At 42.2% G+C, this 57,671-nt stretch carries 48 protein-coding genes (1 of these 48 running past the window's edge); 17 read left to right on the top strand and 31 right to left on the bottom strand.

Going from position 1 to position 57,671, the window contains the following annotated elements:
- On the top strand, positions 1 to 594 hold the 3' portion of the coding sequence (locus Q0E19_RS08250) for a redox-sensing transcriptional repressor Rex (protein WP_294408859.1). Its footprint begins 60 nt before the window's first position; 594 of the gene's 654 nt are visible here — the last part of the coding sequence; its start codon lies beyond the left edge, outside the window; the stop codon is at positions 592 to 594.
- 61 nt (positions 595 to 655) lie between these two features.
- Here Q0E19_RS08250 and Q0E19_RS08245 read toward each other — a convergent pair whose 3' ends face one another.
- Positions 656 to 1,285, bottom strand: coding sequence for a hypothetical protein (locus Q0E19_RS08245; RefSeq protein WP_294408773.1), 630 nt, complete (start codon positions 1,283 to 1,285; stop codon positions 656 to 658).
- 231 nt (positions 1,286 to 1,516) lie between these two features.
- A complete protein-coding gene (locus Q0E19_RS08240) occupies positions 1,517 to 2,275 on the bottom strand; it encodes a phosphotransferase (RefSeq protein ID WP_294408770.1) in 759 nt (252 codons plus the stop codon).
- Between the two features lie 482 nt (positions 2,276 to 2,757).
- Here Q0E19_RS08240 and adhE point away from each other — a divergent pair, with 482 nt between their 5' ends.
- The 5 genes from adhE to Q0E19_RS08215 all read left to right on the top strand — a co-directional run bounded on the left by adhE (position 2,758) and on the right by Q0E19_RS08215 (position 9,423).
- The gene (gene adhE, locus Q0E19_RS08235) at positions 2,758 to 5,370 is read left to right on the top strand and encodes a bifunctional acetaldehyde-CoA/alcohol dehydrogenase (RefSeq protein WP_294408767.1); all 2,613 of its coding nucleotides are present in this window, start codon (positions 2,758 to 2,760) and stop codon (positions 5,368 to 5,370) included.
- 259 nt (positions 5,371 to 5,629) lie between these two features.
- Entirely contained in the window at positions 5,630 to 7,129 is a 1,500-nt protein-coding gene (locus tag Q0E19_RS08230) for an FAD-binding protein (RefSeq protein ID WP_294408765.1), read from the top strand.
- A 1-nt stretch (position 7,130) separates the two neighbouring features.
- A complete protein-coding gene (gene nadC, locus Q0E19_RS08225) occupies positions 7,131 to 7,970 on the top strand; it encodes a carboxylating nicotinate-nucleotide diphosphorylase (protein WP_294408763.1) in 840 nt (279 codons plus the stop codon).
- Positions 7,971 to 8,073: 103 nt separating this feature from the next.
- Positions 8,074 to 8,619 (top strand): DUF3592 domain-containing protein, encoded by a 546-nt coding sequence (locus Q0E19_RS08220; protein ID WP_294408761.1) that lies wholly within the window; start codon positions 8,074 to 8,076, stop codon positions 8,617 to 8,619.
- Positions 8,620 to 8,631: 12 nt separating this feature from the next.
- Positions 8,632 to 9,423 carry a nucleoside phosphorylase gene (locus Q0E19_RS08215; protein ID WP_294408758.1) on the top strand — a complete coding sequence of 264 codons (792 nt, stop codon included), beginning with the start codon at positions 8,632 to 8,634 and terminating at the stop codon, positions 9,421 to 9,423.
- 83 nt (positions 9,424 to 9,506) lie between these two features.
- Here Q0E19_RS08215 and Q0E19_RS08210 read toward each other — a convergent pair whose 3' ends face one another.
- From Q0E19_RS08210 to Q0E19_RS08195, 4 genes are all read right to left on the bottom strand, one after another.
- On the bottom strand, positions 9,507 to 10,952 hold the full coding sequence (locus Q0E19_RS08210) for a TrkH family potassium uptake protein (RefSeq protein WP_294408755.1): 1,446 nt from the start codon (positions 10,950 to 10,952) through the stop codon (positions 9,507 to 9,509).
- A gap of 15 nt (positions 10,953 to 10,967) precedes the next feature.
- On the bottom strand, positions 10,968 to 12,347 hold the full coding sequence (gene trkA / locus Q0E19_RS08205) for a Trk system potassium transporter TrkA (RefSeq protein ID WP_294408858.1): 1,380 nt from the start codon (positions 12,345 to 12,347) through the stop codon (positions 10,968 to 10,970).
- A 143-nt stretch (positions 12,348 to 12,490) separates the two neighbouring features.
- On the bottom strand, positions 12,491 to 13,150 hold the full coding sequence (locus Q0E19_RS08200) for a pentapeptide repeat-containing protein (RefSeq protein WP_294408753.1): 660 nt from the start codon (positions 13,148 to 13,150) through the stop codon (positions 12,491 to 12,493).
- Positions 13,151 to 13,153: 3 nt separating this feature from the next.
- A complete protein-coding gene (locus tag Q0E19_RS08195; protein WP_294408751.1) occupies positions 13,154 to 13,927 on the bottom strand; it encodes a glycerophosphodiester phosphodiesterase family protein in 774 nt (257 codons plus the stop codon).
- Positions 13,928 to 14,135: 208 nt separating this feature from the next.
- On the opposite strand from Q0E19_RS08195, the gene Q0E19_RS08190 reads away from it, so the two are divergent.
- From Q0E19_RS08190 to Q0E19_RS08180, 3 genes are all read left to right on the top strand, one after another.
- Positions 14,136 to 15,371, top strand: a complete 1,236-nt coding sequence (locus Q0E19_RS08190; protein ID WP_294408749.1) for a peptidylprolyl isomerase — start codon at positions 14,136 to 14,138, stop codon at positions 15,369 to 15,371.
- A gap of 71 nt (positions 15,372 to 15,442) precedes the next feature.
- A complete protein-coding gene (locus tag Q0E19_RS08185; RefSeq protein ID WP_294408747.1) occupies positions 15,443 to 16,192 on the top strand; it encodes a hypothetical protein in 750 nt (249 codons plus the stop codon).
- Between the two features lie 106 nt (positions 16,193 to 16,298).
- Positions 16,299 to 17,711: a serine hydrolase gene (locus Q0E19_RS08180; RefSeq protein WP_294408745.1), complete on the top strand. Its 1,413-nt coding sequence runs from the start codon at positions 16,299 to 16,301 to the stop codon at positions 17,709 to 17,711.
- A gap of 42 nt (positions 17,712 to 17,753) precedes the next feature.
- On the opposite strand, the gene Q0E19_RS08175 is transcribed toward Q0E19_RS08180, so the two are convergent.
- Together Q0E19_RS08175 and hcp are read right to left on the bottom strand one after the other, a co-directional pair.
- Positions 17,754 to 18,929, bottom strand: coding sequence for an ATP-binding protein (locus tag Q0E19_RS08175; protein WP_365904859.1), 1,176 nt, complete (start codon positions 18,927 to 18,929; stop codon positions 17,754 to 17,756).
- A 137-nt stretch (positions 18,930 to 19,066) separates the two neighbouring features.
- Positions 19,067 to 20,629 (bottom strand): hydroxylamine reductase, encoded by a 1,563-nt coding sequence (gene hcp / locus Q0E19_RS08170; protein WP_294408743.1) that lies wholly within the window; start codon positions 20,627 to 20,629, stop codon positions 19,067 to 19,069.
- A gap of 141 nt (positions 20,630 to 20,770) precedes the next feature.
- On the opposite strand from hcp, the gene Q0E19_RS08165 reads away from it, so the two are divergent.
- Positions 20,771 to 21,631 (top strand): YitT family protein, encoded by an 861-nt coding sequence (locus tag Q0E19_RS08165; protein ID WP_294408741.1) that lies wholly within the window; start codon positions 20,771 to 20,773, stop codon positions 21,629 to 21,631.
- Positions 21,632 to 21,723: 92 nt separating this feature from the next.
- On the opposite strand, the gene ptsP is transcribed toward Q0E19_RS08165, so the two are convergent.
- From ptsP to Q0E19_RS08135, 6 genes are all read right to left on the bottom strand, one after another.
- Positions 21,724 to 23,358, bottom strand: coding sequence for a phosphoenolpyruvate--protein phosphotransferase (gene ptsP, locus Q0E19_RS08160; RefSeq protein WP_294408739.1), 1,635 nt, complete (start codon positions 23,356 to 23,358; stop codon positions 21,724 to 21,726).
- Between the two features lie 121 nt (positions 23,359 to 23,479).
- A complete protein-coding gene (locus Q0E19_RS08155; protein ID WP_294408736.1) occupies positions 23,480 to 23,737 on the bottom strand; it encodes an HPr family phosphocarrier protein in 258 nt (85 codons plus the stop codon).
- Positions 23,738 to 23,764: 27 nt separating this feature from the next.
- Positions 23,765 to 25,906: a PTS transporter subunit IIABC gene (locus tag Q0E19_RS08150; RefSeq protein WP_294408733.1), complete on the bottom strand. Its 2,142-nt coding sequence runs from the start codon at positions 25,904 to 25,906 to the stop codon at positions 23,765 to 23,767.
- An 88-nt stretch (positions 25,907 to 25,994) separates the two neighbouring features.
- A complete protein-coding gene (locus Q0E19_RS08145) occupies positions 25,995 to 26,831 on the bottom strand; it encodes a PRD domain-containing protein (protein ID WP_294408729.1) in 837 nt (278 codons plus the stop codon).
- A 336-nt stretch (positions 26,832 to 27,167) separates the two neighbouring features.
- Complete coding sequence (mgtE, locus tag Q0E19_RS08140; protein WP_294408727.1) at positions 27,168 to 28,592, bottom strand: magnesium transporter; 1,425 nt, start codon at positions 28,590 to 28,592, stop codon at positions 27,168 to 27,170.
- 313 nt (positions 28,593 to 28,905) lie between these two features.
- Entirely contained in the window at positions 28,906 to 31,008 is a 2,103-nt protein-coding gene (locus Q0E19_RS08135) for a leucine-rich repeat domain-containing protein (protein ID WP_294408726.1), read from the bottom strand.
- 242 nt (positions 31,009 to 31,250) lie between these two features.
- Here Q0E19_RS08135 and Q0E19_RS08130 point away from each other — a divergent pair, with 242 nt between their 5' ends.
- Entirely contained in the window at positions 31,251 to 31,973 is a 723-nt protein-coding gene (locus Q0E19_RS08130; protein ID WP_294408724.1) for an AzlC family ABC transporter permease, read from the top strand.
- Positions 31,970 to 32,272, top strand: coding sequence for an AzlD domain-containing protein (locus Q0E19_RS08125; protein ID WP_294408722.1), 303 nt, complete (start codon positions 31,970 to 31,972; stop codon positions 32,270 to 32,272). The genes Q0E19_RS08130 and Q0E19_RS08125 overlap by 4 nt, the downstream gene beginning before the upstream one ends.
- Positions 32,273 to 32,341: 69 nt before the next feature.
- On the opposite strand, the gene Q0E19_RS08120 is transcribed toward Q0E19_RS08125, so the two are convergent.
- The 8 genes from Q0E19_RS08120 to Q0E19_RS08085 all read right to left on the bottom strand — a co-directional run bounded on the left by Q0E19_RS08120 (position 32,342) and on the right by Q0E19_RS08085 (position 43,094).
- Entirely contained in the window at positions 32,342 to 32,965 is a 624-nt protein-coding gene (locus Q0E19_RS08120) for a GDSL-type esterase/lipase family protein (RefSeq protein ID WP_294408721.1), read from the bottom strand.
- A 170-nt stretch (positions 32,966 to 33,135) separates the two neighbouring features.
- Positions 33,136 to 34,431, bottom strand: a complete 1,296-nt coding sequence (gene eno / locus Q0E19_RS08115; protein ID WP_294408720.1) for a phosphopyruvate hydratase — start codon at positions 34,429 to 34,431, stop codon at positions 33,136 to 33,138.
- 351 nt (positions 34,432 to 34,782) lie between these two features.
- Complete coding sequence (locus Q0E19_RS08110; protein WP_294408719.1) at positions 34,783 to 36,096, bottom strand: sugar phosphate nucleotidyltransferase; 1,314 nt, start codon at positions 36,094 to 36,096, stop codon at positions 34,783 to 34,785.
- Between the two features lie 4 nt (positions 36,097 to 36,100).
- Positions 36,101 to 37,045: a GDP-L-fucose synthase gene (locus tag Q0E19_RS08105; RefSeq protein WP_294408716.1), complete on the bottom strand. Its 945-nt coding sequence runs from the start codon at positions 37,043 to 37,045 to the stop codon at positions 36,101 to 36,103.
- A 23-nt stretch (positions 37,046 to 37,068) separates the two neighbouring features.
- Entirely contained in the window at positions 37,069 to 38,115 is a 1,047-nt protein-coding gene (gene gmd, locus Q0E19_RS08100) for a GDP-mannose 4,6-dehydratase (RefSeq protein ID WP_294408715.1), read from the bottom strand.
- A gap of 127 nt (positions 38,116 to 38,242) precedes the next feature.
- Positions 38,243 to 41,290, bottom strand: a complete 3,048-nt coding sequence (locus tag Q0E19_RS08095) for an L-fucokinase (RefSeq protein WP_294408714.1) — start codon at positions 41,288 to 41,290, stop codon at positions 38,243 to 38,245.
- 65 nt (positions 41,291 to 41,355) lie between these two features.
- Positions 41,356 to 42,216 (bottom strand): AraC family transcriptional regulator, encoded by an 861-nt coding sequence (locus tag Q0E19_RS08090; protein ID WP_294408713.1) that lies wholly within the window; start codon positions 42,214 to 42,216, stop codon positions 41,356 to 41,358.
- A gap of 98 nt (positions 42,217 to 42,314) precedes the next feature.
- A complete protein-coding gene (locus Q0E19_RS08085) occupies positions 42,315 to 43,094 on the bottom strand; it encodes an AraC family transcriptional regulator (protein WP_294408712.1) in 780 nt (259 codons plus the stop codon).
- A gap of 130 nt (positions 43,095 to 43,224) precedes the next feature.
- Here Q0E19_RS08085 and Q0E19_RS08080 point away from each other — a divergent pair, with 130 nt between their 5' ends.
- Positions 43,225 to 44,688 (top strand): alpha-L-arabinofuranosidase C-terminal domain-containing protein, encoded by a 1,464-nt coding sequence (locus Q0E19_RS08080; protein WP_294408711.1) that lies wholly within the window; start codon positions 43,225 to 43,227, stop codon positions 44,686 to 44,688.
- Position 44,689: 1 nt separating this feature from the next.
- Positions 44,690 to 44,944, top strand: a complete 255-nt coding sequence (locus Q0E19_RS08075) for a DUF6171 family protein (RefSeq protein WP_294408710.1) — start codon at positions 44,690 to 44,692, stop codon at positions 44,942 to 44,944.
- Between the two features lie 415 nt (positions 44,945 to 45,359).
- Here Q0E19_RS08075 and Q0E19_RS08070 read toward each other — a convergent pair whose 3' ends face one another.
- From Q0E19_RS08070 to Q0E19_RS08030, 9 genes are all read right to left on the bottom strand, one after another.
- The gene (locus Q0E19_RS08070; protein WP_294408709.1) at positions 45,360 to 46,043 is read right to left on the bottom strand and encodes a DUF6198 family protein; all 684 of its coding nucleotides are present in this window, start codon (positions 46,041 to 46,043) and stop codon (positions 45,360 to 45,362) included.
- Between the two features lie 41 nt (positions 46,044 to 46,084).
- A complete protein-coding gene (locus tag Q0E19_RS08065; protein ID WP_294408708.1) occupies positions 46,085 to 46,375 on the bottom strand; it encodes an antibiotic biosynthesis monooxygenase family protein in 291 nt (96 codons plus the stop codon).
- A 15-nt stretch (positions 46,376 to 46,390) separates the two neighbouring features.
- A complete protein-coding gene (locus tag Q0E19_RS08060; protein WP_294408707.1) occupies positions 46,391 to 47,278 on the bottom strand; it encodes a LysR family transcriptional regulator in 888 nt (295 codons plus the stop codon).
- Positions 47,279 to 47,477: 199 nt separating this feature from the next.
- Entirely contained in the window at positions 47,478 to 48,701 is a 1,224-nt protein-coding gene (locus Q0E19_RS08055) for an OFA family MFS transporter (protein WP_294408706.1), read from the bottom strand.
- An 18-nt stretch (positions 48,702 to 48,719) separates the two neighbouring features.
- A complete protein-coding gene (locus tag Q0E19_RS08050) occupies positions 48,720 to 49,496 on the bottom strand; it encodes an SDR family NAD(P)-dependent oxidoreductase (RefSeq protein WP_294408704.1) in 777 nt (258 codons plus the stop codon).
- A 226-nt stretch (positions 49,497 to 49,722) separates the two neighbouring features.
- Positions 49,723 to 50,760: an alcohol dehydrogenase catalytic domain-containing protein gene (locus Q0E19_RS08045; protein WP_294408702.1), complete on the bottom strand. Its 1,038-nt coding sequence runs from the start codon at positions 50,758 to 50,760 to the stop codon at positions 49,723 to 49,725.
- A complete protein-coding gene (locus Q0E19_RS08040) occupies positions 50,757 to 51,356 on the bottom strand; it encodes a TetR-like C-terminal domain-containing protein (RefSeq protein WP_294408701.1) in 600 nt (199 codons plus the stop codon). Before Q0E19_RS08040 ends, Q0E19_RS08045 begins: the two co-directional genes overlap by 4 nt.
- Positions 51,353 to 52,237: a hypothetical protein gene (locus Q0E19_RS08035; RefSeq protein ID WP_294408700.1), complete on the bottom strand. Its 885-nt coding sequence runs from the start codon at positions 52,235 to 52,237 to the stop codon at positions 51,353 to 51,355. Before Q0E19_RS08035 ends, Q0E19_RS08040 begins: the two co-directional genes overlap by 4 nt.
- Before the next feature lie 3 nt (positions 52,238 to 52,240).
- A complete protein-coding gene (locus tag Q0E19_RS08030) occupies positions 52,241 to 52,594 on the bottom strand; it encodes a dihydropteridine reductase (RefSeq protein WP_294408699.1) in 354 nt (117 codons plus the stop codon).
- A 249-nt stretch (positions 52,595 to 52,843) separates the two neighbouring features.
- Here Q0E19_RS08030 and Q0E19_RS08025 point away from each other — a divergent pair, with 249 nt between their 5' ends.
- The 3 genes from Q0E19_RS08025 to Q0E19_RS08015 all read left to right on the top strand — a co-directional run bounded on the left by Q0E19_RS08025 (position 52,844) and on the right by Q0E19_RS08015 (position 57,177).
- Entirely contained in the window at positions 52,844 to 54,793 is a 1,950-nt protein-coding gene (locus Q0E19_RS08025) for a leucine-rich repeat domain-containing protein (protein ID WP_294408698.1), read from the top strand.
- Between the two features lie 325 nt (positions 54,794 to 55,118).
- Entirely contained in the window at positions 55,119 to 55,808 is a 690-nt protein-coding gene (locus Q0E19_RS08020) for a hypothetical protein (protein ID WP_294408697.1), read from the top strand.
- On the top strand, positions 55,801 to 57,177 hold the full coding sequence (locus Q0E19_RS08015; protein ID WP_294408696.1) for a YqeG family HAD IIIA-type phosphatase: 1,377 nt from the start codon (positions 55,801 to 55,803) through the stop codon (positions 57,175 to 57,177). The genes Q0E19_RS08020 and Q0E19_RS08015 overlap by 8 nt, the downstream gene beginning before the upstream one ends.
- Positions 57,178 to 57,671 lie beyond the last annotated feature (494 nt).

Below are 57,671 nucleotides of genomic sequence, written 5' to 3'. Positions count from 1 at the left end.
TTTCTTGGGGAGCTTAAAAAGCAGGGTGTAGAGCGCATCTCTTCAAGAGAGCTTTCCGAACGCATGAAGCTCACCGCTTCACAGATAAGGCAGGATCTGAACTGTTTCGGCGGTTTCGGTCAGCAGGGCTACGGATATCACGTTGACTCTCTCCACAATGAGATAGGCAAGATACTCGGTGTAGACAGAAATTTTGAAACTATCCTAATAGGCGCAGGAAACCTCGGCAAGGCTATTGCACTTCACATAAATTTTGAAACAAGAGGCTGTCATCTCACAGGCATATTTGATGTAAACCCTAAACTTACGGGACAGCGTGTGGGAGATATCGCCATAATGCACACAGACGAGATAGAAAAATTCTGTCATGAGCACTCCCCTGTTGTGGCTGTACTTTGTATACCTAAAGCCAACACACAGGAGATAGCAGACAAGCTTGTCAGCCTTGGAGTGAAAGCGTTCTGGAACTTTTCGCATTACGATCTCAGCATAGACTACGAAGGCATTATTGTTGAAAATGTTCACTTGGGCGACAGCCTTCTTACACTTACATACGGCGCTAACATAGTCATTTCGGAAAATGAAGATAACTGACATACAAAAAGCGGCAGGATCGACCTGCCGCTTATATTTTTGATTTTTTAATTTCTTAATTTCAAACCTCTGCTGTTTCGGATAACGAACTGCTCTCAGAAGAAGTATCAGCTGAGGAAAGGTCACTCTCGCTCTGTGATGAGCTGTCGAGAGCGCTGTCGGAATTTACATCATCAGCATATGAGCTGCTGTCCTCCGCCCAATGATACTCTGTCTTTGCAGAAGATGTATCCTCTGGGATATCGAGAACATCATATGTAAGTGTTTCAGCATTATAGACAAATATGCTGCTGCCGTCAACAGATGCTGCAACGGTTGCGACCTCGGTATGTACGTCCTTATTTTTATCGTATACTGCAAATATATAGCACTGGCAGTCGTTTACCTCTTCCTCGCCGAGATAGCCGTAAAGTCTTTTGGTCTTATTTTCAGCAGGGTAAGAAGCTTTCACAGCCTTGATAACGACATCAAAGCTCTGCTCAGCGTCCTCAGGGATCTGAGCGAAAGTTTCCTTTGACGGAAGAGTGAATGTTTCAGTAGTGACGTTTTCATCGTCAGGAGCAGATGTCTGTACAGTAGTTGTCACATCAGTATTTTCCTTTGCAGCAGCGGACGAACCATTCGCAGCTCCACAGGAACAAAAAACAGCAGCACAAAGCATAAGCGCTGCAAAGACTGTTACCTTTTTCATAAAAACCTCCGAAAAAAACGGCAGTACCACACTGCCCATAAATATTCATTATACAATGTATTGAAGTATACCACATCATATTTACATTGTAAAGCAAAGTAATGATTTTGTCACAAAAAATCCCGATTATGCTACATTAACATAATCGGGATCATTAACTTTTTCAGCTAAATGCACAAGTATTTATTACAAAGTTGTAACATTTACACAGTAATCTTGCTGTACTAAAGACTAGTCGTACTCTACAACGTCGATCCACTTCATGAGCAGATCCTTCTCCTCTTCCTTGCCCTTGATGAGCTGTGCAGCAGCTACGATCGGCAGCCAAGCCTGTACATACTTCTTAGATGTACCGCTCTTGAGGCAGTACTTATCAAGATAGCTTTCAGCCAGTTCAGGATTTGACAGGCAGAACAGCAAATATGTTCTTGCTACGTCTGCGGAAGCGTTGCCCTGTCTTGCAGAACCCCAGTTGATAACGTAAGTGCCTTCATCATTAATAATAACGTTCTTAGGCTCAAAGTTACCGTGGCAGAGCTTGATATGCTTTGGCATAGAATCAAGTCTTGTAAGAAGTTCATACTTCTTGATCTCGTCGATAGTGCCGAGAGTCTTGATCTGTCTTGCCATCTTGTCCTTCAGTTTTGAAAGAAGAGGCATATACTGTGCGTGGATCTCGCACTGGATGTCGATAAACTGATTAAGATATGTATCCATCTTATCAGGATTTTCGTCCATAAGTTCCTGAAGGGTCTTGCCCTTGATGAAGTCCATTGAGATAGCCCACTTGCCGTCGATAACGGAAACTTCTCTCAGAACAGGCATTTTAATTGTAGAATTTACAAGTGTTGTTTCTACTCTCGCATGAGTAAGTGCTGCATAGAGGCACTTTTCCTTGTACTCAGGCTTATTGTAAACTCTTACTGACAATCCGTCGGTTTCGTATACGTCATAAATATCTCCGTGTGCAATAAAGTTATCCAGTTTCATAAAACATTCTCCTTTTCAATTTATTATTTCAGTGAATTTTTGATTTTTCAGAAGGAAAAAGCAAGCAGCGGTTGAAAATTATTGTTGAATTTTCACATACTGTTTTGTTCTTTCTTTACTGTCTATATTATACTACCTTTTTTCTCATTTGTCTAGTCTTTTTCGTGATTTTTACTATTGTTTACTTTTTATTAAGCTATTATATAATTTTTGTTCATTATATTTTTGAACTGTATTTGATAAAAGATTAACAAAGAAATTATTCATTGTGCAATTTGACAAATATCGTTTGTTCGCTTTTCATAAAAGAATATTCAAAATTTGTGTATAAAAGACAAAACCATGCGAAAAAATAGTAGAAAAGCTGTTGAAATGTCAGATTGACAAAAAAATAACAAACTGATATAATGTAAGTACAGTAAAACAAAAGCAAATAGGTTTTATTGAATGAACAATAATAATATTTTATTGGAGGTTTATTTATGGCAAAGAATGAAACACCAGTTCTGGTTGACAGCGTTGAAACTCTTGAAGCTAAGATCGCTGAAGTAAGAGCTGCGCAGGAAATTTTCTCAACTTACACACAGGAACAGGTTGACAAGATTTTCAAGGCTGCTGCGATCGCTGCAAACAAGGCAAGAATCCCTCTTGCAAAGATGGCTGTTGAAGAAACAGGCATGGGTATCGTTGAAGACAAGGTCATCAAGAACAACTATGCTGCTGAGCATATCTACAACGCATATAAGAATGTACAGACTTGCGGCGTTTTTGAAGAAAACAAGGCATACGGTACAACAAGAATTTACGAGCCGATCGGTCTTATCGGTGCTGTAATCCCTACTACTAACCCAACATCTACCGCTATCTTCAAGACACTTATCTGTCTTAAGACAAGAAACGGTATCATCATCTCACCACACCCACGTGCAAAGAACTGTACGATCGCTGCCGCTAAGATCGTTTATGATGCAGCTGTTGCAGCAGGCGCACCAAAGGGTATCATCGGCTGGATCGATGTTCCTTCACTCGACCTTACAAACATGATCATGAGAGAGTCTGACACTATCCTCGCAACAGGCGGTCCTGGAATGGTCAAGGCTGCTTACTCATCAGGCACACCTGCTCTCGGTGTTGGTGCAGGTAACGCATCTGCTATCATTGATTCATCAGCAGATATCGTAAATGCTGTAAACTCCATTATTCATTCAAAGACTTTTGATAACGGTATGATCTGCGCTACTGAGCAGACAGTAATCGCTGACAAGAGCATCTACAACGATGTTAAGAAGGAATTCATCAAGAGAGGCTGCTACTTCCTCAACAATGAAGAGGCTGACAAGATCAGAAGCACAATGCTTATCAACGGCGCTCTTAACGCTAAGATCGTTGGTCAGCGTCCTGTAACTATCGCTAAGATGGCTGGCTTTGAAGTTCCTGAGGATACAAAGGTTCTCATCGGCGAGGCTACAAGCACAGATCCTGAGGAAGCTTTCGGTCACGAAAAGCTCACAACTATCCTTGGTATGTACAAGTCAAAGAATTTCGACGATTCACTTGACATCGCTGAAACACTTCTCGTAAACAACGGCGGTCTTGGTCACACATCAGTTCTCTGGATCGACAACGTAAACGAGAGAGAAAAGCTCAACAAGTTCGCTGCAAGAATGAAGACTTGCCGTCTGATCGTAAACACACCTTCTTCACTCGGCGGTATCGGCGACCTCTACAACTTCGACTTTGCTCCTTCTCTTACACTTGGCTGCGGCTCATGGGGCGGCAACTCCGTTTCTGAGAACGTAGGCATCAAGCATCTTTTGAACATTAAGACAGTTGCTGAGAGGAGAGAGAATATGCTGTGGTTCAGAGCACCTGAAAAGGTATACTTCAAGAAGGGCTGCCTCCCTGTTGCACTTGACGAGCTTAAGACCGTAATGGGCAAGAAAAAGGCATTCATCGTAACAGACCAGTTCCTTTACAAGAACGGCTATACAAAGGCTATCACAGATAAGCTCGACAAGATGGGTATCCTCCACGAGACATTCTTCGATGTTGCTCCGGACCCAACACTTGCTTGCGCACTTGAAGGTGTTGCACAGCTCAGAGCTTTCGAGCCTGATACGATCATCGCTATCGGCGGCGGTTCAGCAATGGACGCAGCTAAGATCATGTGGGTTCTCTACGAGCATCCAGATGCAGACTTCTTCGATATGGCAATGAGATTCATTGATATCCGTAAGAGAGTTTACACATTCCCTAAGATGGGCGAAAAGGCTTACTTCATCGCTATCCCAACATCTTCAGGTACAGGTTCTGAGGTTACACCTTTCGCAGTTATCACTGACGAAAAGACAGGTACTAAGTATCCTCTCGCTGACTACCAGCTCATGCCTAACATGGCTATCGTTGATACAGATATGATGATGTCTGCTCCTAAGGGACTTACTTCTGCATCAGGTATCGACGCTCTCACACACGCTCTTGAGGCTTATGCTTCTATCATGGCAACTGACTACACAGATGGTCTTGCTACAAGAGCTATGCAGCTGATCTTCAAGTATCTGCCAGGTGCATATGACAATGGTCAGACAGACGTTAAGGCTCGTGAGGAAATGGCTACTGCTTCTACAATGGCTGGTATGGCATTCGCTAACGCATTCCTCGGTGTTTGCCACTCAATGGCTCACAAGCTCGGCGCTTACCACCACCTCCCACACGGTGTTGCAAACGCTCTTCTCATCACACTCGTTATGAGATTCAATGCTGATCCAACACCTAGAAAGATGGGTACTTTCTCACAGTATCAGTATCCACATACTCTTGAAAGATACTGCGAGTGCGCTAACGCCCTCGGTATCGTAGGCAAGAACAATGAGGATACACTCAACAAGTTCATCGACGCTATCGAAGCTCTGAAGGATAGAGTTGGAATCAAGAAGACTATCGCTGATTACGGCATAGACGAAAAGGCATTCCTCGAAACTCTTGACCAGATGACAGAGGACGCATTCGATGACCAGTGTACAGGTGCTAACCCAAGATATCCGCTCATGAGCGAGATCAAGGAAATGTACCTCAAGGCTTACTACGGCAAATAATCTTTTTAAATAAACCTCCGGCTGTCTGTCCAATTCTGGGCAGGCAGCCTTTTTATATGGTATAAAACCTATTTGTTAATTCACACAGCCGATATTGTAAAAACTCTGTTAGAAATGTAAGATTTCTGTTGAAATTTTATGCTCTGTGTGCTATAATAGAATAAGTATAATATGAAGCGGAGCTTATGTTCACAGCTTCATTTTGCTTATTCTGTTTGGCATTATGATATAAAATGCCACGACAAAGAGGTTAGATGTTATGAAAAACTATGACGTTATTATTGCAGGCTGCGGAGTAGCAGGTCTTTACGGAGCTATAAATCTCCCCCACAATCTTAAAGTTCTTGTGCTTTCCAAGCGTGAACCTACGCTGTGCAATTCTTCCCTCGCTCAGGGCGGTATTGCGGGAGTTTACAAGAACCCTGCCGACTCTCCCGAAAAGCACAAAAACGATACTTTCGTAGCAGGAGGATTTGAAAACGATCCTGTAACTACTGATATACTCGTAAACGAGGCTGCTGCGAATATTGATAAGATAATTCAGCTGGGCGTCGATTTTGATAAGACTGCTGACGGCGAATACCACCGCACTCTTGAAGGCGGTCACGGTATGCACAGAATATTCCACCACAAGGACGCAACAGGTTTCGAGATCGAATCAAAGCTGCTGGCTTACGCACAGACGCTGGATAATGTTGAGATACTGGACAATGCAGTAATGTGCGATGTAAAGAAAACTTCCACAGGTTTCTCATTCCTTGTCCTCAAAGACGGCGAATATCTTACTTTCAACTGCAGAAAAACTATTTTTGCCACAGGCGGCATAGGCAGAGTTTATGAATTTACAACAAACTCAGCTATTGCAACAGGCGACGGTATAACAATGGCTTACAATATGGGTGCAGAGATAAAGCACCTCAGTTACATACAGTTCCACCCTACCGCTTTCAACAACAAGCATACAAGAGAATGTTTCCTTATTTCTGAATCTGTCAGAGGTGAGGGCGCATATCTTAAAAACTGTCATGGCGAAAGATTTATGCATAACTATGACAAGCGTCTTGAACTTGCGCCGAGAGATGTTGTTTCGCACTGCATTATGTTCGAGGCAAAGAAAACAGGATCGGACGAATTTTATCTTGATATCACTCACAAAGATCCTGAGTTCGTAAAGAACAGATTCCCGATGATATACAAAAATCTGCTTAAGGCAGGCTATGATATGACAAAGGATATGATACCGATATATCCATGCCAGCACTACCTTATGGGCGGAATAAATGTTGATCCGTATGCAAGAACAAATGTCGAGGGTCTTTATGCCTGCGGCGAATGCTCGCACACAGGCGTTCACGGAAACAACAGACTTGCCAGCAACTCACTTCTTGAGGCTCTTGTATTTTCAAGAAGAGCTGCGGCAGATATCGCAGAAAAGCTTAAAGACGAAAAGGGCGATCTTGAAGAATACAAGTTTACAGTTGACAAGGACGCTCCACATATCCCTGCGGGCATAAGAACAGAGATCAGGAAGATCATGCAGACCGCATACTTTGTAATGCCGAACGTTGCTGAGCTTGAACCGGGTCTTAAAAGAGTAAAAGAGATAAAGGATTTCCTGTACAACGGAAACTTCAAGCTTGACAGAGATTATATCGAGGCTAAATCCATTGCAACGGCGGCTTCAATAATACTTACCGAGGCGTGTGAGATCGCATCGGGCAATGCAGAGATAACAAATTCAGATACGGAGGATAAGTAATATGAGATTGATGCAGTTTCAGATAGATGACATAATCAAGGCAGCTTTGCTGGAGGATATAAACTATGTTGACGTTACAACAGATTATCTTGTTGACGAGGACGCTGTTTCCACCGCAAAATATGTTGCAAAGGACGAGGGTATTCTCTGCGGAATAGATGTTGCAATGAGAGTTTTCCAGCTCCTTGACGAAAACGTAAAGACTGAAATACTTATCCATGACGGAGAAAAGGTACAAAAGGGCGATATCATCGCAAAGATAACAGGCTCTACAAGAGCGCTGCTCAAAGGCGAAAGAACTGCCCTCAACCTTGTTCAGCATATGTCGGGCATTGCCACAGCAACCAACAAATGCGTTGAACTTGTTAAGGGTACAAAGGCATCTATCGCTGATACAAGAAAAACTCTCCCAGGACTCAGAGTTATACAGAAATATGCTGTTACAGTAGGCGGCGGAAGAAACCACAGATACAATCTTTCAGACTGCGCAATGCTCAAAGATACTCATCTTGACGCTTACGGCAGTATGACAGGCGCTGTAAAGGCTCTTCGTGAAAGAATGGGACACACAGTAAAGATCGAAGTTGAAGTCTCAAACCTTGAACAGCTTAATGAAGCGCTGGAGCTTGGCGTTGAGATAATCATGCTGGACAATATGTCAAACGCTGATATGGCTGAGGCTGTAAAGATAACAAACGGCAGAGCGCTGCTGGAAGCGTCGGGAAATGTTACAGCTGAAACTATCAGAGATATTGCTGAAACAGGTGTGGATATAATCTCACTCGGTGCGCTCACACATTCAGTTAAGGCATTCGACATATCTATGAAGATCGAGAAATAGAGTAATAGAAAAACAAAGAAATAAAAAATAGACGTTATAAAAATATCCATTTCGCATCATAGTGAAATGGATATTTACGAATATACAGATAGTGGGGTAATTTATGAGAGTAGTCAAGCGTATAAACGTTTCAGGTGGAAATGGAACAGCTTTTCTTGTTGTTCTGGTTTTCTTATTTGTCGGTATGGTTTTTCTGGGAATGTCGGTAGCTTTTACGATAAATGAAATGAAAAAGAACGAACGCTGTTCAGAAGAAACCACAGCGGTTGTTGTGGAAATAAAGAGCAAGCTTTCCACAACAAAGGATTCTGACGGTCATTCACATACTACGACAGTATACTCCCCTGTTTTTATGTATACTGTGAATGGTGAGTGGATAACCGCAGGCAACGATACATACTCAAATCCATGCAGTTTCAGAGTAGGTCAGCAGGTAGAGCTTAATTATAATCCCAATGATCCGACAGAATTTTTCTGCAAGTCCGACAATACTATGTTTATATTAAGGCTTGTTTTCGGAATATTGGGAGGGGTATTCGTACTGGTATCAGTTATTATGATCGCAGTAGCAGTAACTTCCATACGAAAGGCAAAGAGCGCTCCTGTTGAACAATATTATGAGGACTATTCAAACAAACCAATGCAGTAACGGAGGGATATTATGGCTACAATAATGAACGGAGAAAGACAGTTTCACATCAGAACTATGCCCGAAGAGGTAGGCAGATATGTCATACTTCCAGGCGACCCAGGCAGAGTACCTAAGATCGCAGAGTATCTTGATGATGCTGTACAGGTGGCGCAGAACAGAGAATACAATGTTTACACAGGATACCTTAACGGCGAAAAGGTAACTGTATGCTCAACGGGAATAGGCGGCCCTTCCGCTGCGATCGCAGTTGAAGAGCTTATCAAATGCGGTGCTGACACTTTTATAAGGATAGGAACAAGCGGAGGGATCGACCTTAAAGTATGGGGCGGCGACCTTATCGTTGCGTCAGCGGCAATAAGAAGTGAGGGAACTTCCCACGAATATCTCCCTGAGAACTACCCTGCTGTGGCTGATTTTGAAGTAGTTACCGCTCTTTCTCAGGCTGCCGCAGAGCTTTCACAGGACGAAAACGGCAAGCGTTATCACGTTGGAGTAATACATTCAAAGGACAGCTTTTACGGTGAGGTCGAGCCTGAGAACTCGGCTGTATCAGAGGACATTATAAAGCGCTGGGACAGCTATCTTAAATGCGGCTGCCTTACCTCAGAAATGGAGTGCTCTGCTGTATTTTCAGTAGGCATAGTCAGACACGCAAGATGCGGCGGTGTGCTTACTGCTCTTTGGAACGCAGAACGTTCAAAGCGTGGACTTGACGATATCATTACAGACGATTCCACAAGAGGCATCAAATGTGCAGTGAGAGCGATACAGCTGCTTATTGAAAAAGACAAAAGCAAATAACAAAGGCGTATCTTGTGCAGTACTGCCTTTATAAAAGTAAAGATCCTGAGAAGATGATATTTCTACTCAGGATCTTATTTTTATCAGAATTTCTTTCTCCATACCGTCGGCGCTAAAAGAATTATCACAGGGAAACATTCAAGTCTGCCGAGGAGCATATCAATGGAAAGAACGATTTTTGAAAAATCAGAGAAAAATGAGAAATTCTCCGCAGGTCCTACCCTGCTCAGACCAGGACCGATATTGTTTATACAGGTGGTCACAGAAGAAAATGTTGTGGCGAAATCTGCATTATTAAGTGAGATGAGCAACAATGACGCAAGGAAAAATCCCAGATAGATTATCAGGTAAGTCTGAACGCCATGCACTGTTGCGGTATCCATTGTCTTATCGTCAGATTTAAGAACGTTCACAGACTTAGGTCTGAGAGTCTGACGAACTGACTTTATTCCGCTCTTGAAAGCGATGATTATTCGCTGGACTTTAAGTCCGCCGCCTGTTGAACCTGCACAAGCTCCCACAAACATCAGAATGATAAGCAGCATTTGAGAAAACTCAGGCCACTTTGTATAGTCCGCTGTGCCGAAACCTGTTGAGGTCATTATTGAGGACACCTGAAATACCGCATATCTGAAACACTTTGAAACAGAACCATAAAGCGGATAGATATTGAGCATTATAAGTCCTGTTGCGGCAGCGATTATTGCCACATAAACTTTAAGCTCGGTATTTTTCCATATATCCTTAAATCTTCTTGCTATCGCAAAATAGAAAAGGCTGAAATTTACTCCGAAAAGAGCCATCATAACTGTTATAACTCCGTCAATATAGGCTGAGTTATAGAATGCAACACCGTTGTTCTTTATGCCGAAACCGCCTGTTCCTGCTGTACCCATAGCGTGGCATATGCTGTCGAACACAGGCATTCCACCTGCGCACAGAAGGATAAATGTAAGAACGGTAAGTCCGGCATAGATTATATAAAGATACATTGCAGACTTTTTGCCCTTAGGCACTATCTTTCCGACCTGAGGTCCTGCACATTCCGCCCTCATAAGATACATTGAATCATTTGACGATGGCATTATGGCAATGGCAAGCACGAGAACTCCCATACCGCCTACCCAGTGGGTGAAACTTCGCCAGAACAACATTCCCTTTGAAAGCGCCTCAACATCTTGGAGGATCGTCGAACCCGTTGTGGTAAATCCCGAAATGCTCTCGAAAACTGCGTCCACAAAATGCGGTATCTCTCCGCTTATGTAAAACGGCAGCGCACCTGCGATAGGATATATCACCCACAGCAGGGCAACTATCACAAGTCCCTCTCTGGCATACATCTGCTTGTTCTTTGGTTTCAGTATCGCCAGCGGTGTTGAGATTATGGCAATGATAAGCGCCACAATGAAAAAGGCACGGGCACTGTCATATTCATGATAGATAACGCTCACCAGACAGGGCAGCAGAAAAAGCACCGAGCCGAACAGCATTGTCTTTGACAGAAAATGAAATACGATAGATTTATTCATAGCTATTATACCTCATTATTCCAATATATCTTCTATATCCGAGAAATGATAATCCTTGGAAATAACTATTACCGAATCCCCCAGCGAGATACAGTCGTCACCGTTAGGGATTATCACATCACGCTTTCTGAGTATGCCGCAGATAAGTATATTCTTCTTCAGCCTTACGTCCTTCAGCGGCACGTCAACAAGACCTTCTATACGGCTGTTGATCTTGAACTCGATAGCCTCAGCCTTATTTCCGACAACGTGATACAGAGCCTCGATATTACAGCCTGCTGTATTTTTCAGTGATCTTACATAGCTAAGTATGCCGCTTGCAGTAAGGTATTTCGGTGAAGCGATACATTCAAGTCCCATCTGTGCGGCAAGGTCGCAGTAGCTGTCACGGTTTATCTTTGTTATTACCTTTGCATTGGAGTTATTCTTCACATACAGCGACATAATGATATTCTCTTCATCAATGCCTGTCATGGAAACGAATGCGTCCATATCCGAGATGCCCTCTTCATTGAGCAGCTCCTGATCCGTTCCGTCGCCATGGATAATAGTTGCTTTCGGGAAAGTTTCCGCAAGCTCACGGCACTTCTCAAAGTTATTTTCTATTATCTTTACTCTCATGCCCACACCAAGCAGCTGGCGCACAAGATAGTGGCAACTTTTTCCGCCGCCGACGATCATGACCGTCTTGATCTTGTCTTTCAGCGAACCTATGGTTCTGAAAAATCCCTCAAGGTTATTATGGGATGCCGCAACGTTTATCTTATCACCCTCATGGAGGATAAAATCACCGCTCGGTATAAATATCCTTGAATCACGCTGAACGGCGCAGATAAGAAATTTTGTCTTATAACGCTTGTATATCTCAGCAAGGCTCATTCCCGCAAGGACGGAATTATCCGACAGTCTATGCTCCACAAGCTCTACACGTCCTTTTGCGAACACTTCAAGCTTTGCGGCAGACGGGAATATCAGCACTCTGAATATCTCGTCAGCTGTAATAAGCTCAGGATTTATTACCATGGATAGCCTAAGCTCGTCCTTTATAAGATCCATCTGCTTGAAATAAACGGGGTTTCTCACTCTGGAGATAGTCTTGCTTGCTCCAAGACGCTTTGCCAGCAGGCAGCAGAGTATGTTAAGCTCATCATACGGAGTGGTAGCTATAAGAAGTCCTGCCTTATTAACATTGGCTTCAAGCTGGACCTCAACATCCGCACCGTCACCCTCTATGCACATTACGTCAAGAGAATCCTGTATTTTTTTCAGAGCATTTGAATTGCGGTCTATGACCGTAACGTCATGTCCTTCGTTTGTCAGGCTTTCAGAAATGCTGTAACCGACTTTTCCGCAGCCTATAATAACTACTTTCATTGTTTTTTTCTTCCATTCTATCTATACTTTTAGGCAGCACCGCACAACCGCTGTCCGATGTTGCCTTGAACGCTTTTCACAGCGCAATGAAACTCAATGTATATTCTATCACAAATCTGAAATATTTGCAAGAGTGTTTTAACGCAAATATTGTAAATTCTCCGTCATTTGATTATTACACCCAACAGGGCGGCAAGTTCCGCCGCCTGCGCAGGTGAAACTGCTGCATTTTTCAGTTCTCTGAAATTCTCCGAAACACGGATACCTGTAAGTATGCTGTCGGAAAAATCTATGCCTGCCAGCGAAGTGGTAAAAAAGTTGGTTTCAACAAAACGGCAGTTTCTGACCTCAAAGGCTCTGAGGGAGCTTTTTACTATCTCCGCACAGGTAAAATCACATTCGTCGAATACAGCCTGAGAAAAGCTGCTGTCGCTTATGACTCCATACATAAGCGAGGAGGCTTTTACTCTGAGATTTTTAAGTGTGGCTCTGTTAAAATTTGTTCCCACAAGCTTTGAAGAGGTTATTTCACAACGATTAAAATATGCGCTGTCCATTCTGCTGTTGGAGAAGTCGCAGCGGATAAATCTCACGTCAGTAAAGGACGTATTTTCAAAATCACAGCCTATAAAGCGGCAGTTCTCAAAAACACAGCCCTCAAAAGAACCGTAGCAGATATCTTCGCTTTCGGCGAAAATATCTTTAAAATGCACAGCCTTTATGGCAGCGTCCTTTTCCTCTGCACGGCGGACGGTTCTGAAAAAGTCCTCATTATTTTTGCAATCAGCAAGATACTGTGAGATATTCGGGGCAGAAAGCTTCATTACTTATTCTTTTACCTCTTTCTCGTCAGAGTCATTATTATGATTATCTGAAAAATCATGGGACGATCCGTCATAGTTCTCGAAAATAACGGTCTTTGAGAACTGCTCTGCAAGCTCCATAAGCTCATCGTTCTTAGCCGTCCATGTAATAAAATCTGCGTTCATATCCAAAGCGGCAAAGAGAGCCTCCATTGAAACCGAACGAAGGTCGCAGGCAATGAAATCAGGCTGAGAGAGCAATTTCCATATAAATGGTCTTGCGCATATCTTACGCATAACATATTCGCAGTCAAATGCCGACCTGTGTTCGGAGATAAGCTGTCCCCTCTTTGTTTCGGGAGAAAAAAGTCTGAACCAAAGCATTGAAAACGGATCAAAGCTCTGAACAGCGTAGTCGCCGACATAGCTTTCAAGTATCCTGCTGACACGCTTTTCAAGACTTCCCCATGGGGCGCATCGTTTAAGCTCGATAAGGACAGGCACTCTGCCGTTTATCTCTTTAAGAACGTCCTTGAAGAGCGGTATCTTTTCACTGCTGCCGAAAAGTGTGAACGCACTGAGCTGTTCATAGGTATAGTCAGATATCTTACCCTCTGCGCCGCAGGCTCTCATAAGATCATCGTCATGAAAGGCCACCATTTTGCAGTCTTTTGTAAGCCTTACATCAAGCTCCACAGTAAAACCGAGTTCAGCCGCTCTTTTAAAAGCAGGCATGGAATTTTCGGGGATATCCGAATTGTGAAGTCCTCTATGGGCTATATATTTGCCAAAATCCATAATCAAAACCTCTCTGTTTTATAGTTGAATAGATACACAATTATTATACTACCCTGCACAGATTTTGTCAACAAGACTAATACCGTTTCGCTATATGCGTTAATCTTTAATTCACATAAAATTTATAATTTGTTACACCTAATCATCACATATATGTTTTATAATATAAATTACGTTTAAACTTGAATAGGAAAGGAAATATAAAACGATGATAAAGAAAATCTCAGCTGTCGTTCTGGCTCTGACTCTGACGGTCTGCTCTTTTGCAGGCTGTTCATCTAAAAAGGACAGCTCATCAAGCGAATCGGACGTTTCCGCAGTAAGCTCGGAGGCTGCAGGTCCTGACAACAGTACCGCAGAGAAAACTGAAGTGCCTGATCCTTCATTTACAGTAGGCGGCGAAAAGATAGACACAGCGGATTATGTTATGTGTACAATAGACGGTATCGACATCACATTTGATGAATTCAGATTCTACTATTACTACACACTTAATTCTTACACAACAAATTACGGAATAACTGCTGACAGCCTCAAGGAAAACGAGGACACTTTCAAGCAGTTCATGGACGATGTTATACTCTGCATAAAGCAGGAGCTTGTTACTCAGAAGCTTGCACAGGACAACGACATCGAACTTGATGATGACGATAAAAAGACAATCGACTCACAGCTTGAAAACGTAAAGTCAAATTATGAGAGCGAAGAAGCTTATCAGAATGACCTTAAGCAGGGTTATCTTACTGAGGACGTATACTACACAATGCTTGAAAGAGCGCAGATCTACTCAAAGGTAGTTGACACACTCTTTAAGAATGACGGTAAGTATGCCACAAAGAAAGATGATTTCCTTAAGATCGTAAAGGACACAGATCAGTACTGCCGTGAGATACACGTTATGATACCTTATTATTCACAGGTAGACCTTGACGACAGCACAGCTGACAGCTTTGACAGCATGACGCTTTCTCAGAAGGCAAGCGCAAAGCAGAGCGCATACTCTGCTCTTGACGAGGACGGTCAGGCTGCTGCAAAGGAAAAGGCTAAGAAGGTAGCTGACGAAGTTCTTGAAAAGGCAAAGAACGGCGATGATTTTGAAAAACTGGTCGAGGAATACGGCTGGGACGTTGGTCTTGAAGATACCACAAACGGATATTACTTTGAAAAGGACAACACAAGCGGATATCCTGAGGAGCTTGTAGACGCTGTATTCAAGCTGAAAGAAAATCAGGTCTGCGACAAGGTCGTAGAGAACACAACATACGGCTATTTCATTATCAAAAGACTTAAAGTCGATATGGACTATGTAAATGAAAATCTTGAAACAATGATATACAGCTACGATCAGCCTGCTATACAGGAAGTATACAACGATGTCATTGACAAGATGAAGGTAACATACTGCGACAGCTGGGATAAGATCACAGCAGACAGCATTACCTGATATACACAAAATACGAATAACGGGCGGTCTTTATTTATTGACCGCCTTTATTTATGAAAGGACAGCCTATTATGGATCAGATAAGGTTTCAGCAGGCTTGCCGAAAGATAATGGATAATCCTAGGGCAAGGAACGGCATAGGCACACTGAGCGAAAAAACGCTCCATGCTGTACTGAAAGAATATTTTGAACCCTTTGAGGACAGCCATGAAGTCAGAATAGGCGGATATGTTGCGGACATAGTCGGTGAAAACGGCATAATCGAGATACAGACCGCTAATCTTGGCAAACTGCGAAAAAAGCTTGAAACCTTTCTGAAAGTCTGCGATGTGACGGTAGTGTACCCGATGATAGGCTTGAAATATCTGCGATGGCTCGACGAGGAAACGGGCGAGCTTACCGACAGGCGGAAGTCGCCGAAAAAGCCAAATGCTTTTAACGGCATAGCGGAGCTTTACAAGATAAAATATCTGCTTAATGAGCCTAAACTGCACATATGCCTATGCATACTGGAGGCGGACGAGATAAGATATCTGAACGGCTGGTCGGAAAACAAAAAGAAAGGTTCATCACGCTGTGATTATGTTCCTGTAAATATTCTTGATGAGATATATCTTCATTCGAGCGAAGATTATGCAGAGCTTATCCCGAAAGACCTGCCTGATGAATTTTCCTCCGCACAGTTTGCAAAAGCCTGCAAAATAAGCAGGACCGCCGCACAGACTGCGCTTAATGTGATGACCTTTACAAGATCTGTTGAGCGATGCGGAAAGGAAGGCAACGCTATTATTTACAGAGTATCCGACATTCTGAAACCGTAAAATTTTTAAATCGGCATTTAAAAATTTAAAGTTGCACTTTACAAATCATAAATAATTTTATATAATATTAATGTAACTTTATTTATCCCGAAAGGATCACTTGTTAATGAAAAAGAAATCAAAACTTATGCGCTGTGCGGTGATGATACTCGCATCTGCGCTGATGATAACCTCTGTGCTGCCGCTTACAGCAGGGGCATTCAACTTTACGCCGACTTATTATGATGATGACGGAAATCTTCAGGAACTTGAATTGTATTCCGAAAGCGCATATATGATAAATATGGACACAGGCGAAACCATACTGGATATAAACGGCGAGGAGGAACGTGCTCCTGCGTCGCTGACAAAGATCATGACAGCTGTGGTAATGCTGGACGAGATAGGAACGGACGAGGAAACGCTGAAAAACACCTACGTTTCCGCAGGCTCTGAGGCTTTTGACGAGCTGTATGACACAGGTGCGTCAACGGCGGATATACAGCAGGGCGAAAAGGTATCATATTACGATCTTCTTGCGGCGCTGATGATACCGTCTGCCTGTGAAGCGGCTAACATAATCGCTCTGAATATTTCGGACTCACTTACAGACTTCTGCGACCTTATGAACAAAAAAGCTGAGGAGCTGGGCATGAAAAATTCTCATTTCTCAAACGCTCACGGACTTTTCACTTCACAGAACTATTCAAGCTGCAAGGATATTGCAACGCTCTGCAAATATGCTGTTGAAAAATCCTCTGTGTTCAGAGATATCGTAGCAATGCCGAGCTATGAAATGAGTTCTACCGATTATCATCCGGACGGAACTACTATTATAAATACAAATCTTATGCTCAACAGCTATACTGACTACTACTATTCATACTGCAAGGGCATAAAGACAGGTTCGCTTGACTCGGCAGGAAGATGCCTTGCGTCATATGCGACCTATGACGGAACTACATATCTTATCGTTACAATGGGTGCGCCTATGGATAAGCTTGAAGAGGACGTAAAAAAAGGTGAGGAGGATCCCGATTCAATATACGGCGGAGATGTTGTCTATTACAATATCCTCGACCACATAAGCCTTTACGAATGGGCATTCTCCATGCTCGTATCAACTGATTTTATCAATGACAGCAGTGAGGTAAGAGATGTTGATGTGGCTTACGGAAAGGGACTGGACTATGCAAACCTCAAACCCGCTAACGGCTATTCACAGATGTGGCCGATGAATATTGACATAAGCGAGGTCGAGCAGGTCATAACGGTAAAGGACAACATTGTTGCCCCTGTCGAAGTCGGAGATGTTCTCGGCGAGATGAAGCTTGTATACAAAGGCGAAGTCCTTACGACAATAGATCTTGTATCGACCACAAAGGTCGCAAGATCGGAAACGAAAGCTAAATCAAAGGTCGTAAGATCATATTTCCACTCTAGCGTTTTTAAAGTAACGATAGCTGTGATAATCTCAGGTCTTGTTGTTTACGCAATAATATTTTTCGTTATGACGCAGAAAAAATATCTTAGAAAATAAAAAAAGGTCCGCATATGCGGATCTTTTTTTGCTGTATAATATTTAAAACTCGTCCTGCGCATCATCAAAGCCGCAGTGACTTCCGTTATCCTGATACTCGATAACTCTGTCAAGGTTGACGTTCTCTATACTTCTGAAAATGTTGTCCTCGACCTGCGGATCTTTCTCGGTAAGCTCTCTGATAAGATTTTTTATTTCCACACGCTTTGAACCTGTTCCCGTAGGATTGCAGGTGGTACAGGTATCTGTGAAACGGCAGGCACAGGCGATAAAGTGAAGATCGTTATGATCTCTCCAACGCTTTATCTCGTCCTCACGGATAAGATAGAGGGGACGGATAAGCTCCATTCCCGCATAGTTTTCGCTGTGCAGTTTCGGCATCATAGTGCGGATCTGACCGCTGTAAACCATACTCATAAGTATAGTTTCGATAACGTCATCATAATGATGTCCCAAAGCTATTTTATTGCAGCCTGCAAGCTGTGCATTTTTATACAGATATCCTCTTCTCATTCTTGCGCAGAGATAGCATGGATTTTTGTTTACGTTATAAACAGACTCGAAAATATCGGTTTCAAACACCTTTATAGGTATTCCCAAACGCTTTGCATTCTTTTCGATTATCTCTCTATTCTGTGAACTGTAACCTGGGTCCATTACAAGATATGTGACTTCAAAATCATATTTCCCCGATTTTTTAAGTTCACCAAAAAGCTTTGCCATAAGCATAGAATCCTTGCCGCCCGAAATGCAGACAGCCACATGATCCCCATTGCTTACAAGCTTATATCTGTCAACGGCTTCAAGAAATTTCAGCCATATGCTCTTTTCAAACTCACCATGGATACTCTCCTCAGCCTTTTTGGCAAAGTCCTCAGAAAAGCTTTCATTCTGCATCTGAACTCTGAGCCAGCCATAATATCCCTCAGTAAGATTTACTGCATCATAACCTTTTTCCCTGAGTATCTCTGCGGCAGTGTCGCTTATGATACCGCTTTTGCAGTAGATAACAAGCTTTTTATCTTTTCCTATCGAAGAATTTTCAAACGAAAAGTTTTCAAATGAAAAGCTTTCATTTGTTATACTCTCATAAGGGATATTCACAGCACCGTTTATATGACCGTACTCAAAGTCAAGCTCATTTCGTATGTCTATAAGCACACAGGCATTTCCGTCGAGGTTATCAAGCTCGGAAATACTGATCGATTCGTTATTCAAAAAAATCCACACCATTCCAATTATCTGATTACAAATTACAAAGCATTCCGCACATACCATTTCGGCTGTGCGGTCTGCTACATTAGTATATCACAAAATCCTGCGGATTTCAAGCGGTTTTACAACATTATGATGATTTATGACAATATCTTTCTTATATCGTTCTCAGGTGTGTCGATCGGTGTGATATTGAATTTCTCCACAAGAACATCAAGAACTCCTTTTGAAACAAAAGCAGGGATAGTTGGTCCGAGGAAGATATTCTTTATGCCCAGATAAAGCAGGGTAAGAAGTATACATACGGCTTTCTGCTCATACCACGAAAGCACAAGGGTAATGGGAAGATCATTTACGCCACATTCAAAAGCGTCCGCAAGTGCAAGGGCGATCTTTATTGCGCTGTAAGCGTCATTACACTGACCGCAGTCGAGTATTCTCGGTATGCCGTCTATCTCCCCTAAGTCAAGGTCGTTTATGCGGTATTTTCCGCAGGCAAGCGTCAGAATAACTGTATCGGGAGGGGTCAGCTTTGCAAAGTCGGTGTAATAGCTTCTGCTTGGTGAAGCTCCGTCACAGCCGCCCACAAGGAAGAAATGCTTTATCTTCCCTTCTTTAACAAGGCTGATTATCTTTTCTGCATTTGAAAGGACAGCGTTGTGGGCAAAGCCGGTTATTACAGTATGACCGCCGTTCATACCTGTCATTTCCTTGTCCTCATCATAACCGCCGCACTCTATCGCCTTGTTTATTACCGGAGTAAAGTCCTTATCGTCACCGATATGGGTAAGTTCGGGATACGATACCACCGATGTGGTGAACACTCTGTCGCAGTAGCTCTGGCGCACGGGCATTATACAGTTTGTAGTGAAAAGTATTGGCGCAGGGATATTGTGAAATTCAGACTGCTGATTTTGCCAGCCTGTACCAAAGTTGCCTTTTAGATGAGGATATTTTTTCAGCTCAGGATAGCCGTGTGCAGGCAGCATTTCGCTATGGGTATAGATATTTATGCCCTTATCCTTTGTCTGCTCCAGCAGCAGTTTCATATCATGAAGATCGTGACCGCTCACCACGATAAACGGACCTTTTTCAATAGTCAGCGGTACTTCCGTCGGAACAGGATCGCCGTAAGCGTCTGTGTTTGCGGCATCAAGCATTGCCATACATTTGAAGTTCACTTTTCCTGTTTCAAGCACCAGATCTAAAAGCTTTTCAGCGTCGTCCTCATCTGCAATGGCTCTGAGTGCCTTATAGAAAAATCCGTTTACTTCGCTGTCCTTTTTACCAAGGGCAAGTGAATGATAAGCGTAAGCCGCCATACCTTTTATTCCGAAAAGGATAAGGGATTTCAGCGAACGTATATCGTCCTTTCCGTCCCAGATATTTTTCATATCATAGTCATCAAACTTTTGAGAATTTATCCTGCCCTTTTCCTTTTCTATCTCCGTTTTGAGCTTTTTTATGGTTTCATTGTTGAAATTTACATTTGTGATGGTCGTAAAAAGACCTTTTAGCATAAGTTCATCTGTTTTTTCATCGGGATCGCCCTGCTTAGCCGCTCTCGCCATACCTATAAGCGCACCGATAAGTTCGTCCTGATAATTTGCTGTATCAGCTTTCTTTCCGCAGACACCTACTTTACCCTCACAGCCTGTGTTATGGGCTGTCTGCTGACATTGAAAACAAAACATCTCGTTCATTGTTAAACCTCCGATAATAGTTTATAATGGTATTATGGGGCGGCAAAATAAAGTTATGCATTGGGCAGGAAAAATCTTTACTTTTTGCGCTGCATATGTTATCATAATGGTGTAAAAGCTGTTTATGAAAGGAGAATGCATATGAAGACAACAATGAAAAAAGATATCGTTACTATCCTTGCCGTTACATCGGCAGCTTTTCTTATGGCTCTAAACAACAAGACTTTCGTCAGCACAGGCGGACTTTATCCGGGCGGTATAACGGGACTTACTATCCTTATCCAGCGTATTGCGGCAAACCTTGCGGGGATAAGCCTGCCGTTCAGTATAGTTAATATTCTGCTGAACGCTTTCCCTGTTTATATCGGTTTTCGATTTATCGGCAAACGCTTTACTGCATATTCCTGCCTTATGATACTGCTCAACAGTATTTTCACCGACCTTATCCCCGATCACATCATCACCGAGGACGTTCTGCTGATAAGCATTTTCGGCGGCATAATCAACGGACTTTCGATCAGCCTTTGCCTTAACTGCGGTGCGACTTCGGGAGGAACGGATTTTATTTCAATATATCTTTCCGAAAAAAGCAACATGGATTCTTTCAACATTATCCTTGGGTTCAACTCGGCGATCATATGCACAGCAGGTCTGCTTTTTGGCTGGGACAAGGCGCTTTACTCTATAATTTTTCAATACGCTTCCACAGCTGTTATCCATATGCTTTACAAGAAATTTCAGCAAAGCACATTCTTTATCGTTACAAACAAGCCTGATGAGATATGCAAGGCTATTTACGCTGCATCACAGCACGGAGCAACGGTGCTTGAGGGTGAAGGTTCTTACGAACACTGCGAGCGTAATGTCATATACTCAGTAGTATCGGCTGCACAGACCAAAAAGGTCATACACGCTGTAAAAGCTGTTGACCCGCAGGCTTTTATCAATGAGGTAAAAACACAGAAACTTTCAGGAAGATTTTATTTTCCGAGAGAAAGATAAAAAGATAATAAATATAAGGCAAAAGTCCTTACCGCTTATTTGGCGGCAAGGACTTTTTTCAGATTAAAAATTTATAAAAGAACTGATACGCATTATTTGGAAAGGTCGATATTTCTTACGGCGTCCCTTACTTTCAGAACGAATGTCGGGGAAACGGAAAGCTCGTCTATACCCATTCTGAGGAATGTTTCGGTAAGAGTTGTATCCGCAGCAAGCTCACCGCATATACCGATCCACGCACCGTTTTTATGTGCGTTTTCAGCTGACATCTCAATAAGTCTGAGGATAGCCTCATGATGTGTATCACAGAACTGCTCTATATCAGGGTTCTGTCTGTCGCAGGCAAGAGTATACTGAGTAAGATCGTTTGTACCGACGCTGAAGAAGTCTACCAGCGGAGCAAGTCTGTCGCTTATAACGGCTGCGGCAGGTGTTTCGATCATAATGCCAAGCTCTGTGCTTTCGGCATAGTCTATTCCCTGCTCCTTAAGCTCTGCCTTGACCTCGTCGCATACTTTAAGTATCTTTTCCACCTCAGAAACGCTTGTTATCATAGGGAACATTATTCCGAGGTTTCCGTATACAGAGGCTCTGAAAAGCGCTCTCAGCTGTGTTTTGAATATCTCAGGTCTTGTAAGGCATATTCTTATGGCACGATAACCGAGGGCAGGATTTTCCTCTTTCTTCATATTGAAATAGTCTACCTGCTTATCTGCGCCGATATCAAGTGTTCTGATGATGACCTTTTTGCCTGCCATACTTTCAAGAACACGCTTGTATGCATGGAACTGCTGCTCCTCTGTCGGGTAGTCTGTATTTTCAAGATAGAGGAACTCACTTCTGAACAGACCAATTCCGCCTGCATCGTTCAAGAGAACTGCGCCGATGTTGTCAACACTGCCGATATTTGCGAAAATATTTATCTTTGTGCCGTCCTTTGTTACGTTTTCCTTACCCTTTAACTCCTGAAGCAGACGCTTTTTCTCTTCGTCTGACTTCTGCTTTGCTTTAAGCTTTTCAACAGTTTCAGCGTCTGGATTTACAAATATCTCTCCTGTAAATCCGTCTACGATGGCATCATCACCGTCATTTATCTCTTCAAGGAACTTTTCGCCCACACCGATAACGGCAGGGATATTCATATTTCTTGCAAGGATAGCGGTATGTGAATTTGATGAACCATGAGCGGTAACAAAAGCAAGCACCTTATCCTTATCGAGCGAAACGGTTTCGCTTGGCGCAAGATCGTCTGCGCAGACTATCATTTTATCCTCTGCTGAGGCAGCGTCGGACACTGTGCCTGTAAGGTTTGCGATTATTCTGTTGGATATATCCTTTACGTCTGCGGCACGAGCCTGCATATAAGGATCGTCCATAGAAGAGAACATTTCCGCAAAGTTATCTGCTGTTACGGCAACGGCATATTCTGCGTTCACTTTCTGGCTTTCGATAATGTTTTCGATAGACTCGTTGTAATCATCGTCCTCCAGCATCATCATATGGATCTCAAAGATCTGAGCGTTGGTTTCGCCCACCTCTTTAAGTGCCTTTTCGTATATAGCCTGAAGCTGATTTGACGCTGCCTCCTTAGCCTCGGCAACTCTCTTCTTTTCAGCCTCGCTGTCCTCTGTACGGACACGCTTTATCGTGGTTTCCTGCTTTTTGAAGATAGAGATCTTTCCTATTGCAACTGCACTGTAAACACCTTTTCCTGTAAATTTCATCATAATATCAGCTCCTTAATATTTATAATTTTCAATTTTTAATCTGTTTTTTAGCCTTTTATTGTACTATGTATGCTCCGCAGCTCAGAGCGGTATTCTCTGAGCTGAACGGAGTATCAATTTATCAGAGGTTTTCTTCAAAGAAAGCCTTTACGCTCTCGATAGCCTTATCCTCATCAGCGCCGTCAGCAGTGATCTTTACTGTTTCGCCGTGCTTTACGCCAAGTCCCATTACTGCCATAAGCTTTGTAAGGTTTACGGATTTTCCGCTTTTTTCAATAGTGATCGTGCTTTCAAACTCCTTTGCTTTCTTTGCAAGAAGTCCTGCCGGTCTTGCATGGATACCAATTTCGTCTGTTATGGTGTAGTCAAATGTTTTCATTAAAAATCGCTCCTTTAAATTATTTTATCACTTTATCTTTACAAATACATCTCCCGCTGAAACCTTTCCCTCTGCGATCGGTTCAACTGATGCATAATCGTCTGTGTTGCATATCATAAGCGGTGTGGTGAGCTTATAGCCTGCCTCTCTGATCTTATCCATATCGAATGTTATAAGCAGATCGCCTTTCTTTACTGTCTGACCGTCTGTGACATGAGCCTCGAAATATTTGCCCTCAAGTTTAACTGTGTCGATGCCTATATGCATCAGTATTTCTGCTCCATCATCTGAGATCATATTTACAGCGTGTTTTGTATCAAAAACTCCGTCTATCTTTCCGTCACACGGAGCAAAAAGCTTGCCTTCTGACGGCTCGACTGCAAGTCCTTCGCCAAGTATCTTCTGTGAGAAAACATCGTCCTCAACGTCCTCCAGCTTTACGGCTGTGCCGTTCATATGAGCGAATATAGTTATTTCTTTTGTATCCGCAGACGGCTTTTCCGACTTCTGTTCAGCCTTTTCCTCAGCTTTTTCAGCCGGTGATTCGCCGATAACGCTGTCGGGATCATCTGCATAAGGCGAGTCGATAAAGTCCTCAAGGTTGGATTTTACCACAGAGACCTGCGGACCATAGATCACCTGAACGCCGTTGCCTTTGTGGATAACTCCCGACGCACCGCTTGCTTTGAGCAGGCTGTCGTCAACAGCTGATGAATCCTTGACCGTTATTCTCAGACGTGTTGCACAGCAGTCAACGTCTGAAAGGTTTGCTTTTCCGCCAAGACCTTTAAGGATAAGGGCGCTTATAACGTCCTCAGACTTTCCGCCTGCCGCCTTTTCAGCCTTTGCCTTGTTTACATCACTTCTTCTGTAAAGTTTCGGCTCAACATCATCAGGCTCACGTCCAGGCGTTTTGAGATCCATTTTTGTTATCATGAAATAGAACACGAAATAGTAAACTACTGCGTAGATAAGACCTACTACAACTATCCATATCCAATGGGTCTTTTCGTTGCCCTGAAGAATACCGAACAGCGTAAGGTCGATAGCGCCGCCTGAGAATGTCATTCCGACGCCAACGTTAAGGATATGCATAAGCATATATGAAAGTCCTGCGAGGACACAGTGAACACCGTACATCAAAGGTGCAACAAAGAGGAAAGTGAACTCAAGTGGTTCTGTAATACCTGTTATCATTGAGGTAAGAGCAGCTGAAAGCAGAAGGCTTCCTACTACCTTTTTCTTTTCAGGACGAGCTGCCTTATACATTGCAAATGCTGCGGCAGGAAGTCCGAAAATCATAAATGGGAATTTGCCCGACATAAATCTTGTTGCTGAAACTGAGAAAACCTCTGTTGACTTAGACGCAAGCTCTGCAAAGAAGATGTTCTGTGCGCCTGTTACAACGTTGCCGTCGATGATCATAGATCCGCCAAGTTCTGTCTGCCAGAAAGGCATATAGAAAACATGGTGAAGTCCGAAAGGAATGAGCGCACGTTCAAGTATGCCGTAGATCCATGTTCCTGCATATCCTGAATTGAGTACAAGCACACCGAGCTTTGAAATACCCAGCTGTACCACAGGCCAGAGGTAGAACATTATTATACCGACGATAAGATATGTGATCGTCGAAACGATCGGAACAAATCTTGTTCCGCCGAAGAATGAAAGCACCTGCGGAAGTTCTGTTTTATAGAACCTGTTATGAAGTGCGGCAACGCCCAAGCCGACGATAATACCGCCGAACACTCCCATTTGCAGGGTGGTTATTCCGAGTACTGATGTGGTGGAGTTTTCTGCCATTGCCTCAACTCCGCCCTTTGCAGCAATAAGTGCGCTGATAGTTGTATTCATAACTATGAATGCTATCGCACCGGAAAGGGCTGCAACTTCCTTTTCCTTTTTCGCCATACCAATGGCAACGCCCATTGCGAAAAGCAGGGCAAGGTTGTCGAAAACGGCGCTTCCCGTTTTGCTCATGATGTCGAGTATGGTATAGAGTATACCGCCCTCGTAGATGAATTTTCCAAGATGATATGTTTCGATTGTCGTTGCGTTGGTGAAGGAACTTCCTATTCCAAGCAGAAGTCCCGCCACCGGCAGCAGGGCTATCGGCAGCATGAATGATCTGCCGACACGCTGAAGCACGCCGAATATTTTGTCTTTCATTATTTTTGATCCTCCTGATTTTTTATAGCTTGCCATAAACATTACTGAGGTACCAATCATAACGTTTTAACGGCACAACATACGAAAATTATCCGCTGATCTTTTTCAGATGAAGTGTAAGTGTCAGCACTTCGTCTTCTGATATAGTCTTTGCATAATTCTTTAAAATATAATCCTGCATCGACTTTGCGCATCTGTACGGCTTTTTGAATTTGCTTTTTACAAGCATAAGCAGATCTTCATCACGGCTGAGGACATTCGGAAGTTCCTGCGATCTGAAAAGTCTTTTCGCAAGGAATTTCAGATGAACAAGAAAACGTTCATAAGCTATGGTCGTCTTGTCTATCCTGCCTGAAAATGATGCGTCTGCTATCTCTGCACAGCCGTTGACCATTTTTGTGATATCGGGTATCTGTCCCATATCCGTACCCATACGGGCATTTATTATATGCATTGCGATAAAGCCTGATTCATCATCGCTGAGCTGAACGCCGAGCCTTTGATTAATCTCTTCAACACAATGCTTTCCAAGTGCAAGCTCTTTCGGGAAGCAGTCATGGATAGCGTCCATAAGCGGGTTTGTAAACTCCATTCCGTTTTCCTTGCGCTGTATTGCAAAGGAAATATGATCCGAAAGAGTGATTATAAGCGATTCATTCAACGGCGAGTCTATGTGAGATGTGATATAATCCACAAGATCAGCCGTCAGCTTTATATGCTCGTAAGGAATTTCCGTAAGGCACTCGATAAGTCTTTTTCTGAGTGCGGAGTCGGTGACGAGATACATTTTCTGAATTTTTGATGTATCGGGTGCGTCGCCGTACTTTTTGCCGAAGCCTATTCCCTTTCCTGAGATTATCTGCTCTTTTCCCTTATCGTCAAGAACGCAGACAGTATTATTATTTATCACCTTGATTATCTTCATAAAAAGTCCCCCTATAAACAAAAAAACCAACCTTAATACGACTACCCAATAACGTCCGCATAAAGTTGGTTATGCCCATTCATATTAAGAATGGTAACACTCCAATATATAATCTGAAAAATATTATTTATCAATTTCACTATAATTAGTTTAACACACGCAATTATATTTGTCAATACAGTACAGCTTTTTGCATTTGCAAATCTATTTTTTGGACAAACTGAACTTCTTCCTTTTGTGGAAAACTAACAATACACAGGCATTAAAGGTAAAAAATACCGCCCGCTATGAGAAAATCACACACGGACGGCATTATTATGCCTTATATAAAACTCATCATGCAAGCTTGAGAACATTTAGCAGAAGTATCCAGCTCATACCATAATAGGTCACGACTGCAACAAGGTCATTTATTGTGGTTATCAGCGGGCCTGAAGCTACCGCAGGATCGACCTTTATCTTCTTGAAAAACAGTGGTATAAGCGTACCCACTGCACCTGAAATTATCATTGCTATCATCAGTGAAAGACCTATGCAGGAAGATATTGCAAAGGCTGCACCGGCAGTTTTCGCTTTGAAGAACATAATGTACAATCCCACAAACACCACTGAGATCAAACCAAGTATGCCGCCGTTGCAAAGCGCTATCTTCATTTCCTTTATCACAAGCCGCACTTTATTTTTAGCGGTAAGGTTTTCGTCTGCCAGAACTCGTATGGTAACAGCCAGCGACTGAGTACCAACGTTTCCCGACATATCCAGTATAAGCGACTGGAAAGCCATTATGATAGTCAGCTGTGACACGACTTTTTCAAAAGCTCCAACTACCGATGATACGAGCATACCCAGCACTAGCAGGATAAGCAGCCACGGCATACGCTTTTTCATACTGTCTTTCAGCGGTTCTGAAAGATCTTCTTCAGCGGTAAGACCTGCCAGCTTTGCATAGTCGTCGCCCATCTCATCGTCAATAACTTCCACAAGGCTCTGAGAAGTGATGACGCCGAGTATGGCATTGCTGTTATCCAACACAGGAATGCTGTCCTCAGAATAATCTTTCAACTTTTCTATACATTCATCTATATTTTCAGTACCGTACACATAAGGGAAAGATGTACTTATCAGCGACTCAAGAGAATCGTCCTGACGTGCGATGATAAGGTCCTTTAAATCTATCGCACCGTAAAACAGGTCGTCTGTATCCGTCACAAAGATAGTGGATATATTATCATTATCCTTAGCCTGCGCAATAAGCTCGCTCATTGCATTCTTTATGGTCATATTATTCTTTATGACTATAAAGTTCGCAGTCATACGGCTGCCTATCTCGTCCTCGTCAAATGATGCGATAAGCTCTATCTTATGCTTTGCCTCGGCGTCCAGCAGATCAATAAGCTGTATGCGCCTTTCCTTTGGTATTTCACGGAGGATATCTACTGCGCTGTCGCTTTCAAGACATGAAACGACCTCCACAGCTTTTCTGATATCCATTTCATCAAGGAACATTCCCGCTTTATCTTCGGGGATATACTCAAAGATATTTGACAGTTCAGCCGTATCAAGCACTCTGAAAAGTCTTTTTCTGTCGGCTGTATTGATCTCTGTCATAACCTCGGCGATATCATTTTCGTGATAGTCGCTGAGCTTTTCCCTCATTGCTTTCGGGGAGAAATTCCCCATAATAATATTGGTGATCTCTATCTTATAGTCAGGCTTCTGAGAAGCCCCTGATGATAAGATCATATCCTTTTCATTATTCATAACAGACCCGCCTTTCAAATTTTTTTGAAAGTGATATCGGGCGCAAAATGATATTCCGAAAGGAAACGGGCTAAGCTATGCCGCAAAGCAAGCGCAGAGCGACAGTTCCCTTTTCAGAAACATCACACAATTTCACGCATCGCCCGAAACTATCACCATTACTCACTTTGCTCACCTCACATTATTTTTTTATTTAACCTAGTAATTATACCATAGCCGCCAAATCAAGTCAAGGCAATTTACTTTTTGGTAACACAATGTTGAAAAAATCCGCCCGAAGTCTAACTCCGAGCGGAAGATGTAAATATTATAACTATACGACAGTATATGTTCTTACAGCAGTGCCTGCAAGATTATTTTTGCCCTTTATGGTCACGGTCACTTTGCCGTTTTTAACTGCGGAATATGAAACAGTGTAATTGCCCTTATAAATTTCGGTCGAGCCTATATTTACAGAAACATTCGGCTTATTTTTATCCGAGCTGTTTTTCGACAATTTTATGGTGCAGTTTCCTATATTCCTTGGATTTATCTTAAAGGTCTTTGTGACTGTGCCTTTAAGATTTTTCTTTCCTGTCAGGGTAACTGTGGCTGTGCCTGCGGAGATATTATTGCTGTATGTAACGGTATAATTTCCGCTGTACATTTCAGTTCCGTTGCAGTATACATTTACTGACGGCTTGAACCTCTTGCCGTTGAAATAGAATGAGTCATCACTCAGCTCTATCTGACAGTTGCCGATAGAACGCTGAACTATGCTGAAAGTTTTGGTAACTGAGCCTGTATAATTTCCGTTTCCTGTTATAGTAATAGTCGCTGTGCCTACTGAAAGGTTATTTGCATAGGTCACTGAATAATCCTTTCCGTTTTTAAGCAAAGTCGAGCCGTCCTTTACAGTTACAACAGGTCTTATTCTTGTGCCTCTGAAATACTGAGTTGAGGAAGGAAGTTCTACCTTGCATGATGAGATATTCTTTGCGGCAACGTCTGAGAATTTATAGTTATGCTTTTCAGTATTCTTGTTCTTGAAATATGACGCTGCTTTTGAGTCGGACTTGCAGATATATGTTACCTTTCCATTTTTAACACCGAGGTCATTTATTTTGATATCATCTGGGATAGTAACACTGATCTTTCCGCCGTTTTCGGGGGTGTAGAATTCCTGTACAGGTCCTCCAGTTCCACAATAATTAGTACCGTCAGAATTATAACCATATGCCTGACAGCCCATTACCATATCAACGGCTGAAACATTCAAACCATTTATCTTTGCAGGAATAGTTACCGAACTGCTGCTGCCCACATAACCGCAGATAACCGCTGAACCTCCGTTATAAGAATATAAAAATCCGTTATTTTCATATACATACTCTGTTTTCTGCCAATCACCGTCTAAATCATAATAGAACTTATACATATATGTAGTGATAGATCTTTCGTCGTTACCATAGCTTTTAAGCTCATAATAAAAATTATTATTGTTCAGTTTCTGTAAAGCTTCATTATATTTAAGACCCTCAAGCAAAATATGCTGTATCGGGGCAGTACGCATTCCGTTCTCCAAGGCATACTGTTCAGCAGCAGAACCCTCATCACATATAATTTTAAAGTTTATATACGGAAGAATTTCGCCCGACTCATTATCGTAACCGAGCGCTCTGCTGCCGATAGTTTTTACACTTGCAGGTATCTCTATTTTTCTAATGCCGCAGTAAAAGAACGCTTCTTCGCCTATCTCTTCGACGCTATTATACATATTTACTTCTTTAAGTCCTAAACAGTTTTTAAATGCACATTTGCCTATTTTCTTCAATTTATAAGGGAGATATAACGAACCATCATCTTCACCTATAAAATTATAGCATCCGTAAAATGCATAATCACTTATTTCCGTCAAATTTTCAAGTGACGATAATGACGGACTCAAATGACTGCATCCATAAAATGCGCCCTTGCCTATGTAACTGGTTTCATAAGAAAAGTCAAAATATGTTATAGCATCGCAGCCATAAAAAGCATACTCACCTATTGAAGTGACTGTTTCAGGCATACAAATAGATATTCCTGAACCGTCATTATATTCCTCAGAGTATTTTAGCTTATTCTTGAACGCACACAGACCTATGCTTGTAACAGGCTTGCCGTCTATCTCCTCAGGGATATTTAGTTCATTTGAATCTGCCCACTCTTCAGAATCGTTTGACGGAGACTCGCCGTAATATGCGGTTATCTCAACTGTATTATCGCTGAGTATCTTATAGCCGAAATTTCCGCTGCACAGTTCGTCCGTAACCGCACTTGCTGAGATATTAAGCTCCGACACCACATTTTCTGTTTCGGGCAGCACTGCTGAGCCAAAGACCAGAGCGACTGCAAGAATGCCTGCTGTCAATTTTCTTACACTAATACTTTTCATATTTTCGACCTCCTGTATCTGATATTAAAATCATTTAATTAAAATTATATGACTTTGTTTCTCAAGATTATTTTACCACTATTTATCAAGCCTGTCAACACAAAATGCACAAAAATGAACATATTTTTATGTGATAAAAAATCTTCTTTTCGCCCTTGCTTTATTTATGATAGTATGTTATATTTATATATGTTTGGTCAAATAAAAGTCAGGATAAAAATACACAGAATGGGGATCTTATAATGTTATCATCAACAGCTCGCAGGGATTTTCTCAGCGGACTAAAGGACAGCGTACCGATCGGCTTAGGGTATCTTTCGGTTTCATTCGGACTCGGTATCCTTGCTGTCAGTTCGGGGCTTTCTGTACTTACGGCGGTCATAATTTCTATGACTAATCTCACCTCAGCAGGTCAGGTGGCAGGAATTGCTGTCATTGCAGGCGGAGGGGGATACATAGAAATGGCTCTTGCTCAGCTGGTAATAAATATGCGCTACGCTCTTATGAGCCTTTCGCTCTCACAAAAGCTTGACGGGAAATTCACCAATCTCAGCAGACTTGCGGTATCCTTCGGAATAACAGATGAGATCTTTGCCGTTGCCTCAGGAAAAAGCGGAGAGGTATCAAAGCACTATATGGGCGGACTTATCTCCCTGCCTTTTGTGTGCTGGTCGCTTGGCACTCTTCTGGGCGGCTGTGCAGGTGAGATACTTCCCGAAAAGATCAAAGCCGCTCTCGGCATTGCCATATACGGAATGTTCGTTGCCATATTCGTTCCTGTGGCAAGAAAAGCTGTCGGCGTACTTGCGGTAGTACTTATCTCAGCCACAATCAGCTGTATTCTGAAATATGTCCCTTTATTTTCGGGAGTTTCTCAGGGATTTTCCATAATCATCTGCGCAGTCATCGCAGCCGCTTTCGGAGCTGTCGTTTTTCCGAAAACAGACAATAAGGAGGAAAAATGAACATACAGCTTGTGATCTACATAGCCATAATGGCAGGCGTTACATATCTGATAAGAATGCTGCCTATAATGGTGTTCAGAAAAAAGATAAATTCTCAGTTCGTTCAGAGCTTTCTTTACTACGTTCCATATGCTGTTCTCGGCGCAATGACCATTCCTGCGGTCTTTTACTCAACGGGCAGTATGGTTTCTGCTGCGGCAGGTTTTGCGGTGGCATTCATCACCGCATTCTGCGGACGTTCGCTTATAACTGTTGCTCTGGCGGCAAGTGCGGCGGCATTTATCGTTCTTTTGATATAGCAAATATTACAAAAAATAAAAAAACTGGCGGTGAAAAAATCATCGTCAGTTTTTCATTTAATACAGATTTTATTCTTTTACATACTTCATTATATCATCGTATATTGCTCTGTAACCGCTTTCGTTTATGTGAAGTCCCTCAATGGTATATTCCGCTTTCAGTCTGCCCTGCTCATCTTTAAGAGCGGCATTTATGTTTATAAAAGGCTGACCATGCTTTGCGGCAAGCTTTCTGACTTCTTCATTTGCGGCATTTATCTTCTCATTTGTTCGTATTTTAAGGCACTCTTTCATTTCTTCAGACGCTGCCTCAAAATTCACAGGATAGTATGCCATAAGATAGATCTTTACATCAGGCACAGCCTTTTCGATGGCAGTGATTATTCTGTCATAGTTATCCATAAGCTGGCTCATCGGGATAGTTGACCAGCTGAGATCATTTGTGCCGATATTTATAAATACCTTTGACGGCATAAGGTCTGTCGCACAGGTATCAATGACCGCAAGAAGTTCGTCAGAAAGAAATCCGCCTACTCCACGGTTATATATTATGGTATCATCACCATGTTCTTCAAGCAGTTTATTTATAGGGAACATCTCCATAAGGGAGGAGCCTGTAAAAACGATCTTTCTCTTTTCTGCTGTCTTATTCTGCTCCTTATATCTCTGAACTTTTATTTCCTTATCAGTCATAAAATTGTCCTCCATAAAATAATTTATACCTTTATTATAGAAGGTTATCTTTGCAGAATAATTTTCTGTTTATAGACTTTTTATAAATAAACGGCTTTTATGTACAGAAAAAAATAGGATCCGCCCTGAGATGTGCTGAACTCAGAGCGGATTCTAAGTGGATTATAGGATCATCTTTTAACGTTGAATGCTTTCATTCCCGGATATACTGCGCTTGCGCCCAGTTGTTCCTCTATTCTGAGCAGCTGGTTGTACTTTGCAACTCTTTCAGATCTGCTCGGTGCGCCTGTCTTGATCTGGCAGGTATTAAGTGCTACTGCAAGGTCAGCGATAGTTGTATCTGCTGTTTCACCTGAACGGTGTGAAGATATAGCTGTATAGCCTGCCTTGTGAGCCATTTTGATAGCTTCAAGTGTTTCGGAAACAGAACCGATCTGGTTGAGCTTGATAAGGATAGAGTTTCCGCAGCCAAGCTCGATACCCTTTGAAAGTCTTTCTGTGTTGGTTACGAACAGATCGTCGCCGACCAGCTGTACCTTTCCGCCCAGTTCCTTTGTAAGCAGCTGCCAGCCTTCCCAGTCCTCTTCATCGAGAGCGTCCTCGATAGAGATGATAGGATACTTTTCAACAAGCTTTTTCCAATGCTCGATAAGCTCTGCTGATGTGAACTTTGTGCCTGCCTTAGGGAGAACATATTCGCCCTTCTTTGAACCCTTCCACTCGCTTGACGCAGCGTCCATAGCGATCATGAAGTCCTTGCCAGGCTCATAGCCTGCATTCTTTACTGCTTCGAGGATATACTGGATAGCCTCTTCATCACTTGCAAGGTCAGGAGCAAATCCGCCCTCGTCACCTACTGATGTAGCAAGTCCCTTTGACTTAAGAAGTGCAGCGAGTGCATGGAAAACTTCTGCGCACCATCTGAGTGCTTCCTTAAAGCTTGGAGCGCCAACAGGCATTATCATAAATTCCTGTACATCAACTGTATTTGCAGCGTGTGCGCCGCCGTTAAGAATGTTCATCATAGGAACAGGGAGTCTGTTGCCTGAGATACCGCCTAAAAATCTGTAAAGCGGGATATCGAGGGAGATAGACGCTGCTCTTGCGCAGGCGATCGAAACAGCGAGGATAGCGTTTGCGCCGAGCTTTGACTTATCCTTTGTTCCGTCTGCGTCGATCATTGCCTTATCAACTGCATAGATATCAGATGCGTCCATACCGCTGATAGTTTCGTTTATTACTGTATTTATATTTTCTACTGCCTTTGTAACACCCTTGCCGCAGTATCTGCCCTTATCGCCGTCACGAAGTTCAAGTGCTTCAAACTCACCTGTTGATGCTCCGCTTGGTGCTGTGCCTCTGCCTACTGTTCCGTCTGCAAGAAGTACCTCAGCCTCTACTGTCGGGTTTCCTCTTGAATCGAGGATCTCACGTCCGATTACTTTTACGATCTCAAGATAATCCATAAATAACTACTCCTTTGATTTATTACCATTATGCAGACGATCCCGAAAGCCAGCTTTCGGGTAAAAACAATTTCGCACTTTGTTTTCAAGGAGTCTGCATGGTTTATTCTCACTTGGTTAGTATTAACTAACCATAGATATATTAACATGATATGCCTGCAATGTCAACACATTGAGCGCACATATCCGAAGATTTTATATAGTTGCACAACTGTCAGTTATCTTTTTAAAGAGAAAATCGTAATTATTAACAAAGTGTTAACCGAATACAACTTTGCGCTGCACACATAAAAAAATCCCGAAAGCACATCAGCACTTTCGGGACGTTCAGACAAATATAATTTATATTTATCAGTCGAGTTCATATTTGATTTTATCGTGTACGCTTATATCCTTACCGATCTGTACTTCTATAAGCCTTAGTTCCGTTTCGGCAATGATGGTATGCTTTGTACCTGCTTTCATTGTGATAACATCACCGACAGTTACGCTGTGGTCAAAACCGTCTATAATAGTTCTTCCCTTTCCTGCAACTATCGTCCACACCTCATCACGCTTTTCATGGCTGTGATAATTCATTCTGTGACCTGGGTTAAGTGTTACTTTTATGGTAAGGCTGTCGTCCTCAACATCAAGCACTCTGAAACTTCCCCATGATTTTTCGGCAAACATTATCTGCTGATCTATCTCGTCAACGAACGGTTTTATAAAGCTGGACTGCTCCTTATCCGACACAAGTATTCCCTCTGGGCTTGCGGAAACAACTACATTTTTCAATCCCATACAGAGTATAGGCACATTAAGCTCGTTGATAACATGAGAGCCTGCACAGTTTTCATTGAATATCGCCTTGCCCACGGAATTGTTCTCCATAGCCTCGGTAAGGGTATTCCATGTTCCTAAGTCTTTCCACTCGCCTGCAAAACGCATAACGGCTATTTTATCCTCATGCTCTACTACCGCATAGTCAAAGGATATCTTTGTAAGGGTTTCATACTTTGCGAAAAGGTCGCTGTAATCTGTATAGTCGATAAGCTTATGTGCGATATCAAGAACATAGCCGAGTCTGAAGGCGAAAACTCCGCCGTTCCACAACGCTCCCTGTGATATATATTCTGCCGCTGTTTCTGCATTCGGCTTTTCCTTGAACATAGAAACGCTGCTTATATCATCTTTGCTTTCGGGAATGATGTATCCGTACTTTTCACTTGGATAAGTCGGCTCTATACCCATAAGCACAAGGTTTGCGTCAGAAGTTTCAGCTATCTCACCGAGCTTTTTTACAGCTTTAAAATAATCGTCCTCTACATATGGGTCAACAGGGCATACCACAACGGATTCATTTTTCTTTACACCCTTTACATCGTGAAGATACTGTGCTGCCAGTGCAATGGCAGGAAAAGTATCACGTCTGCAAGGTTCAACGCTTATGCCGACTTCACCGCCGAGCTGATTATGTATGGCAGATACCTGTGATTTTGAAGTCGCTATGGTAACAACGGCGCTGCTGTCAGCTTTTTTTATCTGACGGTAAACACGCTGTACCATTGATTCATACTCGCCGTTCTCATTCTGGAATATCTTTATGAACTGCTTTGAGCGTATGTCATTTGAGAGCGGCCACAATCTCTTGCCCGAACCGCCTGATAATAAAACAATATTCATTCGTTTACCTCTCGGCTCTCATAGGGTTATTGAGGAAGTCCTCATAGGAAAGTCTTATGCCCTCCTCAAGCTCCGTCTTATATTTCCAGCCAAGCTTTTCAGCCTTTGAAACATCAAGCAGCTTTCTCGGTGTACCGTTCGGCTTTGATGTATCCCACTTTATCTCGCCCTCATATCCGATGACCTTTGCCACAAGCTCTGTAAGCTCCTTTATGGTAAGTTCCTTGCCTGTACCTGCGTTTACAGTTTCATTTCCGCTGTAATTGTTCATAAGGAAAACGCAGAGGTTTGCAAGATCGTCAACATAGAGAAATTCTCTCAGCGGACTTCCGTCGCCCCAGCAGGTAACTTCCTTTGCACCGCTGATCTTTGCCTCGTGAAATCTTCTTATAAGTGCAGGGAGAACGTGGCTGTGTGTCGGGTGGTAGTTATCATTCGGACCGTAAAGGTTCGTCGGCATAACTGAGATATAGTCTGTACCGTACTGTCTGTTAAGGAACTCGCAGTATTTAAGTCCTGATATCTTTGCAAGGGCATAAGCCTCGTTTGTCTTTTCAAGCTCGCTTGTCAGCAGACAGCTTTCCTGCATTGGCTGAGGTGCCATTCTTGGATAGATACAGGAAGAACCGAGAAATTCAAGCTTTTTGCAGCCGTTTTTCCATGCAGAGTTTATAACGTTCATTTCAAGTATCATATTATCATACATAAAATCAGCAAGCGCATTCTGATTTGCGATTATTCCGCCGACCTTTGCTGCTGCAAGGAACACATACTCAGGCTTTTCCTGCGCAAAGAACTCTTCAACTGCGTCCTGTCTGCAAAGGTCAAGCTCCTTATGTGTTCTGGTAATGATATTTGTATAACCCTGTCTTTCAAGTTCACGGACGATAGCTGAACCTACCATTCCTCTGTGACCTGCAACATATATTTTCGCATTCTTTTCCATCATTTTACTCACCCTCCGAGATCATATTACGCATTTTTAACGGCAGCTTCTTTTTTAGCAAGCTCATAGTCATGCTTAGCCATTATCTCAACAAGCTGCTCGTATGTTGTTTTCTGCGGATCCCAGCCGAGAACAGTTTTTGCCTTAGTCGGATCGCCCCAAAGATTATCAACGTCAGTAGGTCTGTACCACTTAGGATTTACCGACACTACCATTTTTCCTGTTGCCTTGTCGTAACCCTTTTCATCTATGCCTGAGCCTTCCCAGCGGATATCTATTCCCACTGCCTTGAATGCTCTTTCGGTGAAGTCACGGACTGTATGCTGCTCGCCTGTTGCGATAACGAAATCGTCCGGCTTATCCTGCTGCATAATGAGCCACATACACTCAACATAGTCCTTTGCATAACCCCAGTCACGAAGTGAATCCATATTGCCCAGTTCAAGATGATCCTGAAGTCCGCAGGCGATCCTTCCTGCTGCAAGAGTTATCTTTCTTGTAACGAAGTTTTCTCCTCTTCTCTCAGATTCGTGGTTAAAGAGAATGCCGTTTACGGCGAACATTCCATAAGCCTCACGATACTCCTTTGTTATCCAGAAACCGTACTGCTTTGCAACAGCGTAAGGGCTGTATGGGTGGAACGGAGTAGTTTCCTTCTGCGGAACTTCCTCTACCTTGCCGTAAAGCTCAGAAGTTGATGCCTGATAAACTCTTGTCTTTTTGGTAAGTCCGAGTATTCTTACAGCCTCAAGTATTCTCAGTACGCCGATAGCGTCAACGTCGCCCGAATACTCAGGAACATCGAAAGATACCTGAACATGGCTCTGTGCCGCAAGATTATATATCTCGTCAGGCTGAACAAGACCGATTATTCTGATAAGGCTAGATGAGTCCGAAAGGTCGCCGTCATGAAGTGTGATAACATTATCAGCAATAAGATGGTCTATTCTTGCTGTATTTGAAATGGACGCTCTTCTTGTTATTCCGTGAACTTCATATCCCTTTTCAAGGAGGAATTCTGCAAGATAGCTGCCGTCCTGTCCCGTAATTCCTGTAATAAGTGCTTTTTTCATAAAAATAATACCTCCAAAACAGTTTATAATATCTTAAAGAATTGGTCATTAAAAACATTATAAACTTATTTTGGAGGTAAAACAATGTAAAATTTAGACTTTAGGTAGCATTATCTTGGTTTCTGTATCAGAAAAGCAGCTCGCAGTCCCAGACATCTACGCCGCTGTCCTGGAAGAGTTCCTTTATGCGTTCTCTGAGCTGCTGCTTTGTTACTCCCTTTTTGAGGATGACCTGAAGAAATCCTCCGCCGCCTGCTCCCGATATTATTTTTCCGCAAATGAGGTCATCGCAGGACATAAAGATCTGATCTATGCAAGTATTTGTGCTGCCTGCGTCAAGCTGCTTTGAAAGTTCCCAATGCTGATCCAGCAGTTTAGCGAATGCGTCAACATTCCCTCTCTCCAGCTCAAACTTCATAAGTGCGGCGAGCGATGCCATTTTATCCAATGCACTGACGCTCTCAGGTCTTGCGCCGATATAATTGCCCACAACATCACGCAGCAGATTTCTTGCCAGTCTGCGCTGACCTGTATAGATAAGAGCAAATCTGTCCTGAAGTTCTTTCTGAGTTTCCTCGCTGAGTTTTATATGCTCAACGTCAAGGCTTTGATGCACACCCGGCTTGCTGCGGATAAACTTTATGCCTGTGGTAAGTCCGCCGACCTGATCCTGCCAGCCGCCGCCTGTACTCATTATCTGCTCCATTCCGAGGACTATTTCGGATATGCGGCTGTTGTCCGTATCCTGTCCGAGGAATGTCATAAGCGCCTTTACGCAGGCTGCGGAAAGGATACTGCTCGTTCCGAGTCCAGAGCCTTTCGGTACTCCCACCACCTGTGTGGAGATATAAATTCCTCCGCCGATACGTTTTAAGATATCTTTCAGCTCTGCGCTGCCCTTCTGCGGAACTATGCCGCAGGCGATAAGTGCAGCCTTATGCAGTGCGAACGGGTCATAAGGATTATAACAATCCTGTATCTCTGCCACAGTTTCTGCGCTGCCTTTTACTCCTACGTCCTGACTTTCAAACTCTATATACAGCTTATCAAGCTTTTTCACGCACACCTGAACAGGGTAAATGCCTTTAAGCTTTATGGCTGTGTTAAGCACAACTCCGCCCTTTTCGTTGCAGTGAGGAGGTGTATCCGTCCAGCCTCCGCCCCAGTTTACACGGACAGGCAGCTGAACACTGACTTCATCTGTGGTTATCCTGTAATTATCTGAGTCGGGGAGATTTTTCACAGCGTCATTATATATAAGTTCCAATATCTCATTAAAGCACTTTGACTCAAAATAGTCATATGGCTTGCCGTCAAACTTTATCTTATTCTTTTTCATAAAGCGTGACAGGGCATAATATATCCTTATTTTCAGATCCTCGGAAGAATTCTCTGCGTCCGCCATAAGTTCCGAGCATATATCTTCCGTTATCCCACGTCTGCCGAATACTTTGAGTGCGTCCTCATAATAAACATTATCGCTGAGTTTGCGTGTAAATCTGTTGGCAAGTATCCTGCTTTCAAGCTCATGCTCAAAGGCGAGATCTTTCAAAACGTCTGCGGAATTGAAGCTTGAATAAAGGCTTTCTCTTTCGCTGTTTTTCCATGCGTTTATATCATTTTCAGAGGCTGTGCCGTCTGTCATTCTGCATATTATCTCAGCCATTTCAGCAGCCTGTTCTCTTGTATCACATACAGGGTAAAGCTTTGCGAACCAGAGGTAATCTTCATCATCGTCCCACAGCTGAGAATACTCCAGACTGTTTTTCTCCATAAACTCCGCTATGGATATGCCCGAAAATCTTCCGCCGTTTTTAAGCCTGTCCTTTGGATTATCCTGAACGCCGTACACACGGATAACATACTTTCCGTTTTTAAGAGTAAGACCATGCCAAACAGTATTTTCAGGCACTCGGCAGTTTCTCAGATGGAGATTAGATACCACAGCCCCGCTGCCGATAACACTTTCACCGAGGACATAGCTGTTTTCGATATAGCAGTTATCACCTATAACTGCGGCATGACCTATGTATGCATTATGTGCGGCAAAGCTGTCATTTTCCTCCGCACCTGTTGACATTACCTTTTTAGACCATGACAGGAAGCCGTAGTCGTTCACGTCAGAGGTTACAAGCTGTCTGAGTTCTCTTGTTGTACCGAAATGTATGAACTCGGCAGGCGAAAGGCAGATGAGCTTCATTGAATAGTCGTGAACAACGTCCCATATCTTTGTACGGCAGGCGGTAAGTGTATCGTTTATCACTCCCTCGGCAGCCTGTTCATAGTAGCTTTCAAGGGTAGAATCCTTTGCCAGCGGATAGAGAAAATCTCCGTAAAAGCTTATCCTTGCCTCTTCCGAAACGAAAGTATCAAACTTTTCTTTATCTATTTTTCCGTCAGTGGAGATAAGTGAGAAAAGCGACATCATCAAATTACAGTCAAAAAGCACAGCACCTGTATCAAGGTCAACACAGCCCTGATCGTTCACAGCGCCGACTTCACGCAGATGTTCCTCTGACTGCTTATGAAGAAACTGACCAACATAATCGTTTCCGTCATTAAGAAAAACTCCGTGATCCTTGCCTGTTTCAACATTTTCTTTAATGGATATAGCTGCTGCGCCGTCGAAAAGTGCATCTATCTGCAAAGGATTGAAAAGCAGAAGTACATCTCCCGAAAGCACCAGCATACCCTCTTTTATTCTGGACGGCACACCCGACATACCTATCATAAACTCGTCAAAAAGAGTTGAACCTCTTCCGTCGGGAAGTTCTCTTGGAACAGGTGAAAAAAGCTTTCCTATGGCAGAATACTGCGGAACACGCTTTGAATCTCCGCCGGAGTGTATAACAAGTATTCTGCGATCCTTGAAAGGATTTTCGCCGCAGCCTGCTTCCTGCTCTCGCTCAGCGATATACCTAAGCACATTGAAAGTTGCTCCGCCCGAACCTACTCTCTTTCCGTCGGGGTCAGGGAGAACGGCATAATGCGCAGAATCGGGCAAAAGTCCGTTTTTAAGTCTGAACTCTATCTGCTCACGATAGGTCTGAGCCTGCTCCTCATTTGAAGATGTAAGGATAACATAATCCCACTTTATATAACTGGATTTATTAAGGCTGCGCTCATAATCCTCCCACGAATCGTTATAGCTCTGCTGGAGAAAAAGATTTTTCATTTGTCGGTATGTATACACTTTACAAGCACCACTTTCTTAATTTTCTTCTGACTTTCGTTCTGCCGTTACCATAGTCGGCGGTATTCAGTTGGGGTTATGCCTTCGATCTTCTTAAACCCCCTGCTGAAATAATTTGCGTCGCTGTAACCTACGGCGGCAGATATTTCTTCTATACTTTTATCTGAAAAACGCAGCAGCTTTTTTGCCTCTGTTATCCTCTGCTGCGACAAATAAACATTTATGCTCACACCATACTGTTCTTTAAATATCTTCGCAAGATAGAACTTGTTTATATAGAACACAGATTCAAGATCATCAAGAGTTATTTTCCTGCTGTAATTCTCATCAAGATAATTTTTGACGTTCACAAGCTCTCTCCGCTTTATGCCTGTATTTATCAGATCGGGATTCCATGACTGCTCCATAAGGAGCGTAAGCAGACTGCTAAGATTTTCATTTATCCGCATATCACGGATATAGTCATCAGAGCCTGCAATAGCCTGAAGTCTTGACAAAACGGCTGCATATGCCTCAGATGATGACGGACGGAACACAGGCTGTCCTCCACGTTCAAGATACTTAGCGTAGATATCTTTCAGAAATATCCCGTTGAAATGACACCACTGTAGCGACCAGAGTTCATCACCGCAGGTCATATGCTCATAGGGATTCATACAGTTGATAAAAACGCAGTCGCCCTGCGAAAGGTCAAAATGCTGACCGCAGTAAGAAAGACTTCCCTTGCCCTCCAAAACTATAAAGAAAAGGTAAGACGAAAGGTCCTCACGTCTGCTGGAATGGGCAGACAAGGCTTTAAGCGTTCCGACCTCCTGAAGATAGAGCAGGGAATTTTTCGCAAAGGCAGACGGGGTATGAAGTATTCTATCGGAAGATACCGATGATGTTGTGAAAAATTGTTTTTCCAATATCCATACCTCCTGTTTCAGCGGCGACATACATTATGCATATCCATATTTATAATTATACCATTTATTCACTGTAAAGTCAATAAATATGCACAATATCAACTGATAGTTTTTGACCTGTATTCTGTCGGAGTAACGCCCACACGCTTTTTGAACTGCCGCATAAAGCATACGTCATTTTCATAGCCGCACATAGCGGATATCTCTTTGACCGAAAGCTTTGTACTGCGAAGATAATACTGCGCCATTTTTATCTTTGCCGTCAGCAGATCCTCATAGCAGCTCACGCCGAAAAAGCTTTTATAAAGCTGCTGAAAATGCGAGGGGCTGAAATTAAGCTTCTGCGCAAGCTGTTCCACAGATGAGAACTGACCTGCGCTGCTGTACATCTCTGCTCTCAAGGCATTGAGCTTTGCGGAATGAGGATTTTTCCCCACAGGCGAAATGCCGTCCGACATACCGTCTGACAATTTAAGGATAAGCATTTTTATCAGCATATCCATATACTGCTCTTTGTTTGCAGAATCGGACATATGCTCACGGCTTATCATACGCAGCAGCTCCTCGACTTCCTCTATATTTTCAAGTCCTATAAGTCTGCCCAGCGGAAGAGCGGTACGAAGTTCGTCGTTATCTAACCCCTCAAAATGCAGGAAATGATTTATATATGTATTGCAGGCGGTACGGTAATGCTGGTGCGCACCTATGGGATAAAGAACTGCGCTGCCGGGCGGAGCAACGATATCCTTGCCGTCAACAGTTATTATCGCATTGGTCTTGAAAATTATCAGCAGGTCATCTCCCGAACCGTTGTGGCGGTCGATACAGAAATCCCCGAAATGGTGCATATCAAGACCTATGGCATGAATTTTCATCATAATTTTCTCCTCCATAATCGTAGGATATGTCAGTATAAAGATATGATATATCATTGAAAAATATTTGTCAAGGTGTAATATATAATTACAGAGAAAAAATGGCGCATTTTACAGAAAGGACTGTTTTATAATGAAAAAATTTTCTATGCTCATCAACGCAAGCGACGTTACGGGACACATAAATCCTGAGATATACGGACACTTTTCCGAACATCTCGGACGATGCATTTACAACGGCATCTATGTTGGAGAGGACTCTCCTATCCCGAATGTGAACGGCATACGCACAGATATCGTGGAGGCTTTCAAGAACATAAAACTGCCTGTTCTCCGCTGGCCGGGCGGCTGCTTTGCAGACGAATATCACTGGAAAGACGGTATCGGTAACAAGCAAAGCCGAAAGAAAATGGTGAACACAAACTGGGGCGGAGTTACAGAGGACAACTCATTTGGGACTCATGAATTTATGGAACTTTGCGAACAAGTCGGCTGTCAGCCATACATTGCAGGCAACGTAGGCAGCGGAACGGTTCAGGAGCTTTCAGAATGGGTAGAATACATGACCTTTGACGGAGTTTCTCCAATGGCTGATCTCAGAAAAGAGAACGGCAGAGAAAAGCCTTGGAAGTTAAAATATCTTGGCATCGGCAATGAAAACTGGGGCTGCGGAGGAAGTATGCGCCCTGAATATTATGCTGACGAATACAAGAGATATCAGACATTCTGCAAAAACTACTCAGGAAATCAGCTGTTCAGGATCGCCTGCGGACCGAGCTCTGCCGACTATAACTGGACAGAAGTCATGATGAAAAACATAAACAAGTACACTGCAAACGGCATTGCTCTTCACTTCTATGCTATACCAGACTGGAACACAAAAGGTTCTGCAACTAAATTTGACAATGCAGATTATTACAAGCTGATATCAACAGCTAATTTTATGGACGAACTTCTGACACGTCACACAGAGATAATGAACCGTTATGACCCGAACAATGACATAGGTCTGATCGTAGACGAATGGGGCTGCTGGTTTGATGTTGAAGAGGGAACGAACCCAGGATTTCTTTATCAGCAGAACACGATGCGTGATGCGATAGTTGCGGCTCTCACGCTGAATATTTTCAACCGTCACAGCAAGCGTGTTGTAATGGCAAATCTTGCGCAGGCTGTTAATGTACTTCAGGCGCTTATTCTCACAGAGGGCGAAAAGATGATAAAGACCCCGACCTATCATGTTTTTGATCTTTACAAGGAACATCAGGGCGGAGATGCGATATACTGCTACTGCGGCAGCGAGAAAATGGAAGGCGGAGCGCCGATGATATCAAGCTCTGCGTCCGTTAAAGACGGCGTTATGACCATAACCCTTGCCAACTGTTCTATTGATGAAGAGGCTGAGGTAGAATGTGACATATGCAATTTCAAGGGCAGCGAGGCAAGTGCAAGAATACTCACCAACGAGGTTCACGCACACAATGATTTTGATGCTCCGAACGTTGTACACACAGAAGCCTGTGATGCAAAACTGGTTGGAAACACGCTCAAAGTCAAGCTGCCAGCCTGCTCGGTAGTAAGCGTAACTGTGAAATAAAATGGACAGACCAATTTGCAAAAGATGTTTGCTTTCCGAAACTGATCTTGGTGACACGCACAGGAAGATAGTTGAGATGGTAGAGGCTATGCCGTCGGAAAAGCGTGTTGGCAAGGAAGAATACGAACGGCGGCTGCGGAAATGTGAAGAATGTACTGAGTTAGGGCAAGGTATGTGCGGTTTATGCGGTTGTTTTGTACAGCTGAGGGCAGCCAAAAAAGACAAGCACTGTCCCCACCCCACTCCATATTGGTAATCCTCGCCGTACGGGTCCTCACCGGACGGGGTAATTCGGGACGCTCGACAAGCTCGCTGTCTGCTGTGCGGTCTTTTACTTTTGTGCTCGGAAGAAACTGAGATATGACTTTTACTTAAACCTACTTTGGTGAGGTTTAATGAGGATTTTTTCTCAATGTTTCCGTAGGGGCGACCTGTGGTCGCCAGCTTACACTAAACTTTGGTTAAGTCCCTATCTCAGTTTTCAAAGTTTGCATAGGCACGGCCTTTGGTCGCCAGTCCCACCAAACCCACTTTTCTAAACTCTTATCTCGGCTTTAAAAAGCTTGTGTAAAAACTAAAAACACCAAACAACTCAAAAAATACCACGGCATTATAAAAATGCTGTGGTATTTTTATATCTTATAATAGTATATTCGAGATCAAAAAGCTATTCAGCTTTCTGCCTGCGCTTTGTTTCTTAATGATATAAAATTCTCGAACACAAATTTTCTGTCGATCAGATCTCCTACCAATGCTATGCCTTTTCCCATTGTAAAAGCCGCAAGGACAGTTCCTATTCCAAGTCCTTTTATATGTCCGAGACACAAAAAGGTCAGTCCGCCTGTAACGGCAAGGCAGGTCAGATCAAAGCCTATTTTTATTCTTGAATATTTTACGCCAGTTATATCCGACAGTTCTCTCGGAAACAGATCCGTTGGGATTATCGGCAGTCCGCAGCGGTTTGAAAGCGCTATTCCGACGCATATCACAAGATAGCTGATAATAAAATATATCACTCTCATAATCAGCGTATAGGGCAGCACCTTTATCCACATTTCATAAAGATCAAGCAGTTCGCTGAATACAAAGCCTACTGCAAAGCTAAATAAATATGCAGGAACAAATTTGCGCCGCATTATCATCAGCGTAAGGACAAGTAAACCTTGAAATATGTATGTCCATGTGCCGAGGGAAAGTTTCGGCAGCACTTCTGAAAATGCATACGGCACGCTTGAAATAGCGGATATTCCTGCACCTGAATACAGCATCAGGACAACTCCGAAGCTGTTTATAACAACGGCAAGTGCAAGTGCCGCCTCTCCTCTGAACAAAGTTTTTCTTTCAGCTTTTTCCATTATCTATACAAGACCTTTCAGAACTTATGACAGCACAGCCGTTAAAGCATTATCTTTCTGACAGCTGTGTCGGTCACATATTTTTCTTTTATTGATTTAAGCTCCCCCATATGGGCGGTGAGCAGATGAGCTTGCTGCTGTTCTTCGCTGCTCCACTCTTCCACAAGAAGTATCTCATTCGGGTCGGCTGCGCTCAAATAGTAATCATACTTTACAAAGCCGTCCTCAGCCTGTATTTTTTCCATAATACCCGCTGATCTTACTTCTTCAATAAACTTTTCACCCATACCATTCTTAGTTTTATAAGTCACCAGAAGAACCAGTCCGTTCATAATTTTCCTCCAATATCACTTATTTGAAAATGTCCGTCCCAGTACAAAGCTGCGGAAACGCTGTGCGGCAGATGTAAGGAATGCCGCATCATTCTGCACCATAAAAAAGTTTCTTGAATATGGGGGATCGGTAATTTTAAGCACCGACACTTCCAGCTTTTCCAACATATCCATATACGGAACTACTGCCGTACCGAAACCAGACGACACAAGTCCTGCTATTACTTCGTCCTCCTCCGTTTCCACAACAGACGCAGGCTTTCCGCCAACAGCGTCATACATACGGTCAACTATTTTTCTCAGTCCCGAACCCTCAGCAAAGCAAACCGCAGGATACGGCAGAGTTTCCGCAAGACTTATGCTTTCACGCTCTGCAAGCGGGTGATCTTTCGGTACTATGACCACAAGTTCCTGCGAATCCACTGCTACTGCGTTCAATCCCAATGCAGGATCAGGCTCTGAACAGAACACGAAATCGTATTTACGCTGTATAAGATCCTCCAGCAGTTCTGAGGAAAGTCCACTGTGAAAGCTGAACTGAACATTACAGTCGGGATCAGCCTTGAGAAAATCCGAAGTAAGCTGAGGTATATAGTTTATCCCAAGCGTTCTGAGGAATCCAAGCCTGACTACGCCCTCTCCCCTGCCGTAACGCTGAAGTGTTTCGATGCCTGCGTCAAGTATGCTGAGAGAATGTTCGGCACATTCAAGAAATTCCTCACCAAAACGTGTAAGAGTAGTATTCCTTCCCGATTTTTCAAAAAGCGGTACGCCCAGTTCAGCCTCTATCTGATTGATCGCATGGCTGAGGCTAGGCTGAGATATGCCAAGCTGTTCCGCCGCCCGTGTATAATGGCGAACCTCTGCAAGTCTGACAAAATATCTGAGATGATCTAAATTCATAATTTTAATCTGCCTGTGCAGAAAAACGCACAGGTCTTTCCTTTCAAAATAGATTTCATCTATGTATTATAGCATAGATAATCAAAAAAATCTATCCAATAATATAAATTATTTGTTTTAGGCGATAGTTATGCGGTATTGCCTTTACAGTTTACTATCAAATAAAGCACCGTTTTCAAAACGATGCTTTATCAATGTATCAGTTGTTTTCCTGCATTTTTGCAACGAGCTTTTTAGCCGCAAATACAAGCACGATAGCCAGTGCCGCAAGTATTGCAGAGCCGATATAACCCGAAACATAAGAACCTGTCTTGTCATAGAATGTTGCGCTTATCTTAGGTCCGACAAATGCGCCGATACCATAGCCTATGAAAATAAGTCCGTAGTTGCGGTTATAGAACTTGCTGCCGAATACGTTCTTTACGATAGGGGCAAATACTACAAGCAGACCGCCGAATGAAAATCCTACAAGGCATATGCAGATAATAAAGTAAGGGAGAGATTTTGCCATTGTGAGCATTATCATTGAGATACCGTTTATAAGAAGCACCAGCATAAGCGAATTCCAGCTTTTGAGTTTATCATAGATAAAGCCGAAGCCGATACGGCCGATCATATTTGCAAGGGTCATAATACTTACGCAGAGAGCCGCCGTCATTGCACTCTGACCTATCTGATTTTGTGCAATAGGAGAAGTTGCGCTGACCATCATTGTGCCTGCCGCATTTGCGAAAATGAACATTATTACAAGCACCCAGAAAACAGGTGTCTTTACCATTTCAGGGATATTGTAATTCTTTGTGTTGAGTACCTTCTTCTGAGCCTCATCAGGTACCCAGCCTTCCGGCAGCCAGCCATCCGGACAAGGAACTATCATCCATGCGACTGCACCTATTCCGATAAGGAATACAACGGCAAGTATCTTGCAGGCTGTCTGTGCGCCGTAATTATCGATAAGCATCTGAGCGATAGGCGACATAATGAATGGGCCGCAGGAAGCGCCTGCCTGAACAAGTCCTGAAATAGAACCGCTCTTGTCAGGGAACCATTTAAGAGCAGTAGGCAGACAAGCAGGGTAAATAGTACCTGCGCCTGCACCTGCAAGGACTCCGTAGAATATATAGAGCTGTGGTATGCTTGACGCAAAACCGGTCAGGAACCAGCCTGCTGAGAAGAACACAAGACCGATATAGATAGCTGTCATAGGTTTAAGCTTTTCAGCAAGCAGACCGCCTGCAAATCCCATAAGGCAATAAATGAACATATAAATAGTGTAAGCCATACTGAAATCAGACTGGCTCCAGCCGAAATGGTTTGTGAGCGGAAGAGCAAACAGGCTGAAATAAGCTGTTGCGGAAGTGAAAAGGCTCTGTATCCACACACCTGCGAAAACACGCCATCTTGTTGCTTTTGTTACTTTCATATCCTTTTTCCTCCGAACTTACTGCTGAAGTGTGCCGAGGTCAAGACCGAGATCTCTTCCGCTGAACTTTCCTGCCGCACGGCTTGTACCGAGCCAGAATACCATATCGGAAATATCCTCAACATCAAGGAACGGAACAGAATCGTACATCTCCTGCCAGTTCTTAAAGTGGCTGCCTGTGAGGTCATTGATAAACTCAACATAGCTTTCATTTTCACACATTGGTGTCTTTACCTTTGTCGGGCATACTGTGTTTACAACGATACCTGTACCCTTAAGCTCCTGAGCAAGAGTTTTTGTAAGACCTCTTACGCCCCATTTTGCCATACAGTATGTAGCAAGCTTTGGTGTACCGTACATACCCGAAGTTGAAGAGATATTGATTATACGACCGAAGCCCTGCTTTCTCATATAGATAGCGGCATACTTATCTGTTCTCCATGTGCCGATAAGGTCGATGTCGATGACCTTCTGTACCTGCTCATCGGTAAGCTCCCATGTATAGCCGAAGTTTATTACGCCTGCATTTGCGACAACAACGTCAATTCTGCCGAAAGTGTTCCAAGCCTTCTCAAAGAGAGCCTCCATATCGCTGTCTGATGTCACGTTGCACTTAACGGCAAGGACCTTTGCACCCACATTTTCCAGTTCCTTGACAGTAGCGCTGAAAACTTCGCCCTCAGGGTCCTGCATATCAGCAAGAACAACGTCAAAACCATTCTCAGCAAACTTTAATGCATGAGCCTTACCCTGACCCATTGCGCCGCCTGTGATCAAAACAACTTTTCTTTCCATAATTTCTTCCTCCTGAATTTTTTGAAATGCATTGTGGCTTTTCGCCATACATTTTATTATTGCAGATATATTATAGCACATTAAATATGGAATTTCAATAGTTATTTATAATTTTTATTATTAATTTCTATCATTATTATATTTCAATAGTTATTTCTAATGTAAACGAACGTAAAAAATAAAAGACAGCCGCAGCTGCCTCTTATTTTTGCAATATATTATTCTCTTATTTTCTCATTTTTATTACAACATTCAGAGCCTTATCAACATCTGCCGCTGTACGAATTGCAGTATCAAGCTCGTCAAGGGTGAATTCATGAGTGATGATGCTTTCAAAATCCCACTTACCGCAAGACATTATCTCCTGCACATCTCTCACGTCCTCAGGCATATATCCGCCTGAACCGATTATGCTCTGCTGAGCATATGTCATATGAAGAAGATCTATTGTGCGTGGAACATTGTTTACGGCAACGGACACAAACCTGCTCTCAAATTTTCCGTATTTCAGAAAATCATTCAATATATTCTCCGCACCTGCTGCATCAAGCCAGCAATCTATATCAGCTGTTTCACCGCCCAGCGAGCGAGCCGTTCCGAAATAGTCCTTTGCTTTTTCCTCAAAGTTTTCAACCGCTGTGTTACATACTGCAAAACCAAGCTTTTCAGCTATTCCAAGACGGAAATCGGAATGGTCGCATATCATTACCTTTTTCATACCGAAATGTGAAAATGCAGCTGCTGCGGCAATACCTATCGTACCGCAACCGAAAACCACCGCAGACTGACCTTCAACATACTTACCTTTTCCACAAGGTATCATTCCACGTCTTGCCGCACGGCAGCCTACTGTAAAAGGCTCTGTAAGGCTTGCAAGTTTATCTGAAATACGTTCATCAACTGAATACAGCGAATGGTCACGCTTTGCGTTCGGGATAAGTATATATTCCGAAAATCCCCCGATAGTGCCTGCACATTTTGTATCGTTTTTTGCAAACAGCGGATATGGATAAACACGTTCGCCTACTGAAAAATCCTTAACGTTCTTTCCTACCTCAACTACTCTTGAAACTGTTTCATGTCCGAACTCTCCGCCTACGGTTATTTTATGACCTGTGTTGGGTCCGTGCATATACACAGCCGTATCTGTGCCGCAGATACTTGAATATATATTTTGTATCAGCACATCATTATCGCCTGTCTGCGGAACAGGCAGTTTTCTTATCTCAATACTTTCTTTTCCGCAATAAATAGCTGCTTTCATATTTCCTCCTGCTTAATGCTTTTTCTTGGAACATTTTTTTGAATAATAGTTATTATCTGCTCAATAGGATCTTTACAGCCTTCTTTCAGCCATTCCCCTATAATGCCTGAGATACCTTTTAAATAGAATACCATAATATAACGTCTTTCAGCAACTGGAACATCAAAACGCTCCAGCACTGGATCAAAAATATGCAGGAACATCTTCTGATATGTTCTGTCTGAATGAAATACAGCGGGGCGCTCCATCGCCGCACGGTAAAGCTGCTGATAATCCTTTATAAACTGCAGATACGGGCGGAGATAATCTGGGGTTATCCACATAAGCTCCTTATGCGAGCAATCTTGAATTTTGGGCATAACACTCTGCTTGCCCTGAAAACTTGACAAAAACTTCTTCTGGATATAGTCAATGCTTTCTTCCAGCAGGTCGCCTATGGTTTCATAATGCAGATAGAAAGTCGAACGGTTCACTTCCGCTTTCTCGCAGATCTCTTTTACGGTTATGTATGAAAAGTCTTTCTTTTCAAGCAGTTCAAGCAATGCCTTATCCATACGTTCTGCGGTATTGAAATATTTGCTTTCTGACTTATTCAAGATAACTCACCCTCTGCTTTGATTTTTCGGCTGTGCAGCAGCATATATACTGCAATAACTATAACGATGAAATACACTATCCCGCCTGTGAGCGTATTCATCAGCTTTCTGTAACTTTCCCCGTTCTTTGAAAAATGTGCTATCATTGCCGTTTGCAGACCGAGGATAGACATCATTGCGGAAATGAAATTCAACACCTTTGCGGCTGACAAAACAGGGTCGCCAAGCTTACGGAATTTTACCAGATTTATGACAGACAATATCATGGTATAGAATGTGTACATTGCAGACAGATAGATAATATAGCCAGGATAATAAAAACCTGAGTTCATCTTTATCATCTGCAGTATCATTCCACCCATAGGGATATTCAGCAGGAACAAAAGCCATGCTGTGCGGCGGTAGCATATTTTCTTGTCGCTTTTTCTGCGGTAAGAAAATATAAGATACGCCCGCAGTATCCCAAGCACAAGATAGTATGCCGCCATTGAAATGAACCACACCGACGCATAGCGTATGCCTGCGGCTATACGGAAGATAACATACAGGAAATTCACCGTCATACCCTGATAAATGCTGACGCTGCCACGAAATGAGAGGTCATTAAAATACCTGTTTCCAAATTTCGTATCTTTGATCTTTCTGACTGCCCCGTTGTTTTTTACCGCAGCTTTCAGCTGTCTGCATATCCTCGGAGCTGAAACCGACAAGATAACCAGTGAATATGCAGACAAGCAATATACGATATATGCAGGCACATTTTCTGTTTTCTGCGAAACAAAAATGTAGATCAATGCGCCATAGCTTACAACAGGAGCAGTGAACATCACCCACTGCGGCGGATATAAAAGCTTAAAGAAGATCCTCTTCGCTTTTTCCATAGGTTATTTCTCGCTTATCTCTTTTGCAAGCTCGATGATCTCAAAAGCATATTTCTGCTTGCCCTTTGCAAGAAGCTTTTTGTATATGGGAAGATTTACTCCCATACCGATCATACCTATAATACCAATAATGATGCCAAGCACAAATGAACCAACAGTTTGCGATCCTATCTGTCCCATTGCAAGGCACATTCCTGTTCCAAAAATCAAAGCGGTAATAATGCCGAAAGTGTAAGTGAAAACTGTTGCGGGGAGCTTTGCTTTTGCGTCAAGTTTTTTTAGTGCGACTACCTTTGAGGTATCCTTTGGTGCATATTCATTTGCAAGCTGTTCTGCGTAAATTTTATCTGTGTTCATGGCTGATAGCCTCCTTTTATTTTATGTCTTTATTATACAGGAGGCTGACCGAAAACTGAACAACATCATCAGCATTTTGTGTTGATTTATAAATATTATAATCTGTAAACAAAGGTATGTCAATAAATTTTCTAATTATCGATAATATTCTTAAAATTATATTGACAAATTGAGTATTTATGTTAAAATACTAATATGCAGGACCGCATGAAACTGTGTGGTACTGACAAAATATTTAGGAGGTATAAGATGAAGAAATTATTGGCAACAGCATTAGCATTCACTCTCACATTCGCAGCATTCTCTATCCCCGCAGTTGAAAACGACGGCTGCATAGCAGATAAACTGGCGGTTTCAGCAAGTGCGGAAACTTATGAGGACTATGAATATGAAATAATGGATGACGGAAATGTTATGATAACTGCTTATAATGGTGATAGTGAAAATATTACTATTCCAAGCACCATTGACGGTAAGGAAGTAACCTGCATTGGAGATTCTGCGTTTTATGATTGTTTCAACATTACAAGTATAACTATTCCAGATAGTGTCACAAGCATTTATAGCAATGCATTTAGTGGCTGCATAAACCTTACAGGTATAACTATTCCAAACAGTGTCACAAGCATTGGAGAGGGTGCGTTTTCTTATTGTTATAAATTACATAATTTAACTGTTGATCCTGATAATAAGTATTATACATCAATAGATGGAGTGTTGTTCAATAAGGAAAAAACAACACTTATATGCTGCCCTGCCGGTTATAAAAAAACAACATACTCTATCCCAGACAGTGTTACAAAAATCGATAGTATGGCATTTAACTGTTGCGAGAATCTTACAAGTATAACTATTCCAAACAGCGTTATAAGTATTGGTTATTATGCATTTGAAAATTGTTCAGGCCTTACAAGCCTAACTATCCCAGACAGCGTTGCAATCATTGATAACACTGCGTTTTCTTATTGTTATAATTTAAATGATATAAATGTTGATCCCGACAATAAAAACTATACATCAATAGACGGAGTGCTGTTTAATAATGAAAAAACAGAACTTATACGCTGCCCCAGCGGTAATGAAAGAACAACATACACTATCCCAAACAGCGTTACACGTATTGGTGATGAGGCATTTAACTATTGCCAAAAACTCATTAGCATAACTATTCCAGACAACGTAAAAAGCATTGGTTCATATGCATTTGAAAGCTGCTTAAGTCTTGCAAATATAACTATTCCAAACAGCGTAACAAGTATTGAACATTATGCGTTCTATGATTGTAAAAGTCTTACAAGCATAATTATTCCAGATAGCATAACACGTATTGAAGATAGTGTTTTTTATTATTGCTCTAACCTTAAAAGTATAACTATTCCCAACAGCGTAAAAAGTATTGGAGATAGTACATTTTTTAATTGCAATAACTTAACAGACGTTTTCTATAATGGATCAGAATCAGATTGGGCAAATATAGCGATAATTGACTGGGGCAATGATCCTCTCGAAAATGCAACTATCCACTATGCCTATAAAGATATTTCTTCATGCACAATGTCACTTCCAACAGCAACCCAGTATTTCCGTGGCACAAGAATAAAACCTGTTCTCACCGTTAAGTACGGAGAAACAACTCTGAAAGCAGGTACAGATTATACAGCCACCTATACAAATAACCTTTCCGTCGGCACAGCAACAATAACCATAACAGGCAAGGGAAATTACAAGGGGACTGTTACCAAAACCTTCGATATCGTTCAGCGTTCAATTAACAACTGCACAGTTGAGTTAGATGCGCAATCATATGATTTTACAGGCACTAGAATAAAGCCGTCTGTAAAGGTATACTGCAACGGAACAGAAATGTACAGCGGAAATTACACAATCGCATACAGCAACAACCTTTCCGCAGGCATGGCAACAATTACCCTCACAGGAAAGAAAAACCTCAAAGGTACAGTTACAAAGACTTTCAAGATCAATCCAAAAGATATTTCCGACTGCACAGTTGAGCTTACAAAGAACTCAGCTAACGAATATAAGCCAACAGCAGCCGTAAAAATAGGTTCGACCTCAGTTTACAGCGGCAACTACACTGTAAACTACACGACCTCAGCTGACAAAAAGAAAGTTACCGTCACACTCACAGGCAAGGGAAATCTTACAGGAACAGTTACCAAAACTTACACTGTTGAATAACATTGATTTTCTTATATAAAATAGCAGCTCCGACAATTATTTTGAGTAATTGTCGGAGCTGTTTGTTTTCGTTATGTATTTTGTTCATACTAAATTACCGTGTAAGAAGTAGCAGAAACAGAAAAAGTTTGTTCATTTATGTTTGACAATTAATAGCGAATGTGGTAGAATTATATTGTAATATTTTTTTAATAGATAAATATGAAAATAACATCATATTGCAGTTTGATCACAAAATAATGAATAAGCAAAATCACACAGTTATTATGTGCATACATTTACCTGAAAAATTATATTTTAATATTACGAAAAGGAAGTAAAAATTATGAATGAAACACCTTTTTTGATCGTTATGCTTACCCACAATGATCAGACAGTTAAAAACGCTGCTGAAATTTTCCGTCAATGCAAAAATTCCAAAGCCGAATACTGGGGATTCAAAGAAGAACCTCTGCCACTTGAGCAAATGAAGGAATTATATTCATACATGAAAAAATGTGGTAAAAAAACTGTTCTTGAAGTGGTGGCATATACTCAGGACAAATGTCTTGAGGGTGCACACATGGCAGCTGAATGTGGCTGTGACATTCTTATGGGAACAGTATATTCTGATTCAGTCAATGATTTTTGCAAGGAAAACGGTATTAAATACATGCCGTTTGTGGGCAGACTTTCAGAGCGTCCATCCATACTTGACGGAACTATCGATGGAATGATCAGCGAAGCAAAAACATATCTTGAAAAAGGTGTATATGGCTTTGACCTTTTAGGGTACAGATTTACAGGAGATGCTTTTGAACTTAACAAAAGATTTGTTTCTGAAATTGATGCACCCGTATGTATAGCAGGCAGTGTAAACAGCTTTCAACGACTTGATGAACTTAAGGAAATATCCCCAAAAGCATTTACCATCGGCGGAGCTTTTTTTGAAAACAAATTCAACGGAAGTTTCTGTGAACAGATAGACAAAGTTTGTGATTACATGACCGGTAAGGCAGGCGATAAAAATGATTAGTCAGTTTTATCCATATGAGTATGCAGACAGCGTTTTTTTCATTGATTACAACAAGTTGTATAATAAGGGATTCAGAGGGATAATTTTTGATATAGACAATACACTGGTGCATCATGGTGATGATTCCACCCATGAAGTAGATGAACTTTTCAAAGAAATACATCGTGCCGGTCTAAAAACCGTGCTGCTTACAAACAACAAAGAAAACAGGGTCAAACGTTTTATCAGAAACATTGACACCATGTATATATGTGATGCAGACAAACCGAATACTCAGGGCTATCTTAAAGCTGTTGATATGATGGGGATAAAAAAGGAACAGACAGTCTTTATCGGAGATCAGATATTTACTGACATTTTAGGTGCAAACAGAAGCGGAATTGCAAGTATTCTTGTCAAATTCATAAAACTAAAAGAAGAAAAAAGAATAGGCAAAAGAAGATATGCTGAGTATCTTATACTAGAATTGTGGAAAAAGAGCAACAAATATTACAATCGACTTGGAGATATATACAAAGAGAGGAGCAACAAAAACATGACGCAAAAAAAGCAGCGAAAACTTTTCTGTGAAATATGCCCACTTACATATGCTATTTCAGAAGCCAAAGAAATGTTCTTGCACGATCTGAAAGATATAAAAAACGGCATAAGATTTGCAGACACGAAATCAAAGAAAAAACTTCCTAACATTATTGCAAGTCAAAGTTCAGGATTGATAAAAAGAGGAAAAGGAATCGACCCTGTACTTCAGGAAAACAAAGCTGTAAATATAAAACTTGCTTCAGCAAAAATAAATGGAATAATTATTCGCCCCGGAGAAACATTTTCATTTTGGCGAACCGTGGGAAAGATCACTAAGAAAAAAGGTTATCTTGACGGACGTATAATATCAGGCAACAAACTTACGCCGGGTCTTGGAGGAGGACTTTGCAATCTTGGCAATACAATTCACCGTCTGATTCTACACAGTCCTCTAGAAGTAACTGAATTTCACAGCCATTCAGATGCTCTTGCTCCTGATGAAGGCAAAAGAGTTCCGTTCAGTTCAGGCACTTCTGTTTACTATAATTATATTGATTACAGATTTAAAAATAATACAGACCATAATGTTCAGCTTCTTGCGTGGTGCAAAGACGATAAACTTTATTGTCAGTTGAGAAGTGAAGTCCCCGCTCCATACAACTATAATCTTGCAGAAGAAAACCACCATTTTCACAAAGACGGAGATAAATATTACAGAATATCCAAAATATACAAAATAACTACTGATAAAAAAACAGGAAAGATCATTGAAAAAAAACTTGTCCGTGATAATCATTCAGAGGTAATGTATGATTATTCTCTGATTCCTAAAGAATTGATAAGATAGAAAAATAAATACATATGATATTTCGGCTACGCTAACATTTTCCTATAAATACATTGAAATTGATATAAATAATACTTTCGGACAGCAGACTTTGCTGTCCATTTTTATGGGTATAACAAAAAAAGCACCTGTCATCATAAGACAACAGATGCTGATTGGCTCCCCCGATATCTCTATTGGAGAAACAAACCGTTCATTATCGAGAGGGATTTTCTCAAATCCCTCTCGGCAATTGAAGTTGACTTCAAATCTATCCTCAAAGACATAGATTGAATTGACGAACGTATTTATTATTCTCTGACGATTATCAGTGCTTGCCAAGTCCAGCTTTTCCATATTCTTCAGCCAGAACTTAACTTGCTCTTTGGTCAGTATTTGTGTTTGTATTTCCTCACGGGCGATTTTTTCTTCAAGGTCAGTTGTATCGTCTATAATAAATTAGACAGAAAACATTTAGCCGTGGTATAATAGAAAAAAGGAGGAAAATAAAATGG

The organism is uncultured Ruminococcus sp. (genome assembly GCF_934476685.1).
Taxonomy (GTDB): Bacteria; Bacillota; Clostridia; order Oscillospirales; family Ruminococcaceae; genus Hominimerdicola.
The sequence above is the reverse complement of the archived record's forward strand: the minus strand, read 5'-3'. Positions and strand labels throughout refer to the sequence as shown.

Coding starts and splice junctions, on each gene's coding strand:
- Q0E19_RS08165 (WP_294408741.1), top strand. CDS start 20,771: ATGAAGACAACAATGAAAAAAGATATCGTTACTATCCTTGCCGTTACA.
- Q0E19_RS08105 (WP_294408716.1), bottom strand. CDS start 37,045: ATGATGGAAAAGAATGCGAAAATATATGTTGCAGGTCACAGAGGAATG.
- Q0E19_RS08190 (WP_294408749.1), top strand. CDS start 14,136: ATGATAAAGAAAATCTCAGCTGTCGTTCTGGCTCTGACTCTGACGGTC.
- Q0E19_RS08195 (WP_294408751.1), bottom strand. CDS start 13,927: ATGGATTTTGGCAAATATATAGCCCATAGAGGACTTCACAATTCGGAT.
- Q0E19_RS08065 (WP_294408708.1), bottom strand. CDS start 46,375: ATGAACGGACTGGTTCTTCTGGTGACTTATAAAACTAAGAATGGTATG.
- Q0E19_RS08185 (WP_294408747.1), top strand. CDS start 15,443: ATGGATCAGATAAGGTTTCAGCAGGCTTGCCGAAAGATAATGGATAAT.
- Q0E19_RS08015 (WP_294408696.1), top strand. CDS start 55,801: ATGATTAGTCAGTTTTATCCATATGAGTATGCAGACAGCGTTTTTTTC.
- Q0E19_RS08060 (WP_294408707.1), bottom strand. CDS start 47,278: ATGAATTTAGATCATCTCAGATATTTTGTCAGACTTGCAGAGGTTCGC.
- Q0E19_RS08020 (WP_294408697.1), top strand. CDS start 55,119: ATGAATGAAACACCTTTTTTGATCGTTATGCTTACCCACAATGATCAG.
- Q0E19_RS08110 (WP_294408719.1), bottom strand. CDS start 36,096: ATGAATATTGTTTTATTATCAGGCGGTTCGGGCAAGAGATTGTGGCCG.
- Q0E19_RS08200 (WP_294408753.1), bottom strand. CDS start 13,150: ATGAAGCTTTCTGCCCCGAATATCTCACAGTATCTTGCTGATTGCAAA.
- Q0E19_RS08220 (WP_294408761.1), top strand. CDS start 8,074: ATGAGAGTAGTCAAGCGTATAAACGTTTCAGGTGGAAATGGAACAGCT.
- Q0E19_RS08130 (WP_294408724.1), top strand. CDS start 31,251: ATGTTATCATCAACAGCTCGCAGGGATTTTCTCAGCGGACTAAAGGAC.
- Q0E19_RS08155 (WP_294408736.1), bottom strand. CDS start 23,737: ATGAAAACATTTGACTACACCATAACAGACGAAATTGGTATCCATGCA.
- Q0E19_RS08050 (WP_294408704.1), bottom strand. CDS start 49,496: ATGGAAAGAAAAGTTGTTTTGATCACAGGCGGCGCAATGGGTCAGGGT.
- Q0E19_RS08080 (WP_294408711.1), top strand. CDS start 43,225: ATGAAAAAATTTTCTATGCTCATCAACGCAAGCGACGTTACGGGACAC.
- ptsP (WP_294408739.1), bottom strand. CDS start 23,358: ATGATGAAATTTACAGGAAAAGGTGTTTACAGTGCAGTTGCAATAGGA.
- Q0E19_RS08125 (WP_294408722.1), top strand. CDS start 31,970: ATGAACATACAGCTTGTGATCTACATAGCCATAATGGCAGGCGTTACA.
- gmd (WP_294408715.1), bottom strand. CDS start 38,115: ATGAAAAAAGCACTTATTACAGGAATTACGGGACAGGACGGCAGCTAT.
- Q0E19_RS08075 (WP_294408710.1), top strand. CDS start 44,690: ATGGACAGACCAATTTGCAAAAGATGTTTGCTTTCCGAAACTGATCTT.
- Q0E19_RS08035 (WP_294408700.1), bottom strand. CDS start 52,237: ATGGAAAAAGCGAAGAGGATCTTCTTTAAGCTTTTATATCCGCCGCAG.
- Q0E19_RS08120 (WP_294408721.1), bottom strand. CDS start 32,965: ATGACTGATAAGGAAATAAAAGTTCAGAGATATAAGGAGCAGAATAAG.
- nadC (WP_294408763.1), top strand. CDS start 7,131: ATGAGATTGATGCAGTTTCAGATAGATGACATAATCAAGGCAGCTTTG.
- hcp (WP_294408743.1), bottom strand. CDS start 20,629: ATGAACGAGATGTTTTGTTTTCAATGTCAGCAGACAGCCCATAACACA.
- mgtE (WP_294408727.1), bottom strand. CDS start 28,592: ATGAATAATGAAAAGGATATGATCTTATCATCAGGGGCTTCTCAGAAG.
- Q0E19_RS08055 (WP_294408706.1), bottom strand. CDS start 48,701: ATGAAAGTAACAAAAGCAACAAGATGGCGTGTTTTCGCAGGTGTGTGG.
- Q0E19_RS08245 (WP_294408773.1), bottom strand. CDS start 1,285: ATGAAAAAGGTAACAGTCTTTGCAGCGCTTATGCTTTGTGCTGCTGTT.
- eno (WP_294408720.1), bottom strand. CDS start 34,431: ATGGATTATCTTGAGATCGTAAAAGTAATCGGACGTGAGATCCTCGAT.
- Q0E19_RS08240 (WP_294408770.1), bottom strand. CDS start 2,275: ATGAAACTGGATAACTTTATTGCACACGGAGATATTTATGACGTATAC.
- Q0E19_RS08135 (WP_294408726.1), bottom strand. CDS start 31,008: ATGAAAAGTATTAGTGTAAGAAAATTGACAGCAGGCATTCTTGCAGTC.
- Q0E19_RS08150 (WP_294408733.1), bottom strand. CDS start 25,906: ATGAAAGACAAAATATTCGGCGTGCTTCAGCGTGTCGGCAGATCATTC.
- Q0E19_RS08230 (WP_294408765.1), top strand. CDS start 5,630: ATGAAAAACTATGACGTTATTATTGCAGGCTGCGGAGTAGCAGGTCTT.
- Q0E19_RS08030 (WP_294408699.1), bottom strand. CDS start 52,594: ATGAACACAGATAAAATTTACGCAGAACAGCTTGCAAATGAATATGCA.
- Q0E19_RS08025 (WP_294408698.1), top strand. CDS start 52,844: ATGAAGAAATTATTGGCAACAGCATTAGCATTCACTCTCACATTCGCA.
- Q0E19_RS08095 (WP_294408714.1), bottom strand. CDS start 41,290: ATGAAAAATCTTTTTCTCCAGCAGAGCTATAACGATTCGTGGGAGGAT.
- Q0E19_RS08145 (WP_294408729.1), bottom strand. CDS start 26,831: ATGAAGATAATCAAGGTGATAAATAATAATACTGTCTGCGTTCTTGAC.
- Q0E19_RS08180 (WP_294408745.1), top strand. CDS start 16,299: ATGAAAAAGAAATCAAAACTTATGCGCTGTGCGGTGATGATACTCGCA.
- Q0E19_RS08045 (WP_294408702.1), bottom strand. CDS start 50,760: ATGAAAGCAGCTATTTATTGCGGAAAAGAAAGTATTGAGATAAGAAAA.
- Q0E19_RS08215 (WP_294408758.1), top strand. CDS start 8,632: ATGGCTACAATAATGAACGGAGAAAGACAGTTTCACATCAGAACTATG.
- Q0E19_RS08070 (WP_294408709.1), bottom strand. CDS start 46,043: ATGGAAAAAGCTGAAAGAAAAACTTTGTTCAGAGGAGAGGCGGCACTT.
- Q0E19_RS08085 (WP_294408712.1), bottom strand. CDS start 43,094: ATGATGAAAATTCATGCCATAGGTCTTGATATGCACCATTTCGGGGAT.
- Q0E19_RS08210 (WP_294408755.1), bottom strand. CDS start 10,952: ATGAATAAATCTATCGTATTTCATTTTCTGTCAAAGACAATGCTGTTC.
- adhE (WP_294408767.1), top strand. CDS start 2,758: ATGGCAAAGAATGAAACACCAGTTCTGGTTGACAGCGTTGAAACTCTT.